Source organism: Modestobacter sp. SYSU DS0904, assembly GCF_054051115.1.
This window is the reverse complement of sequence record NZ_JBJHAQ010000006.1, coordinates 110,128-164,315: the sequence shown is the minus strand read 5'-3', so window position 1 is coordinate 164,315 and position 54,188 is coordinate 110,128. Positions and strand designations below refer to the sequence as shown.

At 75.5% G+C, this 54,188-nt stretch carries 62 protein-coding genes and 1 pseudogene (2 of these 63 only partly in view); 42 read left to right on the top strand and 21 right to left on the bottom strand.

Features of this window, described 5'->3' with window-relative positions; all coding sequences use genetic code 11:
- The 5 genes and pseudogenes from ACI79U_RS06480 to ACI79U_RS06460 all read left to right on the top strand — a co-directional run.
- Nucleotides 1-657, top strand: partial view of an iron-siderophore ABC transporter substrate-binding protein gene (locus ACI79U_RS06480; RefSeq protein ID WP_457065922.1) — the 3' portion only. 357 nt of this gene lie to the left of the window's left edge; 657 of the gene's 1,014 nt are visible here — the last part of the coding sequence; its start codon lies off the left edge, out of view; its stop codon occupies nt 655-657.
- Nucleotides 658-735: 78 nt separating this feature from the next.
- Nucleotides 736-1,144: pseudogene (locus tag ACI79U_RS06475) on the top strand (ATP-binding cassette domain-containing protein); the annotation flags it as partial.
- Entirely contained in the window at nt 1,130-1,639 is a 510-nt protein-coding gene (locus tag ACI79U_RS06470; protein ID WP_457066261.1) for an AAA family ATPase, read from the top strand. The pseudogene ACI79U_RS06475 and the gene ACI79U_RS06470, both read left to right, overlap by 15 nt.
- A 19-nt stretch (nt 1,640-1,658) precedes the next feature.
- Complete coding sequence (locus ACI79U_RS06465; RefSeq protein WP_457065924.1) at nt 1,659-2,363, top strand: hypothetical protein; 705 nt, start codon at nt 1,659-1,661, stop codon at nt 2,361-2,363.
- 87 nt (nt 2,364-2,450) lie between these two features.
- Complete coding sequence (locus ACI79U_RS06460; protein ID WP_457065926.1) at nt 2,451-3,272, top strand: formate/nitrite transporter family protein; 822 nt, start codon at nt 2,451-2,453, stop codon at nt 3,270-3,272.
- Between the two features lie 4 nt (nt 3,273-3,276).
- On the opposite strand, the gene ACI79U_RS06455 is transcribed toward ACI79U_RS06460, so the two are convergent.
- Nucleotides 3,277-3,822, bottom strand: coding sequence for a DUF1990 family protein (locus ACI79U_RS06455; RefSeq protein ID WP_457065928.1), 546 nt, complete (start codon nt 3,820-3,822; stop codon nt 3,277-3,279).
- A gap of 53 nt (nt 3,823-3,875) precedes the next feature.
- Between ACI79U_RS06455 and ACI79U_RS06450 the strand changes: the two genes are divergently transcribed.
- The 4 genes from ACI79U_RS06450 to ACI79U_RS06435 all read left to right on the top strand — a co-directional run bounded on the left by ACI79U_RS06450 (nt 3,876) and on the right by ACI79U_RS06435 (nt 6,178).
- A complete protein-coding gene (locus tag ACI79U_RS06450; RefSeq protein ID WP_457065930.1) occupies nt 3,876-4,733 on the top strand; it encodes a HipA family kinase in 858 nt (285 codons plus the stop codon).
- Nucleotides 4,730-5,125, top strand: a complete 396-nt coding sequence (locus tag ACI79U_RS06445; protein ID WP_457065932.1) for a DUF3037 domain-containing protein — start codon at nt 4,730-4,732, stop codon at nt 5,123-5,125. Before ACI79U_RS06450 ends, ACI79U_RS06445 begins: the two co-directional genes overlap by 4 nt.
- A 93-nt stretch (nt 5,126-5,218) precedes the next feature.
- Nucleotides 5,219-5,755, top strand: a complete 537-nt coding sequence (locus tag ACI79U_RS06440; RefSeq protein ID WP_457065934.1) for an RDD family protein — start codon at nt 5,219-5,221, stop codon at nt 5,753-5,755.
- 39 nt (nt 5,756-5,794) lie between these two features.
- Nucleotides 5,795-6,178 carry a VOC family protein gene (locus ACI79U_RS06435; RefSeq protein WP_457065936.1) on the top strand — a complete coding sequence of 128 codons (384 nt, stop codon included), beginning with the start codon at nt 5,795-5,797 and terminating at the stop codon, nt 6,176-6,178.
- Here ACI79U_RS06435 and ACI79U_RS06430 read toward each other — a convergent pair.
- From ACI79U_RS06430 to ACI79U_RS06410, 5 genes are all read right to left on the bottom strand, one after another.
- Entirely contained in the window at nt 6,157-6,528 is a 372-nt protein-coding gene (locus tag ACI79U_RS06430; protein ID WP_457065938.1) for a 4a-hydroxytetrahydrobiopterin dehydratase, read from the bottom strand. The two genes, ACI79U_RS06435 and ACI79U_RS06430, sit on opposite strands and share 22 nt — an antisense overlap.
- 85 nt (nt 6,529-6,613) lie before the next feature.
- Nucleotides 6,614-7,327 carry a phosphoadenylyl-sulfate reductase gene (locus ACI79U_RS06425; RefSeq protein WP_457065940.1) on the bottom strand — a complete coding sequence of 238 codons (714 nt, stop codon included), beginning with the start codon at nt 7,325-7,327 and terminating at the stop codon, nt 6,614-6,616.
- Nucleotides 7,324-7,497 carry a hypothetical protein gene (locus tag ACI79U_RS06420; RefSeq protein ID WP_457065942.1) on the bottom strand — a complete coding sequence of 58 codons (174 nt, stop codon included), beginning with the start codon at nt 7,495-7,497 and terminating at the stop codon, nt 7,324-7,326. Before ACI79U_RS06420 ends, ACI79U_RS06425 begins: the two co-directional genes overlap by 4 nt.
- Nucleotide 7,498: 1 nt before the next feature.
- Nucleotides 7,499-9,178: a nitrite/sulfite reductase gene (locus tag ACI79U_RS06415; RefSeq protein ID WP_457065944.1), complete on the bottom strand. Its 1,680-nt coding sequence runs from the start codon at nt 9,176-9,178 to the stop codon at nt 7,499-7,501.
- A gap of 214 nt (nt 9,179-9,392) precedes the next feature.
- A complete protein-coding gene (locus tag ACI79U_RS06410; RefSeq protein WP_457065946.1) occupies nt 9,393-9,875 on the bottom strand; it encodes an RrF2 family transcriptional regulator in 483 nt (160 codons plus the stop codon).
- Between the two features lie 27 nt (nt 9,876-9,902).
- Here ACI79U_RS06410 and ACI79U_RS06405 point away from each other — a divergent pair, with 27 nt between their 5' ends.
- From ACI79U_RS06405 to ACI79U_RS06370, 8 genes are all read left to right on the top strand, one after another.
- The gene (locus ACI79U_RS06405; RefSeq protein ID WP_457065948.1) at nt 9,903-10,667 is read left to right on the top strand and encodes an NUDIX domain-containing protein; all 765 of its coding nucleotides are present in this window, start codon (nt 9,903-9,905) and stop codon (nt 10,665-10,667) included.
- Between the two features lie 486 nt (nt 10,668-11,153).
- Complete coding sequence (locus tag ACI79U_RS06400; protein WP_457065950.1) at nt 11,154-12,878, top strand: ABC transporter family substrate-binding protein; 1,725 nt, start codon at nt 11,154-11,156, stop codon at nt 12,876-12,878.
- 258 nt (nt 12,879-13,136) lie between these two features.
- Nucleotides 13,137-14,126 carry an ABC transporter permease gene (locus ACI79U_RS06395; RefSeq protein WP_457065952.1) on the top strand — a complete coding sequence of 330 codons (990 nt, stop codon included), beginning with the start codon at nt 13,137-13,139 and terminating at the stop codon, nt 14,124-14,126.
- 32 nt (nt 14,127-14,158) lie between these two features.
- Nucleotides 14,159-15,124, top strand: a complete 966-nt coding sequence (locus ACI79U_RS06390) for an ABC transporter permease (RefSeq protein ID WP_457065954.1) — start codon at nt 14,159-14,161, stop codon at nt 15,122-15,124.
- A gap of 8 nt (nt 15,125-15,132) precedes the next feature.
- On the top strand, nt 15,133-16,455 hold the full coding sequence (locus ACI79U_RS06385; RefSeq protein WP_457065956.1) for an ABC transporter ATP-binding protein: 1,323 nt from the start codon (nt 15,133-15,135) through the stop codon (nt 16,453-16,455).
- Nucleotides 16,452-17,513, top strand: coding sequence for an ABC transporter ATP-binding protein (locus ACI79U_RS06380; RefSeq protein WP_457065958.1), 1,062 nt, complete (start codon nt 16,452-16,454; stop codon nt 17,511-17,513). Before ACI79U_RS06385 ends, ACI79U_RS06380 begins: the two co-directional genes overlap by 4 nt.
- Nucleotides 17,514-17,712: 199 nt before the next feature.
- Nucleotides 17,713-18,609 (top strand): N-acetyl-1-D-myo-inositol-2-amino-2-deoxy-alpha-D-glucopyranoside deacetylase, encoded by an 897-nt coding sequence (gene mshB / locus ACI79U_RS06375; protein WP_457065960.1) that lies wholly within the window; start codon nt 17,713-17,715, stop codon nt 18,607-18,609.
- Complete coding sequence (locus ACI79U_RS06370; RefSeq protein WP_457065962.1) at nt 18,606-19,031, top strand: hypothetical protein; 426 nt, start codon at nt 18,606-18,608, stop codon at nt 19,029-19,031. The genes mshB and ACI79U_RS06370 overlap by 4 nt, the downstream gene beginning before the upstream one ends.
- Here the strand turns inward: ACI79U_RS06370 and ACI79U_RS06365 are convergent.
- A complete protein-coding gene (locus tag ACI79U_RS06365; protein WP_457065964.1) occupies nt 18,988-19,740 on the bottom strand; it encodes a GNAT family N-acetyltransferase in 753 nt (250 codons plus the stop codon). The two genes, ACI79U_RS06370 and ACI79U_RS06365, sit on opposite strands and share 44 nt — an antisense overlap.
- A 173-nt stretch (nt 19,741-19,913) precedes the next feature.
- Here ACI79U_RS06365 and fdxA point away from each other — a divergent pair, with 173 nt between their 5' ends.
- Nucleotides 19,914-20,240, top strand: coding sequence for a ferredoxin (gene fdxA / locus ACI79U_RS06360; protein ID WP_457065966.1), 327 nt, complete (start codon nt 19,914-19,916; stop codon nt 20,238-20,240).
- A complete protein-coding gene (gene dapC / locus ACI79U_RS06355; protein ID WP_457072618.1) occupies nt 20,237-21,364 on the top strand; it encodes a succinyldiaminopimelate transaminase in 1,128 nt (375 codons plus the stop codon). The genes fdxA and dapC overlap by 4 nt, the downstream gene beginning before the upstream one ends.
- 1 nt (nt 21,365) lies before the next feature.
- Here the strand turns inward: dapC and ACI79U_RS06350 are convergent, their stop codons facing one another.
- The gene (locus ACI79U_RS06350; protein ID WP_457065968.1) at nt 21,366-22,298 is read right to left on the bottom strand and encodes a cupin domain-containing protein; all 933 of its coding nucleotides are present in this window, start codon (nt 22,296-22,298) and stop codon (nt 21,366-21,368) included.
- 81 nt (nt 22,299-22,379) lie between these two features.
- Here ACI79U_RS06350 and ACI79U_RS06345 point away from each other — a divergent pair, with 81 nt between their 5' ends.
- Nucleotides 22,380-23,234, top strand: coding sequence for an NAD-dependent epimerase/dehydratase family protein (locus tag ACI79U_RS06345; RefSeq protein WP_457065970.1), 855 nt, complete (start codon nt 22,380-22,382; stop codon nt 23,232-23,234).
- A gap of 4 nt (nt 23,235-23,238) precedes the next feature.
- The gene (locus tag ACI79U_RS06340; RefSeq protein WP_457065972.1) at nt 23,239-23,697 is read left to right on the top strand and encodes an anthrone oxygenase family protein; all 459 of its coding nucleotides are present in this window, start codon (nt 23,239-23,241) and stop codon (nt 23,695-23,697) included.
- Between the two features lie 4 nt (nt 23,698-23,701).
- Here the strand turns inward: ACI79U_RS06340 and ACI79U_RS06335 are convergent, their stop codons facing one another.
- Both ACI79U_RS06335 and dapD read right to left on the bottom strand, forming a co-directional pair.
- Complete coding sequence (locus ACI79U_RS06335) at nt 23,702-24,487, bottom strand: hypothetical protein (protein ID WP_457065974.1); 786 nt, start codon at nt 24,485-24,487, stop codon at nt 23,702-23,704.
- 265 nt (nt 24,488-24,752) lie between these two features.
- Nucleotides 24,753-25,736 carry a 2,3,4,5-tetrahydropyridine-2,6-dicarboxylate N-succinyltransferase gene (gene dapD, locus ACI79U_RS06330; RefSeq protein WP_457065976.1) on the bottom strand — a complete coding sequence of 328 codons (984 nt, stop codon included), beginning with the start codon at nt 25,734-25,736 and terminating at the stop codon, nt 24,753-24,755.
- 41 nt (nt 25,737-25,777) lie between these two features.
- Between dapD and dapE the strand changes: the two genes are divergently transcribed.
- Genes dapE through ACI79U_RS06310 form a run of 4 tightly spaced genes read left to right on the top strand, consistent with a single transcriptional unit; the run spans nt 25,778 to nt 28,551 of the window.
- The gene (gene dapE, locus ACI79U_RS06325; RefSeq protein ID WP_457065978.1) at nt 25,778-26,896 is read left to right on the top strand and encodes a succinyl-diaminopimelate desuccinylase; all 1,119 of its coding nucleotides are present in this window, start codon (nt 25,778-25,780) and stop codon (nt 26,894-26,896) included.
- The gene (locus tag ACI79U_RS06320) at nt 26,893-27,708 is read left to right on the top strand and encodes an LOG family protein (protein ID WP_457065980.1); all 816 of its coding nucleotides are present in this window, start codon (nt 26,893-26,895) and stop codon (nt 27,706-27,708) included. Before dapE ends, ACI79U_RS06320 begins: the two co-directional genes overlap by 4 nt.
- A gap of 2 nt (nt 27,709-27,710) precedes the next feature.
- On the top strand, nt 27,711-28,082 hold the full coding sequence (locus tag ACI79U_RS06315) for a DivIVA domain-containing protein (RefSeq protein WP_457065982.1): 372 nt from the start codon (nt 27,711-27,713) through the stop codon (nt 28,080-28,082).
- A complete protein-coding gene (locus ACI79U_RS06310) occupies nt 28,075-28,551 on the top strand; it encodes an SRPBCC family protein (RefSeq protein ID WP_457065984.1) in 477 nt (158 codons plus the stop codon). Before ACI79U_RS06315 ends, ACI79U_RS06310 begins: the two co-directional genes overlap by 8 nt.
- On the opposite strand, the gene ACI79U_RS06305 is transcribed toward ACI79U_RS06310, so the two are convergent.
- Both ACI79U_RS06305 and ACI79U_RS06300 read right to left on the bottom strand, forming a co-directional pair.
- Entirely contained in the window at nt 28,527-29,276 is a 750-nt protein-coding gene (locus ACI79U_RS06305) for a cytochrome c oxidase assembly protein (protein WP_457065986.1), read from the bottom strand. The genes ACI79U_RS06310 and ACI79U_RS06305 overlap by 25 nt on opposite strands.
- Before the next feature lie 24 nt (nt 29,277-29,300).
- Nucleotides 29,301-29,765: a DUF2243 domain-containing protein gene (locus ACI79U_RS06300; RefSeq protein ID WP_457065988.1), complete on the bottom strand. Its 465-nt coding sequence runs from the start codon at nt 29,763-29,765 to the stop codon at nt 29,301-29,303.
- Between the two features lie 125 nt (nt 29,766-29,890).
- Between ACI79U_RS06300 and ACI79U_RS06295 the strand changes: the two genes are divergently transcribed.
- From ACI79U_RS06295 to ACI79U_RS06285, 3 genes are all read left to right on the top strand, one after another.
- Nucleotides 29,891-30,406 carry a putative immunity protein gene (locus ACI79U_RS06295; RefSeq protein ID WP_457065990.1) on the top strand — a complete coding sequence of 172 codons (516 nt, stop codon included), beginning with the start codon at nt 29,891-29,893 and terminating at the stop codon, nt 30,404-30,406.
- Nucleotides 30,407-30,524: 118 nt separating this feature from the next.
- Complete coding sequence (locus tag ACI79U_RS06290; RefSeq protein WP_457065992.1) at nt 30,525-31,235, top strand: ABC transporter ATP-binding protein; 711 nt, start codon at nt 30,525-30,527, stop codon at nt 31,233-31,235.
- Nucleotides 31,232-32,548 (top strand): hypothetical protein, encoded by a 1,317-nt coding sequence (locus ACI79U_RS06285; protein ID WP_457065994.1) that lies wholly within the window; start codon nt 31,232-31,234, stop codon nt 32,546-32,548. Before ACI79U_RS06290 ends, ACI79U_RS06285 begins: the two co-directional genes overlap by 4 nt.
- 74 nt (nt 32,549-32,622) lie before the next feature.
- Here the strand turns inward: ACI79U_RS06285 and ACI79U_RS06280 are convergent, their stop codons facing one another.
- From ACI79U_RS06280 to ACI79U_RS06265, 4 genes are read right to left on the bottom strand one after another with little or no spacing between them, the layout of a single operon-like run.
- Nucleotides 32,623-33,156 (bottom strand): hypothetical protein, encoded by a 534-nt coding sequence (locus ACI79U_RS06280; RefSeq protein WP_457065996.1) that lies wholly within the window; start codon nt 33,154-33,156, stop codon nt 32,623-32,625.
- A complete protein-coding gene (locus ACI79U_RS06275; RefSeq protein ID WP_457065998.1) occupies nt 33,153-34,391 on the bottom strand; it encodes a molybdopterin-dependent oxidoreductase in 1,239 nt (412 codons plus the stop codon). Before ACI79U_RS06275 ends, ACI79U_RS06280 begins: the two co-directional genes overlap by 4 nt.
- Nucleotides 34,388-35,050, bottom strand: a complete 663-nt coding sequence (locus ACI79U_RS06270) for a TIGR04282 family arsenosugar biosynthesis glycosyltransferase (RefSeq protein WP_457066000.1) — start codon at nt 35,048-35,050, stop codon at nt 34,388-34,390. The genes ACI79U_RS06275 and ACI79U_RS06270 overlap by 4 nt, the downstream gene beginning before the upstream one ends.
- Entirely contained in the window at nt 35,047-35,700 is a 654-nt protein-coding gene (locus ACI79U_RS06265; protein ID WP_457072614.1) for a glycosyltransferase family 2 protein, read from the bottom strand. The genes ACI79U_RS06270 and ACI79U_RS06265 overlap by 4 nt, the downstream gene beginning before the upstream one ends.
- Nucleotides 35,701-35,834: 134 nt before the next feature.
- Here ACI79U_RS06265 and ACI79U_RS06260 point away from each other — a divergent pair, with 134 nt between their 5' ends.
- The 3 genes from ACI79U_RS06260 to ACI79U_RS06250 all read left to right on the top strand — a co-directional run bounded on the left by ACI79U_RS06260 (nt 35,835) and on the right by ACI79U_RS06250 (nt 39,721).
- Nucleotides 35,835-37,196 (top strand): hypothetical protein, encoded by a 1,362-nt coding sequence (locus ACI79U_RS06260; RefSeq protein WP_457066004.1) that lies wholly within the window; start codon nt 35,835-35,837, stop codon nt 37,194-37,196.
- Nucleotides 37,197-37,260: 64 nt separating this feature from the next.
- Nucleotides 37,261-38,166 (top strand): DMT family transporter, encoded by a 906-nt coding sequence (locus ACI79U_RS06255; RefSeq protein ID WP_457066006.1) that lies wholly within the window; start codon nt 37,261-37,263, stop codon nt 38,164-38,166.
- A gap of 22 nt (nt 38,167-38,188) precedes the next feature.
- Nucleotides 38,189-39,721 carry a carboxylesterase/lipase family protein gene (locus tag ACI79U_RS06250; RefSeq protein WP_457066008.1) on the top strand — a complete coding sequence of 511 codons (1,533 nt, stop codon included), beginning with the start codon at nt 38,189-38,191 and terminating at the stop codon, nt 39,719-39,721.
- A gap of 44 nt (nt 39,722-39,765) precedes the next feature.
- On the opposite strand, the gene ACI79U_RS06245 is transcribed toward ACI79U_RS06250, so the two are convergent.
- Entirely contained in the window at nt 39,766-40,824 is a 1,059-nt protein-coding gene (locus ACI79U_RS06245) for an NAD-dependent epimerase/dehydratase family protein (RefSeq protein ID WP_457066010.1), read from the bottom strand.
- Nucleotides 40,825-40,850: 26 nt separating this feature from the next.
- Here ACI79U_RS06245 and ACI79U_RS06240 point away from each other — a divergent pair, with 26 nt between their 5' ends.
- The 10 genes from ACI79U_RS06240 to ACI79U_RS06195 all read left to right on the top strand — a co-directional run bounded on the left by ACI79U_RS06240 (nt 40,851) and on the right by ACI79U_RS06195 (nt 49,231).
- Nucleotides 40,851-41,411 (top strand): DNA-3-methyladenine glycosylase I, encoded by a 561-nt coding sequence (locus ACI79U_RS06240; RefSeq protein WP_457066012.1) that lies wholly within the window; start codon nt 40,851-40,853, stop codon nt 41,409-41,411.
- Nucleotides 41,412-41,535: 124 nt separating this feature from the next.
- Entirely contained in the window at nt 41,536-41,703 is a 168-nt protein-coding gene (locus tag ACI79U_RS06235; RefSeq protein WP_457066014.1) for a DUF3117 domain-containing protein, read from the top strand.
- Between the two features lie 104 nt (nt 41,704-41,807).
- Nucleotides 41,808-43,322: a leucyl aminopeptidase family protein gene (locus tag ACI79U_RS06230; RefSeq protein ID WP_457066016.1), complete on the top strand. Its 1,515-nt coding sequence runs from the start codon at nt 41,808-41,810 to the stop codon at nt 43,320-43,322.
- A gap of 122 nt (nt 43,323-43,444) precedes the next feature.
- Nucleotides 43,445-43,621: an antitoxin gene (locus tag ACI79U_RS06225; RefSeq protein WP_457066018.1), complete on the top strand. Its 177-nt coding sequence runs from the start codon at nt 43,445-43,447 to the stop codon at nt 43,619-43,621.
- Nucleotides 43,622-43,680: 59 nt separating this feature from the next.
- The gene (locus ACI79U_RS06220; RefSeq protein ID WP_457066020.1) at nt 43,681-45,156 is read left to right on the top strand and encodes a hypothetical protein; all 1,476 of its coding nucleotides are present in this window, start codon (nt 43,681-43,683) and stop codon (nt 45,154-45,156) included.
- Between the two features lie 76 nt (nt 45,157-45,232).
- Nucleotides 45,233-45,934 (top strand): hypothetical protein, encoded by a 702-nt coding sequence (locus ACI79U_RS06215; protein WP_457066022.1) that lies wholly within the window; start codon nt 45,233-45,235, stop codon nt 45,932-45,934.
- A gap of 111 nt (nt 45,935-46,045) precedes the next feature.
- Nucleotides 46,046-46,630, top strand: coding sequence for a SigE family RNA polymerase sigma factor (locus ACI79U_RS06210; RefSeq protein ID WP_457066024.1), 585 nt, complete (start codon nt 46,046-46,048; stop codon nt 46,628-46,630).
- Nucleotides 46,627-47,295: a hypothetical protein gene (locus ACI79U_RS06205; RefSeq protein ID WP_457066026.1), complete on the top strand. Its 669-nt coding sequence runs from the start codon at nt 46,627-46,629 to the stop codon at nt 47,293-47,295. Before ACI79U_RS06210 ends, ACI79U_RS06205 begins: the two co-directional genes overlap by 4 nt.
- Before the next feature lie 155 nt (nt 47,296-47,450).
- Nucleotides 47,451-48,377, top strand: coding sequence for an ABC transporter ATP-binding protein (locus ACI79U_RS06200; protein ID WP_457066028.1), 927 nt, complete (start codon nt 47,451-47,453; stop codon nt 48,375-48,377).
- Nucleotides 48,374-49,231 carry an ABC transporter permease gene (locus tag ACI79U_RS06195; RefSeq protein WP_457066030.1) on the top strand — a complete coding sequence of 286 codons (858 nt, stop codon included), beginning with the start codon at nt 48,374-48,376 and terminating at the stop codon, nt 49,229-49,231. The genes ACI79U_RS06200 and ACI79U_RS06195 overlap by 4 nt, the downstream gene beginning before the upstream one ends.
- 106 nt (nt 49,232-49,337) lie before the next feature.
- Here ACI79U_RS06195 and ACI79U_RS06190 read toward each other — a convergent pair whose 3' ends face one another.
- Nucleotides 49,338-49,940 (bottom strand): TetR/AcrR family transcriptional regulator, encoded by a 603-nt coding sequence (locus ACI79U_RS06190; protein WP_457066032.1) that lies wholly within the window; start codon nt 49,938-49,940, stop codon nt 49,338-49,340.
- Nucleotides 49,941-49,942: 2 nt separating this feature from the next.
- Nucleotides 49,943-52,096, bottom strand: a complete 2,154-nt coding sequence (locus tag ACI79U_RS06185) for a beta-glucosidase (RefSeq protein ID WP_457066034.1) — start codon at nt 52,094-52,096, stop codon at nt 49,943-49,945.
- A gap of 131 nt (nt 52,097-52,227) precedes the next feature.
- Between ACI79U_RS06185 and ACI79U_RS06180 the strand changes: the two genes are divergently transcribed.
- Complete coding sequence (locus tag ACI79U_RS06180) at nt 52,228-52,506, top strand: hypothetical protein (protein ID WP_457072612.1); 279 nt, start codon at nt 52,228-52,230, stop codon at nt 52,504-52,506.
- On the opposite strand, the gene ACI79U_RS06175 is transcribed toward ACI79U_RS06180, so the two are convergent.
- Both ACI79U_RS06175 and ACI79U_RS06170 read right to left on the bottom strand, forming a co-directional pair.
- Nucleotides 52,460-53,968 (bottom strand): phytoene desaturase family protein, encoded by a 1,509-nt coding sequence (locus tag ACI79U_RS06175; RefSeq protein WP_457066038.1) that lies wholly within the window; start codon nt 53,966-53,968, stop codon nt 52,460-52,462. The genes ACI79U_RS06180 and ACI79U_RS06175 overlap by 47 nt on opposite strands.
- A gap of 36 nt (nt 53,969-54,004) precedes the next feature.
- Nucleotides 54,005-54,188 carry the 3' end of a polysaccharide deacetylase family protein gene (locus tag ACI79U_RS06170; RefSeq protein WP_457066040.1) on the bottom strand. The gene runs 686 nt beyond the window's last position, so only the last 184 of its 870 coding nucleotides appear in the window; its start codon lies beyond the right edge, outside the window; its stop codon occupies nt 54,005-54,007.

Genomic DNA, 54,188 nt, shown 5'->3' with positions numbered 1-54,188 from the left:
ATCGACGTCGAGGCCGTCGCCGCGCTCGACCCCGACCTGATCGTCGGCGTCTACTCCTTCATGGACCAGGGGGTCTACGACCAGCTGTCCGGCATCGCGCCGACCCTCGCGCAGACCGACGAGTACGCCGACGGAGCCACCCCCTGGCAGGAGCAGGCCCTGCTCACCGGCGAGGCGCTGGGCCGCGCGGACCAGGCGCAGCAGCTGGTCGACGAGGTCGAGGCGCAGTTCGCGGAGGCGACGAGCGCCCACCCCGGGTTCGCCGGGACGTCGATCGCCGTCGACCTGACCGGTGTCGGATCGGGGCACTACTCGCTGGGCACCGACGACCTGCGCACCCAGTTCTTCGACGACCTCGGGTTCGCCGTCCCCGAGACCAGCACCGACGTCAGCCCGGAACGCCTGGACCTGCTCGACACCGACGTCCTCGCCGTCCTCGGGTACACCGCGGAGGACGCGGCGGCCGACCCGCTGTTCGCCGGCCTCGACGTGGTCACCGAGGGCCGCACCGTGCTGCTGGGCAGCTACGACGGTGACGTCGCCGCCGCGCTCGGCTTCGGCAGCCCGTTGTCGCTGCCCTACCTGCTGGACGAGGTCGTGCCGGCGCTGGACGCCGCCACCGACGGCGACCCGGCCACCGAGGTGCCGGCGCTCTGACCCGCGTGTCCGCCGTCGGCGGGCGCCCCGATCTGCTGGGGTGACCGCCGACGGACGGACGCGGGGGAGGGGCGGCGGGTGATCGAGCTCTCCGGGCTGACCAAGCGCTACCGGGCACGCACCGCGGTCGAGGACCTCACCGCCCGGGTCGAGCCCGGCCGGGTCACCGGTTTCCTGGGGCCCAACGGGTCGGGCAAGACCACGACGATGCGCTGCGTGCTCGGGCTCACCCGGCCCACCACGGGTGCGGCCACCGTGCTGGGCGTGCGGTACGCGGAGCTGGCCGAGCCGATGCGCAGCGTCGGAGCGCTGGTCGACCCGCGTGCCCGGCACCCGGGGCGGACGGCGTTCCGGCACCTGCTGGCCCTGGCGCAGAGCAACGCGCTGCCCCGGGCCCGGGTCGACGAGGTGGTCGAGCTCGTCGGGCTGGCCGACGTCGCCGACGAGCGGGTGCGCGGGGTTCTCCCTGGGCATGGGCCAGCGGCTGGGCATCGCCGTGGCCCTGCTGGGCGACCCCGAGGTGCTGATCCTCGACGAGCCGGTCAACGGGCTGGACCCCGACGGCATCCGCTGGGTCCGCGAACTGCTGCGCGACCTGGCCGCCGAGGGGCGCACGGTGCTGGTCTCCAGCCACCTGATGAGCGAGATGCAGGACACCGCCGACCACCTGCTGGTGATGGGCCGCGGCCGGCTGCTCGCCGACGTGCCGATGGCCGAGCTGCTCGGCGCCGACGCCGTCGTCCGGGTGCCCACGCCCCAGCGGGCGGTGCTCGCCGGCGCGCTGCAGCGGGCCGGCGCCCGGGTCTCGGCAGACCCCGACGGTGCGCTGGCGGTGCGCGGGCTGGCCCCCGAGCAGGTCGGCGACGTCGCCTTCGCCGTCGGCGTCCCGGTGCACGAGCTGGCCCGGACGACGACGTCGCTCGAGGCGGCGTACTACGCACTCACCGGGGCCGACGTCGAGTACCGGGCGGCCGGGCGGTGACCGGGCTGCTGCGCAGCGAGTGACCAAGCTCGCCTCGCTGCGCTCCACCTGGTGGGCGGCGGCGGTGTACGCGCTGCTCGCGGGCGGGTTCGGCTGGCTGGCGGCCGCGACGACGCCGTCCGCCGAGGTCGCGGGCGACGCCGTCGGGATCGCGCTGATCGGCTTCGGCTTCGCCCAGCTCGTGGTGGTGGTGCTGGGCGTGGTCGTCGGCGCGGGGGAGTTCAGCACCGGCATGGTGCTGGCCTCACTGGCCGCGGTGCCCCGCCGGGTGCGGTGGCTGGCCGGCAAGACCGCCGTCGTCGCCGGTGCCGTCGGGGCGCTGACCGCGGCGTCGGCGCTGATCTGCTGGCTGGCCGCCCGGACGCTGACCGGCGTGCCGGGCGGGGTGCCGCTGCCCGCCCCCGGGGTGGGCAGCGCGCTGGTGCTGCAGGTGGTGGGCGCGGCGCTGACCGCGGCGCTGGCGGTCGGGCTGGGCGCCGCGCTGCGGTCGACGGCCGGCGGGGTGGGGGCGGGCATCGGTCTCGTGTTCGGCCTGCCCCTGGTGCTCCCGCTGTTCGGCGACGTCGCCGCGTGGCTGGCGCGGGCGCTGCCGGTGCTGCGGGTCGGTGGGGTGCCGTTCCTCGTCGACGGGCCCGGCTGGCAGCTGGGCCTGGTCGTCACGGCCGCCTGGGCCGGCGGCGCATGGCTGCTGGCGGCGGTGCTGTTGGTCCGCCGCGACGTGTGAGATCGGGTGTGCGGTGCTCGCCAGCGGGTACTGCGCGCCCGGACCGCGGCGTGCCCCGCCCGGCCGTCAGGGCAGAGAAGGGACACCGTGGGCATCCGCGAGGAGGACGCACGGGAGGAGCTCGGCGAGACGCCGGGCCCCACCGAGGACGAACTGCAGCAGGCGTTCGACGCCATCGTCAGCGACGGCGCCCAGCGCCTGCACCGCACCTGGCGGGAGGTGGTCACCACCGGGTTCGCCGGCGGGCTGGAGGTGGCCACCGGCGTCCTGCTGCTGTTCGCCGTCTACGCCGAGACCGGCAGCCACCTGCTGGCCGGGCTGGCCTTCTCCGTCGGCTTCATCGCCCTGATGCTGGCCCGCAGCGAGCTGTTCACCGAGGGCTTCCTCGTCCCGGTGACCGCCGTGGCCGCGGGCCGGGCCAGTGTCGGGCAGCTGGGCAAGCTGTGGAGCGGCACCCTGCTGACCAACCTGCTCGGTGGGTGGATGTTCATGTGGCTGGTGGTCCGGGCCTTCCCCGACCTGCGGGCCACTGCGATCGAGAGCGCCGTCCACTTCGTCGACGCGCCGCTGGACCTGCAGTCGGCGTCGTTGGCGTTCCTGGCCGGCATCGCGATCACCCTGATGACCCGGATGCAGCACGGCACCGAGTCCGACCCGGCGAAGATCGTCGCGGCGGTGGCCGGCGGGTTCCTGCTGGCCGGGTTGCAGCTGTTCCACTCGATCCTGGACTCGCTGATCATCTTCGCCGCGCTGCACGCCGGGGCGCCGTTCGGCTACGGCGACTGGCTGGCCTGGTTCTGGTACACCACGCTGCTCAACATGGCCGGTGGCCTGTTCGTGGTCACCCTGCTCCGGCTGGTCCGCAGCAAGGACATGATCAAGGAGGAGCGGGCCGCGGCCGGCAGGTGAGGGGTCAGCCCCGCGCCGCTCGGCGCATCGCCGTCACGTAGCGGTCCAGCGCCAGGGACTGCACCCGGCTGCTGACCGGTGCGCCCAGGCGGGCGAGCGGGGTGGCCGGCCGGGAGAAGGCGCGCAGCTCGTAGTGCACCTCGCCGTCGGGCGACCGGGTGACGACGAAGCTCTCCTCACCGCTCTCCGGGTGGCCGGGCAGCGTGCCGTAGCCGAAACCGCGGCGGTCCGGCTCGTCGACCACCCACACGACGCGGCAGGGGATGTCCAGCCCCAGCCGGCGCAGCCCGGCGGTCATCAGGACGACGGTGCCCGGCGTGCTGGCCGGGCCGCTGGCCTGGATCCGCAGGCCGGCGCCGCGCTGGGCGGCCCAGCGGAACACCGCCGCGGCGGCGCGGTCGAACTCCAGCGGACCCGAGCCGATCCGGGCCCGGCGGTCCACGTGGTCGTAGCCGGCCGGCAGCTCGGCGTCCCGGGTGGCGCCCACCTCGGGGTAGGTGAACGGGGCGTCGGTCAGCTGGGCGAGCGTCGTGCGGCGCAGGATTCCCACCCGGCCAGTGTGCCCGGCGGCTCGGGGCGCGGGGGCGGTAGGTTGTGCGCACTGTGCTGCCCGCCGTCACCGCCACCCGCTACGTCACCCCGTTGCGCGAGGGTGGCTCGCTGCCCGGCCTGATGGAGGCCGACGACCTGGGCACCTACGTGGTCAAGTGGCGCGCGGCCGGGCAGGGCGTGAAGGTGCTCGCCGCCGAGGTGGTCTGCGGTGAGCTGGCCCGCCGGCTGTCGCTGCCGGTGCCGGCGCTGGCCACCGTCGACGTCGCCCCGGAGCTGGCGGTGGGCGAGCCGGACTTCGAGGTGCAGGAGCTGCTGCGGAACTCGGCCGGGGTGAACCTCGGCATGGACTACCTGCCCGGGGCGCTGGACTTCGAGGCCGGGGCGGCCCAGGTGACGCCGGAGCTCGCCGGGCGGGTGCTCTGGTTCGACGCGCTGATCGGCAACGTCGACCGGTCCTGGCGCAACCCGAACATGCTCTTCTGGCACGGCCGGCTGCACCTGATCGACCACGGCGCCTCGCTCACCTTCCACCACAACTGGGCCGGGGCCGCCGCCGCTGTCGCCCGCCCCTACGACGCCGTCCAGCACGCGCTGGTCGAGTGCGAGCCCGACGTGCCGGCCGCCGATGCGGCGCTGACCCCGCGGGTCACCCGGGAGCTGCTGACCGAGGTGCTCGCGCTGGTGCCCGACGCCTGGCTGGAGGGCCCCGGACCCGACGACGAACCCGCCGCGGTGCGCGCCCGCTACGTCGACCAGCTGCTGGCCCGCCTGGCCGCCCGCGACGCCTGGCTGCCCGGCCTGGTCGCCGTCGCCCGGGCCGGCGGGGCCGGACGGCGTTCGGCGCCCCGCGGGCAGAACCGGCCGTCCTGGCTCGGTCCGCCGCCGCCCGAGGGGGTGACGCAGCGGTGACCGGACGGGAGACGTTCGAGTACGCCGTGCTGCGGGTCGTGCCGCGCGTCGAGCGGGGGGAGTGCCTCAACGCCGGGGTGCTGGTCTACTGCCGGCAGCGGGACTACCTGGGCGCCCGGCTGCACCTGGACGTCGACCGGCTGCGCGCGCTCGACCCGACCGCCGACCCGGCTGCGGTCGGCGCCGCGCTGCAGGCGGCCGCCGACGTGTGCGCCGCCGAGCCCACCGTGGGGGCGGCCGGCCGGGAGGTGCTGGGGTCGCGGTTCCGCTGGCTCACCGCGCCGCGGAGCACCGTCGTCCAGCCGGGCCCGGTGCACACCGGGCTGACCACCGACCCGGACGCCGAGGCCGACCGCCTGCTCCGGCTGCTGGTGCTCCCCGTCGAGAGCTGACGACCGCGACCGGTCGGCCGGGGTCCCCCACGACGGTGTGTCGGCGCGTGTCGACGACCGCACCGGGACACTCGGCCGCCCTACGGTGACGCGATGGTCGCCACCGCCCGCGCCACCGCCCTCGTCGCCGCCCCCGGTGGCGCCCGATGGCGGGCCTCGGGCTGGGACTACCTGGTCATCGTCGGCTGGCTGGCCGTGCTCACCGTCCTCGGCCTCGGGGCGCGGTCGCTGCTCCCCGACCCCGGGCCGATCCCGCCGGTGGCCGCCGACGCGGTCGCGTTCGGCTTCTCCGTGCTGCCGGTGTGGGCCTACCTCACCGTCACCGAGGCCGGTCCCCGCCGCGGCACCTGGGGCAAGCGGCGGACCGGGCTCGCGGTGGTCGCCGGGGACGGTCGGCGGGCCGGTGGCGGCCGGATCGCCGTCCGCAACGCCGTCAAGCTGCTGCCCTGGCAGCTGGCACACGTGGCCGTGGCCCGGATCATCGCCGAGGTGGACGCGCCGGTCACCGTGGCGACCACGTACGCGCTGTCGCTGCTGATCCCGGCGGTCAGCATCGCGATCGCCTGGCGGGACCCGGCGCACCGCGCCCTGCACGACCTGGTCGGCGGCACCCGGGTGGTCCGCGGCTGAGCTCGCGGTCCTGTCGGAGCCCGCTGGTAGGCCGTGCGCATGGAGATCACCGCGGTGGGCGTCGCCGCCACCGACCTGCGCCGGGCCGTCGCCTTCTACGAGCTGCTCGGCTTCCGCTTCCCGCCGTCCGGCGACGACGAGGACCACGTGGAGGCCGAGCCGGGTGCCGGCGCCCGCCTCATGATCGACACGGTCGCGATGCTGACCGAGCTGCTGGGGGAGGCCCCCCGGCCGGGCACCGGCTCGGCGTTCGCGATCGGCTGCGCCGCGCCCGCCCAGGTCGACGAGGTGGTCGGTCGGGTGGCCGCGGCCGGGCACGCGGTGCTGGCCGCGCCGTGGGACGCCCCGTGGGGCCAGCGGTACGCCACCGTCGCCGACCCCGACGGGTACCGGGTCGACCTCTACGCGCCGCTGCCCGGCTGACGATCCCGGGCCAGCAGGGTGTCGACCTGCGCGGCGAGCTCCGGGTCGGTGTCGGTGAAGGGGGCCAGCGCCTCGTCGGTGCGGCGGGCGTACTCGACGTCCAGCTCCGTCACACCCCCGGCGGAGTGCGTCGTCAGGAAGACGCGCAGCGTGCGCCAGCGGACGTCGACGTCGGGGTGGTGGTCCAGCTCGTCGGCGACCACGGCCAGATCGGCCAGCACCTCGGCCGCGTCGGCGAAGTCGATCCCCTGCACCGTCCGCTCGATGCCGGTGGTGTCCCCGGACCACTCGGGCAGCTCGGCGAGAGCGGCGGAGAGCTGGTCGGGCGTCAGTGCGGTGCGTCGGGCCATGACCTGATTGTGAGGTGCTGGAACGGCCTCGTTCCAGGGGTCCGCGGCTCGCGGAGCGTGTCGTGGGGTGGAACGCGGTCCTCGTTCAGGCGTGCAGGCCGCACTCCACCTTGTTCTTGCCGGCCCAGCGGCCCGCGCGCGGGTCCTCGCCGGGGGCGACGGGGCGGGTGCACGGCGCGCAGCCGATGGAGGCGTAACCGATCTCCTGCAGCGGGTTCACCGGCACCTGGTGCTCGGCGATGTAGGCGTCGACGTGCTCCTGCGTCCAGGCCGCCAGCGGGTTGACCTTGACCATGCCGCGCTTGGCGTCCCAGTCGACGACCTTGGTGCCCCCCCGGGTGACCGCCTCGTCGCGGCGCACGCCCGAGCCCCAGGCGACGAAGCCGGCCAGCGCCTGCGCCAGTGGCTGCACCTTGCGCAGCGAGCAGCACAGGTCGGGGTCGCGCTCGTAGAGCTTCGGGCCGTGGGCGGCGTCCTGTTCGGCCACCGACTGCAGCGGCTGCACGTTGTGCAGCGTGATCGGCAGTACGCCGGTGATCCAGTCACGGGTGCCGATGGTCTCGGCGAAGTGGTAGCCGGTGTCGAGGAACACGACGTTCACCCCGGGGACGGCGCGGCTGGCCAGGTGCGCCAGCAGCCCGTCGGCCATGCTCGAGGTGATCGCGAACCCGTCGCCGAAGGTCTCCCCGGCCCAGGTGAGCACGGCGAGGGCCTGCTCGATCGGGTCGGCGATGCCCTCGAAGCGTGCGTCGGCCTCAGCGGCCAGCTCCGGTGTCGGCTGGACGACGGCGGTGGTCACGGTCGGTTCACCCCAGTTCCGGTCAGGTGCACGGTGAAGGTGCGCAGGCACGCGGTGCAGTGCCAGCCCTCACCCTCCGGGACGAGGTCCTCGTCGCCGCAGTACGGGCAGTGGAACACCGGCAGCTGACGAGTCCTTCCCGGCCGCGCCGGCTCGGTCGGCTCGGTCACCTCAGACCAGCCACTCTTCCTCTGCGCGCGAGACATAGGCGGCGAACCGCTCGTTCGGCTCGCGGCGCTCGAGGTAGCCGCGGAGGACCCGCTCGCAGTAGTCCGCGGTCTCCTCCTTGGTGATCTTGTGGCCGCGGAACTTGCGCCCGAAGGAGGCCTCGACCCCGAGGTGGCCGCCGAGGTGGACCTGGAAGCCCTCGACGCTCTCGCCCTCGGAGTTGCGGACGATCATCCCCTTGAAGCCGATGTCGGCGGTCTGGAAGCGGGCGCAGCTGTTCGGGCACCCGTTGACGTTGATCCCGATGGGCTCGTCGAACTCCGGCAGCCGTCGTTCGAGCTCGGCGTACAGCTCCTGGGCGTGCTGCTTGGTCTCGACGATCGCCAGCTTGCAGAACTCCAGGCCGGTGCAGGCCATGGTGCCGCGGCGGAAGGCGCTGGGGCGCACCAGCAGGTCGTGCTCGGCCAGCGCGGACACCAGGTCCTCGACCCGCTCGTCGGGGACGTCGAGGATGACCAGCTTCTGCTGGGTGGTCGTCCGGATCCGCCCGCCCTGGGTGCCGTACTCCTCGGCGAGGTCGGCGATCCGGGTGAGCAGCGTGCCGCTGACCCGGCCGGTGCGCAGTGCGAAGCCCAGCGCGTTGCCGCCGTCCTTCTGCTTGCTGACCCCGACGTGGTCGCGCTGGTCGTGCTTCGCCGGCGCCGGGGCCGGGCCGTCGGGCAGCTGCTCGTGCAGGTACTCGTCCTGCAGCACCTGGCGGAACTTCTCCGGGCCCCAGTCGGCCATCAGGAACTTGATCCGGGCGTGGTTGCGCGACCGGCGGTAGCCGTAGTCCCGGAAGATCGAGGTGCACCCGGCCCAGACGTCGGTCACCTGGTCGGGGCGGACGAAGACGCCGATCCGCTTGGCGAACATCGGGTTGGTCGACAGTCCGCCGCCGACCCACAGGTCGTAGCCGGCCTCGCCGGCCTCGTTCACCACGCCGACGAAAGAGACGTCGTCGATCTCCGGCTCGGTGCAGTGGTCGACGCAGCCGGACATCGACGTCTTCCACTTGCGCGGCAGGTTGCTGAACGCCGGGTCGCCCAGGTACTTCGCCACGGTCTCGGCCAGCACCTCGGAGGCGTCCAGGACCTCGTCCTCGAGCACGCCGGCCAGCGGGCAGTTCAGCATGACGCGGGGGACGTCGCCGCAGGCCTCGGTGGTGGAGAGCCCGATCGACTCCAGCCGCCGCCAGATCTCCGGGACGTCCTCGATCCGGATCCAGTGCAGCTGCACGTTCTGCCGGTCGGTGACGTCGGCGACGTCCCGGCCGAACTCGGTGCTGATGCCGCCGATGACGCGGAGCTGCTCGGTGCTCAGCTGCCCGCCGTCGATGCGCACCCGCATCATGAAGTACTCGTCCTCGAGCTCCTCGGGCTCCAGCACGGCGGTCTTGCCGCCGGGGATTCCCTGCGCCCGCTGGGTGTAGAGCCCCATCCAGCGCATCCGGCCGCGCAGGTCGCCGGGGTCGATGCCGCCGAAGCCGGTGTGCGCGTAGATGTCCAGGATCCGCTGGCGGACGTCCAGCCCGTCGGAGTCCTTCTTCATCCGCTCGTTCGGGTTCAGCGGCTCGCGGTAGCCCAGCGCCCACTGCCCCTGTCCGCGGACGGGGCGGTTGCTGCTGCGGGTGGGGGTCGACACGTCAGTCGTTCTCCTCTGCGCCGGCACGGGAGCGTGCGCGACGCGGCCGGGTGTGGGTGCAGCAGGCAGGCTGCGGGGGAGCGGGGCCGGGGTCAGCGCGCGGCGCGACACGCGGCGCTGGAGACCCGCGCCAGGTCGACGTGCAGGCGCGCCACGAGCAGGGCGCCGCAGTCCGTCACAGCTCGATGGTGCCACACCGACCCGCCGGCGGCGCTCAGTCGGCCGCGGGGACGCCGAAGGAGCGCCAGGCGCCCTCCAGTTCGATGAGCTCGGCGACCTGCGGCGGCATGGTGCCGGCGACCACGTCGGCCAGGGTCACGTTCTCCAGGACGCGGCGGTAGGCCTCCCGGGCGGCGACCCACACGTTGGCCAGCGGGGCGGCGGGCCCCGGGTACTCGACGTCCTCCGGTCGCTGGCCGTGCACCTCCGCGAGGAAGCCCTGCTCGACCCGCATGACCCGGGCGATGGAGACCTCCGACGGCGGTAGGGCCAGGCGGTAGCCGCCCTCCCGGCCGCGCTGGCTGGTGACCAGCCGGGCGTGCTGCAGGTCGCCGAGGATCGCCTGCAGGAAGCGGGCGGGTATCCCCTGGGCCTGGGCGATCCGGTCCGACGTCAGCGACTCCGGCGCCACCGAGGCCAGCTCGACGGCGGCCCGCACCGCGTAGTCGACCCGGGCTGAGATGCGCACGGCGCCCATACTGCCGTGTCTGGTTGGCTGACCCGCGTGTTCCAGCTGAGGTTCACCACGTTGGTGGAGGCGCCGCTCACCGTGGCGTTCGACGTGGCGCGGTCCCTCGGCCGGCCGTGGTCGCGGCCGTTGCGGGAGGTCGTCTCCGACCGGCCGTGGTCCGACGTCTACGAGGCGGAGCCCGGCCGCGGCCTGCGCCGGCTGGTGCACACCCGGCACTTCTCGGCCACCGGCGCCGGCACCCTGGTCGAGGAGCAGGTCGACTGGGAGAGCACCCTGCCCGGCGCCCTCGGGGGGCTGGTCGACCAGACACTGCTGCGCAGCCGGGTCGTGCGCGCGATGCAGGCACATCTGGACGCCTACGCCGCCGCGGCCGCGGAGCGCGCCCTGGAGGTGACCCAGGTGGTCGGCGCGGCCCTGGTCGACGACCGCCGGCGGGTGCTCGTCGCGCAGCGCGGTTCGGGGCTGCTGGCCGGGCTGTGGGAGTTCCCCGGGGGCAAGGTCGAGCCGGGGGAGCCCGACCTGGACGCGCTGGTGCGCGAGTGCCGCGAGGAGCTCGGCGTCCTGGTCGCCCCGCAGTCGTTCCTGGGTGAGGTGCCGCTGGACGGCGTCGTCGCCGGCGGCGCGCCGGGGGCGTCGACGCTGCGGGTGTGGTGGGGCCGGGTGACCGGCGGCGAACTGGTCGCCCACGAGCACACCGAGCTGCGCTGGGTGGCCGGCGACGAGCTCGAGGAGCTCGACTGGATCCCGGCCGACCGCCCGCTCCTCCCGGCCGTGCAGGCGCTGCTCGCCCGCCTCTAGCGGTACCGGCCTCGTCGGCGGGCGGTGGCGTCCCGTCCGCCCGCGCCGCCCGCGCCGCGCCGCCCGCGCCGCGCCGTCCGCCCGCGCGCCCCGGGGAGACGGTCCCCGCGGGCCGATCGTGGGGTGTCACGCCCCGTGGAAGACCCGCTGACGCGACGTGGGAACGGTCTCTCCGGGTGTGTCCCGGCGCACACGGAAGATCGTCCGTTCCGGCGCGCCCGGGTGCGGAAATACGAGGGTCGGTGACCGGGTCGTTCCGCCGATGCTTCTGCCGCTGCCCTGCGATCCTGAGCACAGGTCACAAGTTGATGACGGCCGTGGACGGCCTCTTCGGGGCTGCTTACTGTCCTTCCCGTCCGCTCTGCACGACCGGGTGTCTGCCAGATGCGTACGAACTCGTCACCGACCGGCCATCTCGCCGTCACCGGCAGGTCCCGGCACCCGACCGCCGCCCGTGCCCGTCGCGGGTCGAGGAGGAAATCGAACGTGAAGTTGAGCAAGCGCAGCGCGATGCTCATCGCTGCCGGGGTCACCGGCTCGATGGTGCTGTCCGCGTGCGGCGGCGGCAGTGAGAGCGGCGAGGGCGGCGGCGACGCCTCGGGCGGTCGCGTCGTCTACGGCGAGTCCACCGACTTCCCGGAGAACCTCTACCGGTACATCTCCGCCGGCAACGCGACCTCGGTGCAGACGATCATGGGCCGGGTCCTGCCCGCGCCGTTCAACGTCGACGCCGACTTCAACGTCGAGTGGGACGAGAACCTGCTCACCGAGGAGCCGACGCTCGACCAGAGCAGCGGCCAGCAGGTGAACGTCTACACCATCCGCGACGAGGCGGTCTGGAGCGACGGCACCCCGATCACCGCCGACGACTTCGCCTTCACCTGGGAGGCCAACCGCAGCGCGGACCCGGCCGACGGCGGCTGCGAGACCGTGCTGTCGACCAACGGCTTCGCCAACATCGAGTCCGTCGAGGGCTCCGACGAGGGCAAGACCGTCACCGTCACCTACGCCGAGCCGTACGCGGACTGGCAGTCGGTCTTCGGTGACGGGCTCCTCCCGGCCCACCTGATGGACAGCGAGGACGACGCCGAGCGCTGCGCCACCACCAGCGAGGGCTGGCCGATCTCCGAGGGGCTGCCCGAGGACGTCTCCGGTGGCCCGTGGCAGGTCAAGGCCAGCAACATCGACGTGGGCAACCAGGTCGTCGTGCTGACCCCCAACCCGGAGTGGTGGGGCGACGGCCCGGAGCTGGACCAGCTGGTCATCCAGAACATCGGCAACGACCCGACGACCGCCGTGCAGGGTCTGCAGAACCAGGAGCTCGGGGTCATCTACCCGCAGCCGCAGCTGGACCTGGTCAACCAGGTCGAGAACCTCGAGCCGAACGTGACCAGCGAGATCACCTTCGGTCTGTCGTTCGAGCACGTGGACTTCAACACCTCCGACGTCCACCTGGCCGACCCGAACGTCCGCAAGGCGTTCGCCATGGCGCTGGACCGCGAGGAGATCGTGGCCCAGACCGTCGGGCAGTTCTCCTCCGACGCCCAGGTGCTGAACAACCGGCTGTACGTGAACAACCAGCCGCAGTACCAGGACAACGCGCCCGAGGAGTACAAGGGCGCCAACCCGGAGCAGGCTCGCCAGCTCCTCGAGCAGTCGGGCTACACCGAGGGTCCGGACGGCATCTACACCCACCCGGAGCGCGGGCGGCTGGAGATCCAGATCGACACCACGACGAACAACCCGCTGCGGCAGACCACGATCGAGGTCATGATCCCGCAGCTGGAGGAGGCCGGCATCGCCGGCACCTTCAACGCGAACCCGGACATCTTCGCCGACGTCGACAAGCCCACCAGCCTCGTCGCCGGTGGTTTCCAGGCCGCGCTGTTCGCCTGGGTCTCGACGCCGTTCGTCGCGTCCAACCAGTCGATCTACTACTCGCCGGCCAACGGTCTGGGCCAGAACTACTCCCGGACCGGCACCGAGGAGATCGACCAGCTGCTGGCGCAGATGGTGTCCGAGCCCGACCCGGAGGCCGCCGCCGAGCTGGCCAACCAGGTCGACCAGGCGCTGTGGGAGCAGATGGCGACCCTGCCGCTGTTCCAGAAGCCGACCTTCATCGCTCACCAGTCCAACATCGAGAACGTGGAGGACAACTCGAGCCAGGCCGGTCCGCTCTGGAACTCCGAGCAGTGGGCCCTGGCCCAGTGATCGCCGGCCGGCGCCCCTGACCTCAGTGGCGCCGGCCACCCCGGCCGGCACCGTCGGCCACCCCCGCACGACCCGCAGCCCCCGGTGGAACGACCGGGGGCTGCGGTGTGCCCGGAGCCTGTGTGACGTCGGCATGACGGCGCGGTTCCCGGGTGGTTGCCCTGGACGGCGTCGCGCCGGAAAGGTGTCCGACCGCAGACCGTCCGAGCGTCCGTCCTGCCTACCGGAGGACGTCCGCTCCCGGCGTAAGGTGCACTGATGTTCTTCTTCGTGGTGCGACGGTTGATCGCATCCGTGCTGGTCCTGCTGGCCAGCTCGCTCCTCGTCTTCGCGCTCTGCGCGGCGAGCTTCGACCCGCTGGCGCGGTTCCGGCAGATCCAGCCGCCGCCCACGCAGGAGTACCTGGACAACGTCGCCGAGTCCCTCGGGCTGAACGACCCGTTCTTCGTGCGCTACTGGAGCTGGCTGTCCGGGGTGCTCAGCGGCGACTTCGGCGAGACGATCAACGGCACCCCGGTCGGGCCGCAGCTGCTCACCCGGATCGGGGTCACCGGCCGGATGCTCATCCTGGCCATGGTCATCGCGGTGCTGCTGGCGATCGTGGTCGGCGTCATCGGCGCCGTCCGGCAGTACAAGCCCTCGGACTACACCTTCACCTTCCTGGCCTACCTGCTCATCGCGCTGCCCACCTTCTGGTTCGCCGCGCTGCTGAAGGAGTACGTGGCCGGCGGGGTCAACGACCTGTTCGGCCGTCAGGTGCTGTACACGATCGGCGAGGAGACACCGGGCCTGCGGCTCTACGCGACCAGCGGGGAGATCTGGGCCGACCGGCTCGGCCACCTGGTGCTGCCGACGGTCAGCCTGGCGCTGCTGTCCTTCGCCGCCTGGAGCCGCTTCCAGCGATCGGCGATGCTCGACGTGCTGGGCAGCGACTACATGCGGCTGGCCCGGGCCAAGGGGCTCACCTACCGCCGCACGGTGGTCAAGCACGGGCTGCGGAACGCGCTGATCCCGCTCACCACCGTGGTCGCTCTCGGCGTCGGCACCCTGCTGGGCGGGGCGGTCATCACCGAGCAGGTCTTCGTCTGGAACGGCATGGGCCGCTTCCTGCTGGAGAACGGCATCCGTGCGAACGACCTCAACGTGGTGCTCGGCTGGCTGCTGGTCAGCGCGTTCTTCGTCGTCGTGTTCAACCTGATCGCCGACATCCTCTACGCGGTGCTCGACCCGCGGATCCGGCTCAGCTGACCGCGCCGCGGCACGAGAGAGAGAAGAACGAGATGGCCACAACCCAGGCCACCACCGCCACCGCGGGGAGTGCGCTGCCGGCCGAGCCGGGCACGCCGACCGGCGGCGGGGTCGACGGCGAGTTCGGGGTCAAGGCGCGCAGCCAGCGACAGCAGATCGCCCGCCGGTTCCTGCGCAACAAGGTCGGGATGACCGGGCTGGTCATCTTCCTGGTGATGCTGGTCTTCGGCTTCCTCGGTCCCTTCGTCCAGGGCGTCGACTACGCGAGCCAGAACGTCAACGCGCAGTCGGTGCCTCCCGGTACCGCCGGCTATGCCCTCGGCAGCGACGAGATCGGCCGTGACCTGCTCGCCGGGCTGATGCAGGGCGTGCAGCGGTCGATGTTCATCGTGCTGCTCTTCGTCGCGATCGCCCTGCCGATCGGCCTGCTGGTCGGCGCGCTGGCCGGCTACTTCGGCCAGTGGGTCGACAGCCTGCTCATGCGCTTCGTCGACCTGATCCTCACCGTGCCGCTGCTGGTGGTGCTGATCGTCGTCGCCAGCAACTTCCCCGGCTCCCGCACGCCGCTGGGGGTCGGCATCATCCTGGGCCTGTTCGGCTGGCTGGACCTGGCCCGGATCGTGCGCAGCCAGTTCCTCTCGCTCCGCGAGAAGGAGTACGTCGAGGCCGCGCACGCGATGGGCGCCTCGAGCAAGCGGATCATCTTCAAGCACCTGATCCCCAACGCGCTGGGCTCGCTGATCGTCTGGACGACGCTGGCCGCGGCCACCGCGATCATCCTCGAGGCGTCGCTGACCTACCTGGGCTTCGGGGTGAACGGGGCCAACCAGACGTCGCTGGGCCGGCTGGTCTCCGACGGGGTCCAGGCCGCCTCCACCCGGCCGTGGCTCTTCTACTTCCCGGGCATCACGCTGCTGCTGATCGTGCTGTCGATCAACCTGATCGGCGACGGCATCCGCGACGCCTTCGACCCGAGCAACCGCCGCGTGCGGGCCTGACAGTCCTGATGACGGAGCGCTCCTTGTCTACTTCTCCTGGCTACACGCCGGTGGGGTCCACCCCCGCCGGCGCGACCTCGCTGGGCAGCCTCAACGACCACCGCGCCTCAGACGCCGGCGCCGGCATCGACCCCTCCGCCCCGCTGCTGGAGGTCGTCGACCTCAACGTCCGGTTCCCCACCGAGGACGGCCTGGTGCACGCCGTCCGCGGCGTCGACTACACGCTGCGCTCCGGTGAGGTGCTCGGCATCGTCGGCGAGTCCGGCTCGGGCAAGTCGGTCACGTCGCTGGCGGTGATGGGCCTGCTGCCTGCCTCCGCCCGGGTGACCGGCTCGGTCAGGTACCGCGGCCAGGAGCTGCTCGGGCAGAACGACCGCAGCATGTCGCGCGTCCGCGGCAAGGGCGTGTCGATGATCTTCCAGGACCCGATGACGTCGCTGGACCCGGTCTACAAGGTCGGCGCGCAGATCGAGGAGACGCTGCGCATCCACGACAAGTCGCTGTCGTCGAAGGCCGCCGAATCACGCGCCGTCGACCTGCTGGAGCTCGTCGGCATCCCCAACGCCCGCGACCGGGTGCGGTCCTACCCGCACGAGTTCTCCGGCGGCATGCGGCAGCGCGTGGTCATCGCCATCGCGATGGCCAACCAGCCCGAGGTGATCATCGCCGACGAGCCGACGACGGCCCTCGACGTCACCGTGCAGGCGCAGATCCTCGAGGTGCTGCAGACGGCGCTGCAGGAGACCGGCGCCGCGATGGTGATGATCACCCACGACCTCGGCGTCGTCGCCGGGATCGCCGACCGGGTGCTGGTCATGTACGCCGGCCGGCCGGTCGAGATCGGCGGCGTCGAGGAGATCTACTACGAGCCGCGGATGCCCTACACCCTCGGGCTGCTCGGCTCGCTGCCCCGGCTGGACGCCAGCACCCGTGAACGGCTGACCCCGATCGTCGGCTCCCCGCCGTCCCTGGTGAGCATGCCGCCGGGCTGCCCGTTCGCGCCGCGCTGCCCGCTGCACATCGCGGAGTGCGACGAGGCCGAGCCGCCGCTGCTGCAGGTCTCACCGGGCCACGACGCCGCCTGCATCCGCACCGAGCAGGTCGCCGCGGCGCACGGCCGCGCCGCGGAGGTCTTCGACCGGTCGTCGGAGGACACCGTCCTGACCGGCGGGCCCGCGACGGCCGACGCCGCGACCCCCGACGGCGCGGGCGGTGCCGGCGACCGGGGCACCCCGCCCGGCGACCAGACCGAACCCGGCGCCCCGCGCGCGGGCAGCGACACCGGCAGCGTGGTCAGCGACCGCGGTGGCAACGACGGAGGACGGGCATGAGCGCCCCCACGACCGAGCGACCCGACGGGGGCGCGGCCACCCGCGAACCGATCCTGAAGGTCCGCGGGCTGGAGAAGCACTTCCCGATCAAGGGCGGCGGGCTGATCAAGCGCACCGTCGGGGCGGTCCGCGCCGTCGACGGCATCGACCTGGACCTGTACCCGGGCGAGGTGCTCGGCCTGGTCGGCGAGTCCGGGTGCGGGAAGTCGACCACCGGGCGGGCCATCCTCAACCTCCAGCCGGCCACCGCTGGCTCGGTGGTGTTCCAGGGCCGGGAGCTCGTCGGCCTGGACCGCGCGGCGATGCGGCCGCTGCGCCGGGACATCCAGCTGGTGTTCCAGGACCCGTACGCGTCGCTGAACCCGCGGCTGCCGGTCTTCGACATCGTCGCCGAGCCGCTGATCATCCACGGACTCACCAAGGACGACACCGAGCTTCGCGCCCGGGTGCGCGAGCTGGTCGAGACCGTCGGGCTCAACCCCGAGCACACCAACCGGTACCCGGCGGAGTTCTCCGGCGGGCAGCGGCAGCGCATCGGCATCGCCCGGGCGCTGGCGCTGCAGCCGAAGGTGCTCGTGCTCGACGAGCCGGTCTCCGCGCTCGACGTCTCCATCCAGGCCGGTGTGATCAACCTGCTCGAGGACCTCAAGAACGAGATGGGCCTCAGCTACCTGTTCATCGCCCACGACCTGTCGGTGGTGCGGCACATCTCCGACCGGGTCGCGGTCATGTACCTGGGCCGGATCATCGAGGTCGCCGACCAGGAGGACCTGTTCACCCGTCCGGCGCACCCGTACACCCAGGCGCTGCTCTCGGCGATCCCGCTGCCCGACCCGCGCCGCGAGCGGCAACGCCAGCGGATCATCATCACCGGCGACGTCCCCAGCCCGGCGAACCCGCCCTCGGGCTGCCGCTTCCGCACCCGCTGCTGGAAGTTCGCCAACGTCCTCACCGACGCCCAGCGGCAGCAGTGCATCGACGTCGACCCGCCGCTCGAGGAGCGGGGCACCGGCCACCTCAACGCCTGCCACTACGCCGAGGTCAAGTCGGTGCTGTGACACTGCGATCCTCCCGGATCGCACCGCGGCCAGGTGCCCTGCCGCACATGCGCTGAGCCGTTGCGTCGGGGCAAGGCGGGAGTCCTCCGGCCCCGCGCCTTGCCCCGACAGCTCGCTCCGCTCGCGTCGTCTCCTCCGCGGCGCGCCTCTTGCCTGGGGTGCGTACCCGGACGTCGCGCCTGCCCGGGAAGATGTCCGGGTGACCGCTGATCGTCGCCTGCTGCTCGTGCACGCCCACCCCGACGACGAGACGATCAACAACGGCGCCACCATGGCTGCCTGCGTCGCCGCGGGGATCCAGGTCACCCTGCTCACCTGCACCCTCGGTGAGGAGGGCGAGGTGCTGGTGCCCGAGCTCGCCCAGCTCGCCGCCGACCAGGCCGACCAGCTCGGCGGGTACCGGATCGGCGAGCTGGCCGCCGCGATGAGCGCCCTGGGGGTCACCGACTGGCGCTTCCTCGGCGGTGCGGGCCGGTACCGCGACTCCGGGATGATGGGCACCCCCGCCAACGACGCGCCGCGGGCCTTCTGGCGGGCCGACCTCGCCGAGGCCGTCGACGCCGCCGTCGCCGTCGTCCGGGAGGTCCGCCCGCAGGTGCTGGTCACCTACGACGAGTTCGGCGGCTACGGCCACCCCGACCACATCCAGGCCCACCGGGTGGCGATGGCGGCCGTCGACGCCGCCGCCGACCCCACCCACCGGCCCGACCTCGGCCCGGCGTGGACGGTGGCGAAGGTCTACTGGAACGCGATGCCCCGCTCGGTGGTGCAGCAGGGGATCGAGGCGATGGCCGCGCTGGGGGAGGCCTCGCCCTTCGAGTCGCTGGGCGACCTCGACGAGGTGCCGTTCGTGGTCCCGGACGACGTCGTCACCACCGTGGTCGACGCATCCACGTACGCCGCCCGCAAGGACGCCGCGATGCGCGCGCACCGCACCCAGATGACCGTCGACGGCCCGTTCTTCGCGCTGTCGAACAACCTGGGGCAACAGGTGCTGGCCACCGAGCACTACCGGCTGGTCCGCGGCGTCCGCGGCCCGGCCGGCTCCGGCCCGCAGGGCTGGGAGGACGACCTGTTCGCCGGGCTCCCCGGATGAGCGCGCTGCGGCTGCTGGGCTGGGCGGTCGTCGCCGTCGCCGTCTCCGGCTGGCTCGCGCTCGTGGAGGTCTTCTGGCTGCCCTGGCGGCCGGGCGGCATCCCGGTGCCGATCTCGATCGTGGCCGCCGTCGTCGGCAACGTGCTGCTGGGCCGGGCGGCCCTCGAGCTGTCCGGCTCGCGGCTGGTGGGCGTGCTGCCGGCGCTGGCGTGGCTGGTGGTCGTGCTGGCCGCATCGAACCCCCGCCCGGAGGGCGACCTGCTGCTGCCCGGCGGCGACGCGGTCACCACCGCGGTCAACCTGGCGTTCCTGCTGTTCGGCGTCATCTCCGCCGCCTTCGCCGTGGGGCAGGCCCTGGGGAGCCCGCCCCGGCCGGCGCTCAGCCCGGGAGCCGCCGGTAGGCGTACCGGTGGTGCTCGATGAAGCCCGCCCGGCGGTAGAGCGCCCGCGCCGCGGTGTTGCTGGTGGTCACCTGGAGGTACACCGAGTGGGCGCCGCGCTCCGCGGCCCAGCGCTGCAGCGCGCCCATCACCGCGGTCGCCAGCCCCTGCCGCCGGTGCGCCTCGGCCACTGTCACCGCGCTGACGCCCAGCCACCCGTCGACGAGGGCCCCGCGGCCCACCGCGGCCAGCGGGGCGGGCTCGGGCTCCAGCCGCACCGAGGCGAACGCCACCTGCTCGGCGTTGACCAGCACCTCCCGCGCGGTCGGCGGCAGGGCGCGCCCGCGGTGCCGGTAGCCGGCCAGCCACGCGTCGTCGGGGGTGGGGGAGAGGTCGACCACCACGTCCGGGGCCGGCGGGGTGGTCAGCGGGGCGGTGAGCACGTGCACGTCCTCGTCGCGGGACCAGCCGGCGGCGGCGAACGCCGCGTCGGCGGCCCGCGCCTGCACCCCGGGCAGCTGCGCGCACGGCGCGAGGCCCCGCTCGGCGTACCAGCGGCCGACGGCGTCGACCGCCTCCGGCAGCGGCATGCCCGGGTCGCCGACGACCAGCGCGGAGTTGGCGCGGCCGGTGAAGCCGCCGCCGGCCCGCAGCAGCCAGTCGCCCAGCGGCTGCTCCTCCAGGGCCCGCCAGCCCCGGGCGGCGACCCGCTCCAGGTCGACGACGCCGAGGGGTGCGCGTCTCTGTCCCATGCCGGAGATCCTGCGTGGTGGCCCCCGCGGGCGCGTCGCCGGGTCACCCGCCGGAGGGCGGGTCGACCACCCGTCGCGCTGCCGCCGGGGGTGTCGGGTGATACTTGAAGGCGTACCGCTGCGCCCCTGGTCAGTCCTGGGGTCGCCGCCCCCGCACGTCCCGGAGGAGACCCGTGACCTACGTCATCACCCAGGCCTGTGTTGATGTCCTCGACAAGGCGTGCATCGACGAGTGTCCGGTGGACTGCATCTACGAGGGCGAGCGGATGCTCTACATCCACCCCGACGAGTGCGTCGACTGCGGTGCCTGCGAGCCCGTCTGCCCGGTGGAGGCCATCTACTACGAGGACGACGTCCCGGACAAGTGGAAGGACTTCTACAACGCCAACGTGGAGTTCTTCTCCGACCTGGGCAGCCCCGGCGGCGCGGCCAAGACCGGCAAGATCCCCAAGGACCACCCGCTGGTCGCCGCCCTGCCCCCGCAGGGCGAGGGTTCCTGAGCACCACCGGGCCCGCCGGCCGGCCACAGCTGCCGGACTTCCCGTGGGACTCGCTGGCCGCGGCCCGCGCCCGCGCCGCTGAGCACGCCGGGGGCGTCGTCGACCTGTCCATCGGGACGCCGGTCGACGACACCCCCGCCGTGCTCACCCAGGCGCTGGCCGCGGCCGGGAACGCACCCGGCTACCCGACCGCGCTGGGCACGGCCGAGCTGCGGCGTGCGGCCGCCGGCTGGCTCGCCCGCCGGCTCGGCGTGGAGCTGGCCGACCCGCTGGGCACCGACCCGTCGGTGATCCCCACCGTCGGGTCCAAGGAACTGGTGGCGCTGCTGCCCACCATGCTCGGGCTGCACGCCGGCACGGTGCTGGTCCCCGAGGTCGCCTACCCGACCTACGAGGTGGGTGGCGTGGTCGCCGGGCTGGACGTCGTCCGGACCGACACCCCGCCGGCCGCCGGTGACGCCGCGTCCGGGTCGGTGGTGCTGGTCTGGCTGAACTCACCGGGCAACCCGCACGGCCGGGTGCTCGGCGACGACGAGCTGCGCGCCTGGATCGCCTGGGGACGCGAGCACGGCGTGCCGGTGGTGGCCGACGAGTGCTACATCGAGCTGGGCTGGGACGTCGCCCCGCGGTCGGTGCTGCACCCGGCGGTCGCCGGTGCCGACCACACCGGGCTGCTGGCGGTGCACTCGCTGTCGAAGCAGTCGACGGCCGCGGGCTACCGGGGCGGGCTGCTCTCCGGTGACCCGGCGCTGGTCCGCCGGGTGTGGGAGGTCCGCCGTCACCTCGGCCTGCTGGTGCCCGCGCCGGTGCAGGCGGCGATGGCCGCCGCGCTCGCCGACGACGCGCACGTCGCGGTCCAGCGGGAGCGCTACCGGTCGCGCCGGGAGCGGCTGGTGGCCGCGGTCCGGGCCGCCGGTGCGCGGATCGACCACTCCGAGGCCGGCCTCTACCTGTGGGTCACCCGCGACGAGGACTGCTGGACGACGATCGACTGGCTGGCCGGTCTGGGCATCGTCGCCGCGCCCGGCTCCTTCTACGGGCCGGCCGGCGCCCTGCACGTGCGGATGGCGCTCACCGCCAGCGACGAGCGCATCGACGCCGCCGTGCAGCGGCTGACCCGCTAGCTCAGCCCGCCGCGGCCCGGTGGGCGGCGGGGCTCCGCCCGGTGGACCGCTTCACCGCGGTGCTCAGCGCGAACGGCGTCGCGTAGCCGACCCGGCGGGCGATCGCGGCCAGCGTGAGGTCGGGGTCGCGCAGCAGGTCCGTGGCCAGCGCGATCCGCCAGCCGGTCAGGTAGGCCATCGGTGGCTCGCCGACCAGCGTGGTGAACCGGCGCGCGAGGGTGGCCCGGGCCACCCCGACCGTCGTGGCCAGCGAGTCGACCGTCCACGGCCGGGCCGGCTCGTCGTGCAGCAGGGTCAGCGCCGGGCCGACCACCGGGTCGGCGTGCGCCGAGTACCAGCCGGGCGCCTGGGCGCCGGGCCGGTCGAACCAGGCGCGCAGCGCGGAGACCAGCGTGACGTCCAGGAGCCGGTCCAGCACCGCGGTCTGCCCCGGTGCCTCCCGGGCCAGCTCGTCGGCCAGCAGCCCGACCAGTGCGCCGGTGCCCGCGTCCCGGGGGACGACGGCGAGCTCCGGCAGCGCCCGCACCAGCCGCCGGCCCACCTCCCCGGGATCGGGGTAGGTGCCGGTCAGCAGGACGGTCTCGCCGGCGGCGTCGTTGCCCCAGGTGCGCACCCCGAGCACGGCCATCCCCCCGCCGCTGCCGGGCACCGGCGAGCACTCCTGACCGGGGCCGACGACGACCTGGGCGCGGGTGCCCGGGTCGTCGGCGATCGTGTACGGCCGCGGCCCGCGCAGCAGGACGACGTCACCGGCGTCGACCCGGGTGGCCCCGCCGTCGGCGTCGAGCACCCAGGCCGACCCGGCCAGCACCGCCAGCGCGGTCAACGGTGCCTCGTCGGCGACCTGCAGCGCCCAGGGCGCCCGCAGCACCGAGCGCAGCAGGAAGGCCTCCTGCGCGCGCGGCGCGGTCAGCAGCGCGGAGACGGCGTCCATGCCCGGGACCGTAGACGCCGGCGTATGCGCAGGGGAGTCCTGACGATGGCCCGTCCATCGGTCCGCCGTTGTACTCGGGGCATGACGACCCAGGGCATGACGACGATCCTCGTGACGGGCGGTACCGGGACCACCGGCAGCCGCGTGACCGCACGCCTGCGGGCGGCCGGGCACCGGGCGGTGCCGGCGAGCCGGGGCGGTGCACGCCGGCTGGACTGGGCCGACCCCGGCGGCTGGGACGCCGCCGTGGCCGGGGTCGAGGCGGTGTACCTGGCCTACGCCCCCGACCTGGCAGTGCCCGGCTCGGGGGAGACCCTGGCCGCGTTCACCGGCCGGGCCGCCGACGCCGGGGCCCGGCGGGTGGTGCTGTTGTCCGGCCGCGGTGAGCCGGGCGCGCAGGCCGCCGAGCAGCTGGTGGCCGCCGCCGCGGACGCCGGCGGGATGGACTGGACGGTGCTCCGCTGCAGCTGGTTCGCGCAGAACTTCACCGAGGGCGCGTTCGCCCCGGCGATGGCCGCCGGCGAGCTCGCCCTGCCGGTGGCCGGGGTGCGGGAGCCGTTCCTGGACGCCGACGACATCGCCGAGGTGGCGGCCGCCGCGCTGCTGGGCGACGGGCACGCGGGGCGGGTGCACGAGCTGACCGGGCCGCGGGCGCTCACCTTCGCCGAGGCGGTGGCCGAGGTGGCGGCGGCGACCGGCCGGCCCGCCCGCTTCCGCACCGAGCCGGTCGAGGAGCACCTCGCCGGGCTGGCCGCGGCCGGGGTGCCGGACGACGTCCGCGCGCTGATGCGCCACCTGTTCACCGAGGTGCTCGACGGGCGCAACACCGCGACCACCGACGGCGTGCGCCGCGTGCTCGGGCGGGAGCCGGCCGGCATCGCCGCGCACCTGCACCCGGCCGCGCACGGGCACCGCACGGCGACGGTCCCGGCCTGACCCGGTGGAGCTGCTGCCCGGGCTGACCGCCCTCGGCGCCGGCCTGGTCGCGGGCGCGTTCGCGGTGTTCAGCCTGATGGTGCTGCCCGCGCTCGCGGCGCTGCCCTCGGCGGCCGGGGTGGCGGCGATGCAGTCGGTGAACCGGACGGCGCTGCGCCCGGCCTTCCTCACGCTGCTGTTCGGCACCGCCGCGCTGTGCCTGGTCAGCGGGGTGCGGGAGCTGGTCGGGGACGGGCGGCCGGCGGTGGGCGCGGGGGCGGTGGTCTACCTGGTCGGCGTCGTCGGGGTGACGGTGGCCGGGAACGTCCCGCTCAACGAGGCGTTGGCCCGGCTGGACGCCGGATCGGCCGCGGCCGGGGAACGATGGCCGGGCTGGGTGCGCCGGTGGACCGGCTGGAACACCGTCCGGGCGCTGGCCGCGACGGTCGCCGCGGCGTTGATCGCCGTGGGGGCCGCCGGCTGAGGCATCAGCTCGCCAGTTCCAGGCGCAGCGGCCGCCCGCCGGTCCCCGGGGCCTCGGCCCAGCCGTCGGCCAGCGTCCACCGCCAGCCGTCCAGCGCCACCCGGGTCACCTGCAGCCGTTCGGCCGAGGCCACCGCCCAGTGCGCGGCCGGCCACCCCTGGCCGGGCACGGTGAGGGCGCCGACCCCGAGCTCGGCCGGGCCGGCCTCGCGGCGGACGGTGTCGGCCACGGCGGCGACGCGCTGGTCCATCGGGGCGTCGGTGGCGGTCGGCGCGTAGTTGCACGACAACCGGCCAGGTTCGTCCGCCGTCAGAGCAGCGCCCAGGCTCTCGGCCATCCCGGTCCACTGTCGGTAGGCGAGCGGAAAGGCGCTGCGCTGGACGGCGTCAGCCACGGTGGTGAGGTCACCGGTCTCCCAGCCGGGCACCCGGACCAGGCCGTCGAAGAACTTCCCGGCGGCGTACACCGGTTCCTGCACCTGCTCGGGGCTGCCCCACCCCTGGGACGGTCGCTGCTGGAACAGGCCGAGGGAGTCGCGATCGCCGTAGTCCAGGTTGCGCAGCCGCGACTCCTGCTGGGCGGTGGCCAGGGCGATCACCGTCGCCCGGGTGGGGAGCCCCCGGGAGCGGGCGACCGCCGCGATCGTGGCGGCGTGGGCCGCCTGCTCGGTGGTCACGGTGACGTCCGACCCGGTCACCGTGCAGGTCCCGCTGGCCACCGGTGCACTCTCGTCCCCGGACTGCCAGACCGCCAGCCCGCCGATCAGCAGCGCCACCAGCGCCAGCACCACCGGACCGACGGGCCGCCGCCGGGGGCGCCTCCGCGACGGCGCGCGGCGGGTGGGGCGCGCCGGCGGCCGGGCCGGGGGACGCCCCGACCGGGCCGGGGGACGCCCCGTCCGGGCCGGGGGACGCCCCGACCGGGCCGGGGCCCGCCGCGCCGTACCCGGGGAGCTCGCCATCGCCGCCGATGCTAGATAAAGGACCCGGCTGCCCCCCGCACCTCGCTCCGCTCGGCGCGGGCCCCTGCAGCCGGGCCGACGGGCCGGGACAGCCTCAGTTTGCGTGCAGTGCGGCGTTGAGCGAGCCCCAGTCGCCGTCGCGCGGGGTGGCCTCCAGCGCTCCGGTCACCGAGTTGCGGCGGAACAGCAGCCCGTCGCGGCCGGAGAGCTCCGCGGCCTTCACCGTCGAGCCGTCGGGCAGGGTGATCTTGACGCCCGCGGTGACGTAGCAGCCGGCCTCGACCACGCAGCGGTCGCCGAGGGAGATGCCGATGCCGGCGTTGGCGCCCAGCAGGCAGCCCTCGCCGATGGAGATGACCTGCTTCCCGCCGCCGGACAGCGTGCCCATGATCGAGGCGCCGCCACCGACGTCGGAGTCCCGCCCCACCACGACGCCCGCGCTGATCCGGCCCTCCACCATCGACGGCCCGAGGGTGCCGGCGTTGAAGTTGACGAAGCCCTCGTGCATCACCGTGGTGCCCTCGGCCAGGTGAGCACCCAGCCGCACCCGGTCGGCGTCGGCGATCCGCACGCCCGAGGGGACGACGTAGTCGACCATCCGGGGGAACTTGTCCACCCCGAAGACGGTCAGCTGCCCGTGGGCGGCGCGGATCCGGGCCCGGGCGGCGTCCAGCTCGGTGGCGAGCACCGGGCCGGCACTGGTCCACGCCACGTTGGCCAGCAGGCCGAAGACCCCGTCCAGGTTGGCCCCGTGCGGCCGGACGAGCCGGTGCGACAGCAGGTGCAGCCGGAGCCACGCGTCGTAGGCGTCGGCCGGGGGCTCGGTGAGGTCGGCGATGGTGGTCGCCACGGCGACCGACGCCACCCCGCGCACCTCGTCGGAGCGGACCAGCCCGGAGAAGTCCGGGCCCAGCAGGCCCTCCAGCTCCAGCACGCCCAGCTGCTGGGTGCCGCTGCCGCCCTGGTCGGCGGAGCTCAGCGAGGGGGCCGGGTACCAGACGTCGAGCACGGTGCCGTCGGCGCTGAGGGTGGCGATGCCGACGCCGTTGGCGCCCGTGGTCTCTGCAGGTGTCGTCACGGCGAACCAGGCTACCCAGCCGCGATCACTACGCTCGGCCCGTGACCGATCCCGTCCCGCTGGACCTGACCGCCGACGTGCTGACCCTCACCCGGGCGCTGGTGGACACCCCGTCGGTCTCCGGGGCGGAGCAGCCGCTGGCCGACGCGGTCGAGGCGGCGCTGCGCGAGCTGGGTGGGCTGGAGGTCGAGCGGGTCGGCAACACCGTGCTGGCCCGCACCAACCTCGACCTGCCCACCCGGATCGTGCTCGCCGGGCACCTGGACACCGTGCCGATCGCCGACAACCTGCCCAGCCGGATCGAGACCGTCGACGGCGAGGAGCGGCTCTACGGCTGCGGCACGAGCGACATGAAGGCCGGTGACGCGGTGATGCTGCGGCTGGCCGCCCGCTTCGGCGTGCCCGGCGCCCGGCCGGCCCGCGACCTCACCTTCGTCTTCTACGACTGCGAGGAGATCGAGGCGACCCGCAACGGGCTGGGCCGGGTGGCCCGCGAGCGGCGCGGCTGGCTCTACGGCGACCTGGCGATCCTGCTCGAGCCCACCGACGGCGTCGTCGAGGGCGGCTGCCAGGGCACGCTGCGCGTCGTCCTCACCGTCCCCGGCACGCGCGCGCACAGCGCCCGGTCCTGGTTGGGCGTCAACGCCGTCCACGGCGCCGCGGGCATCCTCGCGACGCTGGCCGGGTACCAGGCGCGGCAGGTGGAGATCGACGGCCTGCAGTACCGGGAGGGGCTCAACGCGGTGCGGATCGAGGGCGGTGTCGCCGGCAACGTCGTCCCCGACGAGTGCCGGGTGACGGTGAACTTCCGCTACGCCCCCGACCGCGACGAGGACGCCGCCGAGGCGCACGTGCGCGAGGTGTTCGCCGACGCGCTGGCCGCCGGGGTGACGTACGAGGTCACCGACTCCTCCGGCGGCGCGCTGCCCGGGCTCGGCGAGCCCGCGGCGGCAGACTTCGTCGCGGCCGTCGGGCAGCCGCCCCGGGCCAAGCTCGGCTGGACCGACGTGGCCCGGTTCGCCGCCTTCGGCATCCCCGCGGTCAACTACGGACCCGGAGACCCCAACCTCGCCCACCAGGTCGGGGAGTACACGCGCATCGACCGGCTGCAGCCGGCCGAGGACGCCCTGATCGCCTACCTCAGCGGGAGCGACGCATGAGCTCGACCGAGAACGGCCGCCGGCCGCGCCCCACCCGGCACCGGGGCCCGATCACCCTGCGCGGTGGTGAGCCCGACTCGCAGACCGAGGGCTCGACCACCGACCAGCGGCTGCTGGACCGGGGCGGCCCCAGCGACTGGGTGCACACCGACCCGTGGCGGGTGCTGCGGATCCAGAGCGAGTTCGTCGAGGGCTTCGGCCTGCTCGCCGAGCTGCCGCGCGCCGTCAGCGTGTTCGGCAGCGCGCGCACCCCGCGCGACTCCCCGTACTACGAGACCGGGGTGCAGCTGGGCGCCGCGCTCGCCGAGGCCGGTTACGCGGTGATCACCGGCGGCGGCCCGGGCGCGATGGAGGCGGCGAACAAGGGCGCCTGCGACGCCGGCGGCCTGTCGATCGGCCTGGGCATCGAGCTGCCGTTCGAGCAGGACCTCAACGAGTGGGTCGACGTCGGCATCAGCTTCCGCTACTTCTTCGTGCGCAAGACGATGTTCGTCAAGTACGCGCAGGCCTTCGTGATCCTCCCCGGCGGCTTCGGCACCCTCGACGAGCTGTTCGAGGCGCTCACCCTGGTGCAGACCCGCAAGGTCACCCGCTTCCCGGTGATCCTGTTCGGCTCGCAGTACTGGTCCGGGCTGCTGGACTGGATCCGCACCACGATGGCCGAGGCCGGCACGGTGGGCCCGAAGGACCTCGAGCTGCTGCACGTCACCGACGACGTCGCCGAGGCCGTGGCGATCATCTCCGCGGCCGAGGCCGAGCGGGAACGCGACCCGGTCGCCGACGCCCCGCCGCCGGCCCCGGTCGACGACTGACCGTGTCCGCGGTCGTCTTCGTCGTCGGCCTGCTGGTCGTCGGTGGGCTGCTGTTCCTCGGCGCCTCGCTGCTGCTGGGCCGGGGGGAGACCCAGCCGCCGGCCGACCCCGGGCGCTCCCCGGTCGAGCTGCCCGACGACCGCCCGGTGGCCGCCGACGACGTGCGCGCGCTGCGGATGTCGGTCACGGTGCGCGGCTACCGGATGAGCGAGGTCGACTGGCTGCTGGAGCAGCTGGCCCAGGCACTGGACGAGCGCGACGAGGAGATCGCCGCGCTCCGCGCCGACGCGGCCCGCCGCGACGACCCGGACGCCGGGGAAGCCGTCCCCGCCGAAGACCCCACCACCGAACACGAGGAGCGCACCGGTGCCTGAACTGGTCGAGCAGATCGACGTCGACGCACCGCCGGAGCAGGTCTTCGCCGCGCTGGTCGACTGGAACCGCCAGGGCGAGTGGATGCTGCTCACCGACGTCGAGCCGGACGAGGACTCCGGCGCGCAGGGCGTGGGCGGGCGGATCGCCGCGGTCACCGGCGTCCGGCTGCCGTTCGGGCTGCGCGGCGGCCGCCGGCTCGGCGTGCTCGACACGATGCTGGTCACCCGCTGGGAGGCGCCGCGGCGGGTCGACGTCCGGCACACCGGCAAGGTGGTGCGCGGCACCGGCACCTTCGAGGTGCTGCCCCGCGGCGAGGGCGGTTCGACGTTCGTCTGGACCGAGGAGATCGACCTGCCGCTGGGCGCGCTCGGCCGGGCCGGCTGGCCGCTGGCGCGCCCGGTGATCGCCGCCGCCTACCGGGTCTCGCTGCGCCGCTTCGCCGCCTACGCCCGCGCCCACGGGCGCTGACCGGCCGCCTGCTCGGCGTCCCGGACCGCGTTCCGGCTGCGGTACCACTGCCGCCAGAGCAGCGCGGCGATGACCACGTGCACGACGGTGCCGCCGTCGTAGAGCAGCCGCGCGCCGGCCTCCGCGTGCGTCACGCCGGCCGGCGGGTGGGCGTACAGCCACTTGGCCAGCACGTCGTGCCCGGCCATCCCGGCGCCCAGCGCCACGGCGCGGGCGACCACCCCGCGGCGGTGCGGTGCCGGGTCGACGGCGAGGACGGCGGCGGTGGCGAGCCAGCCGGTCAGCAGCACGTGCACCGAGACCAGCAGGTGCCAGCCGGGGGAGTGGACGACGGTGCCGAGCAGCCCGCTGCCGTGCAGCACCCACAGCCCGCCCACGTTGACCGCGGTGGCCACGAACGGGTCGCCGAGCACCCGGGCCGGCGCCGAGCGCAGCAGCCGGCTCACCACCCGGGCCCGGCCGACCGGGAGCGCGCGCAGCAGCAGGGTGACCGGGGCGGCCAGCACCAGCAGCAGCGGCGCCACCATCCCGGCCAGCAGGTGGGCGGCCAGGTGCGCCCGCAGGTCGCCGTGCGCCGCGGCCAGCGGACCGGTCAGCCCGGCCGCCGCCACGGCCAGCCCGGCCAGCCAGCTCGCCGTCCGCAGCGGTGACCAGCGCTGGTCGACCGCGGCCAGCACGTAGCCCAGCGCCAGCAGGGCCAGGACGGCGAGGACGGCGCCGCTCACCGGGGGCTCCTCACGGGGCGGCGCTCACCGGCCGGCCACGGGGGTGCGCTCGCGCGACAGCAGCACCAGACCGGCGGCCAGCAGGAGGACGCCCGCGCCGATCCAGGCGATGTCGTAGGCCAGCAGGTCGACGCCGTAACGGACCTGGTGCACCCGCAGCACCTTGTGGTCGATGACGCCGTCGAAGGTCTGGAAGGCCCCGGCGCCGACGAGCACCGCGCCCCACCAGGTGCGCGGCGCGAAGGCGCGCCGCCGGCGGACATCGGCCAGCAGCGCCAGCCCGGCGACGGTGACCGACCACGTGACGGCGTGCAGCAGGCCGTCGGAGACCAGCGCCGCGTCGCCGCCGGCCCGGTCGTAGAAGTGGTGCCAGCGCAGCAGCTGGTGGAAGACGATCTCGTCGATCGCGCCCATCGCGCCGACGCCGAACAGCAGGCCGGCCCACCGGAGCCGGCGGCGGTCGCGGGAGTCGGCGGCGGGCTCGGTCACGGTGCTCCCTCGGCGGGCGTCGGCGGTCGCCTCTCGCTGCCCGGCCACCTCGCGGGGGAAACGCTCGCGGTGGTCCACTGACCCCCACACCCGACGTGTCGCTGCCGGACGAGAGGGGCGCCACCGTGATCCTGCCCGAGGTCCGGGACCCCCGGCTCGTGACGATCCGCCGTGGCGGCACCCTCACCGACCCGGACCACCAGCTCCTCGCGCTCTGGGCGGCCTCGTGCGCCGAGCACGTCCTCCCGCTCTTCGAGTCGGCCCGGCCCGGGGACCCCCGGCCGCGCGCGGCGATCGCCGCAGCCCGCGCCTGGGTGCGGGGTGAGCTCCCGATGATGCAGGCGCGCGCGGCGGGCGGTCATGCCATGGGCGCGGCCCGGGAGCTTCGCGGGGCCGCACGCCATGCCGCCTACGCCGCCGGTCAGGCCGGAGCCGTCGCTCACGTCGCCGCGCACGACCTCGGCGCTGCCGCCTACGCGATCAAGGCGGTGCGTGCGGCCGCACCGGAGGGGGCGGGGGAGCTCGCCGGGCGAGCCGAGTGCCGGTGGCAGCGGGACCAGCTCCCGGCGGCGATCCGGGCGCTCGTCCTCGACGACCAGCGAGTGCGCAACGACATCTGCTGGTCGGTGTTCGACTGCTGACGGGGCGCGGCCCGGGGCCCGCCTCCCGGCGGTCGTACGACCGCCGGTGGACCCGGGGCCGTGGGGATCCACCCCCGGGGCGACGCGGCCGGGGGCCCGGCCACCCGACGATCAGGGCATGACAGCAGTGCTCTCCGCCCGCGACGTCCGGATGACCTACGGCGCCGGCCCGACCGCGGCGCACGCCCTCGCCGGCGTCGACCTCGACGTCGGCTCCGGCTCGCTGGCGGTGATGGGCCCGTCGGGCTCGGGCAAGACGACGCTGCTGCACGTGCTGGCGGGCATCGTGCGGCCCACCTCGGGGTCGGTGACCTGGCGTGGGCAGGACCTCGCCCGGCTCTCCGATGCCCGGCGCACCGCGCTGCGCCGCACCGACTTCGGCTTCGTCTTCCAGTCCGGGCAGCTGCTGCCGGAGCTGCCGGCGGTGGAGAACGCGGCGTTGCCGCTGATGCTCGCCGGCGCCGGCCGCCGGTTGGCCACCGCCCGGGCGGCGGAGTGGCTGGGCCGGCTCGGGCTGGCCGGGCTGGAGCAGCGCCGGCCCGGGGAGCTCTCCGGTGGGCAGGGGCAGCGGGTGGCGATCGCCCGCGCGCTGGTGGGCGAACCCGGCGTGGTGTTCGCCGACGAGCCGACCGGCGCCCTGGACGCCGCCACCGGTCAGGAGGTGCTGCGGCTGCTGGTCACCGCGACCTCGGCCGCGGGTGCCGCGCTCGTCGTCGTCACCCACGACGACCGGGTGGCCGCCGGCTGCGACCGGGTGGTGACCATGGCCGACGGCCGGCTGGTCGACGACCGGCGCACCACCCCGGTCGCGGGCGGGGTGCCGCGGTGATCGCCGCGCTGCGGCTGTGGGCGGGGCTGGCCCGGAGGCAGGGCGGGGACCGGTTGACCACCGGGCTGGCGGTGCTCGCGTTCACCGCGGTGACCTGGGCGCTGCTGACGACCCTCGGCGGGGTGCGGGCCTTCGTCGAGCGCGCCGAGGGGCAGGGCGAGGGCATCGGCGAGATCTACGTGGTGCTGTCGCTGACCGCGGCCGCGCTGATCCTGGTGCCGCTGGTGACCCTGGGCGGGGCGGCGGCCCGGCTGGCGGTCGCCCGGCGCAACGCCCGGATGGCCGCGCTGCGGCTGGCCGGGGCGACCACCGGTCAGGTGTCGGCGATGGCGGTGGCCGAGGCGCTGACCCAGGCGGTGGCCGGGGCGCTGCTCGGCGCGGTGCTCTACGGCGTGACGCTGCCGCTGGTCGCGCTGCTGCCCTTCCAGGGGCGCACCTTCGACGTCGCCGAGCTGTGGGTGGGCAGCTGGGCGGCGCTCGCCCTGCCGGCCGTCCCGCTGGTGGCGCTGGCCTCCGCGCTCGCCGCGCTGCGGCGGGTGGCGATCACCCCGCTGGGGGTGGCCCGCCGGCTGCCGCCGAAGGGGCTGTCCTGGACCCGGCTGGTGCCGCTGGTGGTGCTCGGCGGGGTGTTCGTGGCCACCGCCAACGGGATGGTCCAGGCCGAGCTCGTGGTCGTCCTCGCCCTGCTGCTGGGCAGCCTGGCCGGGGCGATGTGGGTGTTCACCCTGGTCGGGCCGTGGCTGGTGACGGTGGTCGGCCGGGTCGCCGTCCGCCGGGCGCACAGCGTGCCCACCCTGCTGGCCGCGCGGCGGCTGATCGACGACCCGAAGGCGGCCTGGCGCAGCGTCGGCGGGGTCGCCCTGATCGCCTTCGTGGCCGGGCTGCTCAGCCTCAGCCCGGCGATGGCCGCCACCGCGGAAGGGGAGGACCACCTGGGCATCGACATCGCCACCGGGACGGCGGTGACCCTGGTGATCGCCGCGCTGCTGGCCGCGGTCTCCACCGGGGTCACCCAGGCCGGTCGGGCGCTGGACTCCGCCGCCGAGTACCGGGCGCTGCACCTGGCCGGCACCGAGGTGGGGACGCTGCACGCCGCCCGGATGCGGGAGACCGCCCTGCCGCTGGCGGTGTGCGTGGGCGGGGCCTCGCTCACCGCGCTGCTGATGATCACCCCGTTCGCCGACTCGCTCGCCCAGGAGCCGGTCGGGCTGGTGCTGTTCGCCGGTTCCGTCGTCGTCGGCTGCGCGCTGGTGCTGGCCGGCACCGCGGCCAGCCGCCGGATGGTCGACCGGGCAGCCCGCTCCCTCGGCTGAGCACGCCGGGCCGGTGATCACCTCGGGCTCAACGCTGCCTCCCCGCCGGGATGACCGCGCTCAGCCCGTGGTGATCACGAGGAAGTCGTCGTCCGGCGGGCCCGTCGCACGGCGACCACCGTCCAGACCGCGGCGACCAGCCAGACCGCGACCACGATCAGCAGCAGGTTGCGGCCGTACTCCCGGGGCAGGAACGACGGGTTGGCCGGGCTCGCGCCGGGGGTGAGCAGGAACGGCAGCGTCACCAGGGTGAGCACCCCGCTCACCACCGCCGCGACGACGACCGGTGGCCGGGCCGGCGCGGGCAGGAGCCGGGCGGCGAGCCACCCGAGCCCGATCCAGACCGGCGCGATCACCAGGTCGTGCAGCAGGGCGCTGCCGACGAACCAGGTGGCCCACGAACCCAGCGGAATCCGCGAGCCGGCGGTGACCAGGTTCCAGCCGCCCCACAGCACCGCGGCCAGCCCGGGCACGACGAACAGCCAGCGCCACCACGGCCGCAGCGCCGAGGTCAGCGGCCGGTCGGGGTCCGCGGCGTACGGGTCGGCCGGGACCAGCTCCGCGGCCCGCGGGTCGCGCTCCCGGCTGCTCTCCCGTTCCAGGCTCATGCCGGCCGCACCGCCGTGACCCACTTGGTCTGCATCACCCCGGGCCGGTTCGGCCCGATCAGCCGCACCGGGTAGCCGTGGTCGAGGTCCAGCGGCTCACCCTGCAGCTGCAGGGCGAGCAGGGTGAGCGGGCTGCGCGCGTGCGGTGGCGCCACCACCGAGGTCCGGTACAGCCCGCCGGGCTGCAGCGACTCGACGACGACCTCGGTGTCCCGGGGCAGCCCGGCCTCGGCCAGCAGGTCGGCCAGCCGCACCCCGGTCCAGGTGCCGCCCGCGCTCCAGCCCTCCACGCAGGTGATCGGCAGGTCGACGGTGTGCTGCCGGAAGGCCTGCAGGTCGGCCAGCGTGAGCTCGAGCGGGTCGGGGCCCGCGACGGTGAGCCGGTAGGCCGGGTCGACGGCGGTCCCGGTCACCCCGGCCCGCTCCGCGGTCTGCCGCACCGGCAGGTCCTGCGGCCCGACGCCGGGGTGGCGGGGAGCGAGCACGGAGACGTCGGCCAGCGGGGAGAACGTCTGCCCGGCCATGGTCAGCGTGACCGCCCCGGCGCCCGCGCCGGCGGCGAGCACGAACGCCCGCCGGGAGACCGCCTGGTGCTCGGCCGCCTCGTCGTCGGCGGTGAGCTCCGCGGCCTGCGCGGGGGCGAGGCCGGCGACGGCGCCGGGCGATCCGCGGCGGGCCAGCCCGCGGCGGATCTGCGGGGCCTTCGCGCCGACGTGGACGGCCACCGCGCCGACGGCGATCCAGCCGGTCCAGTAGTGGGTGTCGGGGAAGAAGAAGCCCCACGGGTACCACTGCGCGGTGTTGACCAGGCCGGTGACCAGCTGGAACGTGGTCGCGCCCACCAGCACCAGGATCGACAGCCGGCTGACCACCCGGGACGGCGAACCGGCCGGCGGCCACTCGAACAGCTTCGGGTAGACCGTCCAGAGCTTCACCAGCAGCAGCGGGATCGCGGTGAGCCCGACGGTGACGTGCACGCCCTGGGTGACCCCGTACAGCCACACCGGCCCGGCCGGCCAGACGAACCAGCCGGGCGGCTCCTGGATGAGGTGGCTGACCAGCCCGGTGCCGAAGCAGACTCCGAAGGCCGCGCCCAGCCACACCCCGACCCGGGCGGAGCGGCGCTCGGAGTGCAGCGGGCTGGCGAACGCACCGCGCCGGAACGGGCCGCGGCGCAGGCCGTCCGGCGGGGCGGGCAACCGAGCGCCGAGCAGCCGGTCGAGGGGTGCGGTCACGGCAGCCCTGCCGCCACCCCGTCCACGATGCGCCGGGTCCGGCTGTCCGAGGGGCACCGGGCAGCCACCGCGACGGCGTCGGGGAAGTGGTCGATGTCGGTGAGCACCGGCAGGTCCAGCACGGTCAGCCCGGCGCCCTCCAGTGCGGCGCGGGTGAGCACCGCGGTGTCCTCCCGGGACATCGGCACGGCGGGCAGCACCTGCGCGCCGTCGGGGGAGTGCAGCCCGAGCGCCCACCAGCCGCCGTCCGGCGCGACGCCGAGCACCGCCGTCCCCGGTCCGCCCTCGACCAGCCGGGTCAGGCAGTCGGCGAGCAGCTCCGGCGTCACCTGCGGGGTGTCCATCCCGATCAGCAGGGTGGGCAGCGCGCCGTCGGGCCCGGCCATCGCGTCGGTGAAGGCGTGCGCCAGCCGGGTGCCCAGGTCGCCGTCGACCTGCGGGACGACGACGCAGCCGGACAGGTCCAGGTCGCCGGGCGCGCCGTCCAGGGCCACCACCCGGCGCTGCACCGCCGCCGCCCGCACCACGTCGAGGGTGTCGCCGACGGCCGCCGAGGCGATGGCGGCCGCCTGCTCCGGCGTGCAGGGCGGGGTGAGCCGGGTCTTGCTCCGGCCGGGCACCGGGGCCTTGGTGATCACCAGCAGCTGGGTCGCGCTCATCGCGCCAGCACCTCCCGCATGTCCCGGATCGTGCGCAGCGTGCCGAGTGCGGTCCCGGTGACCTTCGACTTCGTCCCCTCGGCCCGCGGGGCGTAGTCGACGTCGACCTCGACGATCCGCCACCCGGCGTCCGCCGCCTTGGTGACCATCTCCAGCGGGTAGCCGAACCGGCGGTCGGTGATGCCCAGCGCGAGCAGCGCCTCCCGTCGTCCGGCGCGCATCGGGCCGAGGTCGTGCAGCGCGAGCCCGGTGCGGCGGCGCAGCATCACGCTCAGCGCGGTGTTGGCGACCCGGGCGTGCAGCGGCCAGGCGCTGCGGTGCGTGGGGCGGCGGCGGCCGAGCACCAGGTCGGCCTCGCCGGCCAGCACCGGGCCGGCGACCCGCGGCAGGTCGGCGGGGTCCATCGAGGCGTCGGCGTCGCAGAAGCAGACGACGTCGGCGGTGGCCGCCTCCAGTCCGGCGTGCGCGGCCGCGCCGAAGCCCCGCTGCGGCACGGAGACGACGGTCGCGCCGTGGTCGGCGGCGATCTGCGCCGATCCGTCGGTCGAGCCGTTGTCGGCGACGATCGCGCGGTAGCCGGCGGGCAGCCGGGTGAGCACCGCGGGCAGCGCCCCGGCTTCGTCGAGGCAGGGGAAGACGACGTCCGGCACGGACGGACGGTAGCCGGGTTCCACGATCATCGCCTGCTCTTCGGTCGTGGACCACCGATCGGATGCGCCCGTCTCGCCGAAGTGGCCACTTCGGCGAGAACGCGGGGCGGGGCGTCCGCCTACGCTCGGGAACCGTGCAGACGGCGCCCGCTCCGGTCGAGTCCCCGGCGGGTGAGCAGCGCCGGCCGTGGGTGCCGCCGCTGGCCGTCGCCGGAGTGGCCGTGTTCGTCGTGGTCATGGGCCTGATCGGCTGGCGGCTGACCGAGGACGGCGTGCGCCTGCACCTGCTCGGCGGCTGGGTGCTGCGGGGCGGGTTCGACCCGGTGCTCACCCCGGCGGTGCTGCTGCCGGTGGCCGTCGGGCTGGCCGGGGTGCTGTGGGGGCCGGCGCTGGCCACCCGGCTGCGCTGGCGGCTGCTGCTGCCGGCCTCCGCGCTCGCCGCGGCCGGCTGGGCGGTCGCGCTCGCGCTGAGCTCCGGGGTGCACCGGCTGACCGAGCCGCTCGGGTCGGTCTACGAGTACCCGAACGACGTGCCGCGGGTCGGTGGGATCGGGGAGTTCCTCACCGGCTTCGTCGCCTCGGTGCCGGCCGACGCCGCCGACCCGTGGACCACCCACGTCGCCGGGCACCCACCCGGCGCCCTGCTCGCCTTCGTGCTGCTGGACCGGCTGGGCCTGAGCGGGCTCGGCTGGGCCGCGGCGCTGTGCATCGCCGGGGGTGCGCTCGCCGTCCCCGCGGTGCTGGTCACGGTGCGGGCGGTGGCCGACGAGGGGAGCGCCCGGGTGGTCGCGCCGTTCCTGGTGCTCGCGCCGGTCGCGCTCTGGGTGGCCACCAGCGCCGACGCCCTGTTCGCCGGGGTGGCCGCCTGGGGGGTCGCGCTGCTGGCGACGGCGGCCGCCCGCGCGCCGGGCCTCGGCGCCGACCTGCGGGCCCTGGGCGGCGGGCTGCTCATGGGGCTGGCGCTCTTCCTCTCCTTCGGCCTCACCGCGCTCGGCCTGGTCGTGCTCGTCGTCGTGCTGGTGCACCGCGGCCGGCTCGGCTGGGCCGGGGTGGCCCGGGTGCTCGGCGTCGGCGCGGTCGGCGTGCTGCTGGTGGTCGCCGCGTTCGCGGCCGGCGGCTACTGGTGGCTGGAGGGCTTCGGCGCCGCCGGTGACCGGGTGCGCTCGGGGCCGTCCTACGCCAACCGGCCGCTGCCCTTCTTCCTCTTCAGCAACCTGGCCGCCGCCGCGCTGGCCATCGGCCCGGCCGCGGTGGCCGGTCTCGCCTCGCTGCGCCGGCACCGGCTGGCGCTGGTTCCGCTGGCCGCGCTCGCCGGGATGCTGGTCTCCGACGCCACCGGGCTGGTGCGCGGGGAGACCGAGCGGATCTGGCTGCCGTTCTACGTCTGGCTGCTGGTCGCCACCGCGTTCCTGCCGGCCCGGCAGCGCCGCGGGTGGCTCGCTGCCTCGGTGGTGCTCGCGCTGGTGATCGAGGTCGTCGTCCGCACCGAGTGGTGACCGTGCTGACGACGGCGCGGGGCGTGGGCCAGGATGGCCGCGTGCGGACGTCGGGGGTGGCTCGGTGAGCCGGCGGGGCTGGGCGCTGTTCGTCGCGATGTCGCTGATCTGGGGCGCGCCCTACCTGCTCATCAAGGTCGCCGTCGGTGAGTTCTCCCCGGTGCTGGTGGTCTTCGCCCGCTGCGTCATCGGCGCCGCGGTGCTGCTGCCCTGGACCATCGCGCGCGGTCAGCTGCGTCCGGCGCTGCGGCACTGGCGGGCGCTGCTGCTGTTCACCGTGCTGGAGATGACCGGCCCGTGGCTGCTGCTGTCCTGGGCCGAGCAGTCGTTGTCGAGCTCGCTCACCGGGCTGCTGGTGGCCGCCGTCCCGTTCGTCGCTGCGCTCGCCGCCCGGCTGGCCGGCGAGGAGGACCGGCTCTCCCCGGTGCGGGTGCTCGGCATGCTCATCGGCGTCGTCGGGATCGCCGCGCTGCTCGGGCTGGACGTCGCCGGTGCCCAGCTGTCCGCGATCGGCGCCGTGGGGCTGGTGGTGATCGGTTACGCCACCGCGCCGATGGTGGTCAGCCGCGCGCTGCCCGACGTCCCCGGCGTCGCGGCGGCCTCGATCGCGCTGACGGTCACCGCGGTCGTCTACGCCCCGTTCGCGCTGCCGCAGCTGGGGCAGCTGCCCGGTGCCCCGGCCGACGCGCTGGTGTCGCTGGCCGCGCTCGGGCTGGTGTGCACGGCGCTGGCGATGGCGTTGTTCTTCGCGCTCATCCGCGAGGCCGGCCCGCAGCGGGCCCTGGTGATCACCTTCGTGAACCCGGCGGTCGCCGTCCTGCTGGGGGTGCTGCTGCTCGACGAGCCGTTCACCCCGGGCCTCGCCGTCGGGCTGCCGCTGGTGCTGCTCGGCTGCGCGCTCGCCACTCGCCGCAGCCCCACCCGCCCGCGCCGCTCGGAACTCACCGAGGTCGACAGCGCCGTTCCCTGACCCCCACCCTCCGAGGAGAGCCATGACCGAACCGTCGACGTCGCCGGTGGTCCGCACCCGTGCGGGCGCGCTGCGCGGGCGCACCGAAGCCGGGCTCGCGGTGTTCCGCGGCATCCCGTTCGCCGCGCCGCCGGTGGGCCCGCTGCGCTTCCAGGCGCCCCGACCGGCCCGGCCGTGGGACGGCGTCCGGGAGGCCGACGTCTTCGGGCCCCCGCCGCCGCAGGCGCCGATGGGCCCGCCGCCCCCGGTGCCGCCGCCCACCGGGCCGGTGCGCCACGACCCGACCGACTGGCTGACCCTCAACGTCTGGACGCCGGACCCCGGCGCCACCGGGCTGCCGGTGCTGGTGTGGGTCTACGGCGGCGCCTACCGGCTGGGCAGCGCGGACGCGCCCGACTACGACGGCGGGGCCCTCGCCCGCACCGGCGCGGTGGTGGTCACCGCCAACCACCGGGTGGGGGTGGAGGGCTGGGCGGAGCTCGACGGTGCACCGGCGAACCGGGCGCTGCTCGACGTGGCGGCGACGCTGCGCTGGGTGCAGGAGGAGATCGCGGCCTTCGGTGGGGACCCGGCGCAGGTGACGCTGTTCGGGGAGTCGGCCGGCGCGGGGATCATCGCCGGGCTGCTGGTGATGCCCACGGTCACCGGCCTGTTCTCCCGGGCGGTGCTGCAAAGCGTGCCGGGCACCTGGTTCACCCCGGAGCTGGCCCGCGACGTGACCGCCGAGCTGGTCGCGCCGCTGGACCTGCCGGGCTCGGCCGCCGCGCTCGCCGACGTCCCGCCGCAGCGGCTGGTGGACGCGCTGGCCCAGCTGGACCGCCGGCTGCCGGAGCTGGACCGTTGGGGCCTGGTGGCGCACACCCCGACGCCGTTCTCCCCGGTGGTCGACGGCCAGGTGCTGCCCACCGACCCGTGGACCGGCCTGACCGCCGGCGCCGCCCGCGACGTGCCGCTGGTGGTCGGGCACAACCGGGACGAGTGGCGGCTGTTCCTGGCGCTGGGCGGTCAGGTCGGCGCGGTCACCGAGGAGATGGCCGCCACCGCGATGCGGGTCTTCGGCCCCGGCCCGACCCCGGAGACCCGGATGCGGGCGGCCTACCCGGAGGCCGGGCCCGAGGAGCTGTTCGTCCTGGCGCACTCCGACCGGATGTTCCGGGTGCCCAGCCTGGACCTGGCCCGGGCGCACACCGCGGGCGGTGGCCGGGCCCACCTGTACGAGCTCACCTGGCCCGCGCCGGGCGGCGGCGGGGTGCTGGGTGCCTGCCACGCCCTCGACGTCCCGCTGGTGTTCGGCGGGCTGGACGTCGGGCTCGGGGTGCAGCTGCTGGGCAGCCCGCCGCCGGCCGAGGCCGGCGAGGTCTCCGCGCAGCTGCAGGGGGCCTGGACCGCCTTCGCCCGCGACGGCGACCCCGGCTGGCCGGCGTACGAGGAGAAGGGGGCGCTCACCCGGGTGTTCGACGCCGGCGAGCGGGGTGGCGTGCGGCCCTACCCGGAGCAGGCCACCCGCACGCTGTGGCGGGGCGCGCCGATCGAGGTGCTCGACCTGCGCGGCTGACCCTCGCTCTGCACCGAAGTGGCCACTTCGGCGAAGAGCGGGGGTCAGGGGGCGGGGCGCAGGGGGGCGGTGGCGAACTCGCGCATGCCGTCGGCGAAGGTCACCCGCGCGGAGAAGCCGAGCTCGTGCCCGGCCCGCGCGGGGGAGGCCACCACGTGCCGGACGTCGCCGATCCGGTACTCGCCGGTGACCTCCGGCGCCGGGCCGCCGAACGCCTCGGCCAGCGCGGCCGCCATGTCGCCCACGCTGTGCGGCACGCCCGACGCCACGTTGTACGCCCGCAGCGCGGCGTCGGGGGCCTCGGTCTCCAGCGCCCGCAGGTTGGCCCGGGCGACGTCGGTGACGTGCACGAAGTCGCGCATCTGGCCGCCGTCCTCGAACACCCGCGGCGCGCGGCCACCCTCCAGCGCCGACCGGAAGATCGAGGCGACGCCGGCGTAGGGGGTGTCCCGGGGCATCTGCGGGCCGTAGACGTTGTGGTACCGCAGCGCGATCGCGCCGCCGCCGGTCGAGCGGGCCCACGCCGACGCCAGGTGCTCCTGGGCCAGCTTGGTCGCCGCGTAGGTGTTGCGCGGGTCGGCCGGGGTGTCCTCCCCGACCTCGCCCCAGCTCAGCTGCCGCCCGCAGGCCGGGCACGGCGGCTCGAAGCGGCCGGCGTCCAGGTCGGCCCGGCGGCGCGGCGCCGCGGGGACGACGCCGTGCTCGGGGCACTCGTAGCGGCCCTCGCCGTAGACCACCATCGAGCTGGCCAGCACCAGCCGGCCGACGTCGGCGCGCGCCATCGCGGCCAGCAGCACCGCCGTGCCCAGGTCGTTGATCCCGGCGTAGTCGGGCATGTCCTGCACGTCGACGCCGAGGCCGACCATCGCCGCCTGGTGGCAGACGGCGTCCACCCCGGCCAGCGCGCGGTCGACGGTCGCGGCGTCCCGGACGTCGCCGTGCAGCAGCTCCACGCCGTCCAGCCCGGGCACGCCCTCGGGATAGGCCGGGTGGACCGCGGGCAGCAGGGCGTCGAGCACCCGCACCGCGTGCCCGGCCTGCCGGCAGGCGGCGACGACGTGGGAGCCGATGAAGCCCGCCCCTCCGGTGATCAGGATGCGCACGACGGGGAACGCTAACGTCGTCGACCGTGGACCGCCCGAGATGCGACTGGGCCATCAGTGCCCCCGAGTACGTCCGGTACCACGACGAGGAGTGGGGGGTGCCGCTGCGGGGGGACGACGCCCTCTACGAGCGGCTGACCCTGGAGGCCTTCCAGTCGGGGCTGTCCTGGATCACCATCCTGCGCAAGCGCCCGGCGTTCCGGGCCGCGTTCGCCGGCTTCCGGATCGCGGCGGTCGCGGAGTTCACCGACGACGACGTGGCGCGGCTGATGGCCGATGCCGGGATCGTCCGCAACCACGCGAAGGTCACCGCCGCGATCGCCAACGCCCGGGCCGCGCTGACGGTCCCCGAGGGCCTCTCGGCGTTGCTGTGGTCCTTCGCGCCGACCGGGCCGCGGGCCCGGCCGCGCACGCTCGCCGACGTGCCGGCCACCTCGGCGGAGTCGGTGGCGATGGCCAAGGAGCTCAAGCGGCGCGGCTTCCGCTTCGTCGGGCCGATCACCGGCTACGCGCTGATGCAGGCCACCGGGATGGTCGACGACCACGTCGCGACGTGTTTCCGGGCCGGTCCCGCCCGACCCGTCTGAGCCACGCCGGAGGGTCCGGGTTGGTCGATCCGCCCCCCATACGGGATCATGGGACCCGGTTCTCTGCACAACAGGTGCCACACCGCGACCATCCGGTCACGGGTGGCGGGCGAAGGAGGCACGCATGGCGGCCATGAAGCCGCGCACGGGTGAGGGTCCCCTCGAGGTCACCAAGGAGGGCCGCGGCCTGGTCATGCGCGTCCCGCTGGAGGGTGGCGGCCGGCTCGTCGTCGAGTTGACCCCCGACGAGGCGAGCGCCCTCTCCGAGGCCCTGAAGGGCGCGATCAGCTGAACACCGCCGCGAGCCTGCCCCCGGGCAGCCCCGCGGGCGACGACGCGGCCCCGGCCGCCGGCACCACGCCGGCGACCGGGGTCGCGCCGTTCCCGCAGGTCACCGTGCTGCCCACGCTGCCCCCGCTCGGCCCCGACGACGTGCTGGCGGTGCCGGTCGGCGCGCAGGGGGCCCTGCCGCCCTGGCTGACCGGCCCGGACGCCGGTCAGCCGGCCGTGATCGACCCGGACTTCCTGGCCGGCGCGCTGGCCGACACCGGCAACGGCGGCCGGCCCGGCGGGATCACCAACCTGCCGGTGCCGGGCCGGCGGCCGCGCAGCGTGGTCGCGGTCGGCGTCGGGGACGGCACCGTCCCGGAGCTGCGCAGCTACGTGGGCGTCGCGGTGCGCCGCGCGCAGACCCTCGCCGAGCACGGCGCCCGCCGGCTGGTGCTGCCGCTGGACTCCGCCGCCGGCCCGGCCGGCGCCGAGGAGGTGCGCGCCGCCGTCGAGGCCGTGGTGCTGGCCGGGTACCGCTTCCGCACTTCGTCCGCCCCGCACCCGCCCCGGCTGGCCGAGGTCGCCGTGGTGGCCGCCGACGCCGACGACCCGGCCGTGGCCGCCGGGGAGCTGGCCGGCTCGGTCGCCGCCGACGCCGTCGCCTGGGCCCGCGACCTGGTGAACACCCCCAGCGACACCAAGACCCCCGCCTGGCTCACCGACCAGGTCCGCACCCGGCTGGCCGGCCTGGCGCACGTCGGGGTCACGGTGCTCGGCCCCGACCAGCTGCGTGCCGGCGGCTTCGGCGGCGTGCTCGCCGTGGGCGGTGGCTCCGCGTCCCCGCCGCGGGTGGTCGTCGTCCGGTACGCGCCGCCCGGCGCGGGGGAGGGGCGCCCGGTGCTGGTCGGCAAGGGCATCACCTTCGACACCGGCGGCCTGTCGATCAAGACCACCGCCGGGATGCGGGAGATGAAGACCGACATGGCCGGCGCCGCCGCGGTGCTCGCCGCCGTCGACGCAGCCGCCCGGCTGGAGCTGCCGGTCGCGGTCACCGCGGTGGTCGCGCTCGCCGAGAACGCGGTCTCCGGCTCGGCCTACCGCCCGGCCGACGTCATCCGGCACGTGGGTGGGCGCACCACCGAGGTGCGCAACACCGACGCCGAGGGCCGGCTGGTGCTCGCCGACGCCCTGGCCCACGCGCGCGCCGAGCTCGGCGCCACGGTCCTGGTCGACGTCGCCACGCTGACCGGTGCGATGAAGACGGCGCTGGGCGCCCGCACCGCGGGGCTCTACGCCACCGACGACGGGCTGGCCGACGCGCTGCTGACCGCCGCCGGACACGCCGGGGAGTCGTTCTGGCGGATGCCGCTGGCCGAGGAGCACGTCGCGCACCTGCGCGCCCAGCTGGACTCCGACGTCGCCGACGCCAACAACGCGCCGGGCAACCCGGGGTCGACGACGGCGGCGCTGTTCCTGCAGCCGTTCACCGGCGGCCTGCCCTGGGCGCACCTGGACGTCGCCGGCCCGGCCCGCGCCGGCAGCGACACCGCCGAGGTGGTCAAGGGCGGCACCGGGTTCGCCGTCCGCACCCTGCTGCGCTGGCTGGCCGCGGGGGCGCCGGTGGGCCCGGGCGGGAACTGAGTCGTCCGGGACCGGGTTGCCCGGGACCGATGAGGTGTTCCCGGGGCGTGTCCCGGGCATGGCAGTCCCCGACGCCGCGTTGCCTGGCGCGGCCTGATCCGAGGGGGAACACCATGGGCATGATGGACAAGGCCAAGGGCGCGCTGAACAGCGACAAGGGCGAGCAGGTCAGCGACAAGGGCCTGGACAAGGGCGGGCAGTTCGCCGACCAGAAGACCGGCGGCACGCACGACTCGCAGATCGACAAGGGCCGCGACTTCGCCGACGACCGGATCGGCCAGCCCGGCGACGGGAGCTGATCTCCCGGGCCGGCGCCTCCACCGGGCGCCGGCCCCGTCCGGTCGGGCAGGATCGGCGGATGACCCCTGTCGGTGACCAGGACCAGCGCGGCGTCGTCTTCCCGGCCGGCCCGGACGGGCGGCGCAGCACGGCCGCGGTCGGCCGGGCGGTGATCGCCGACGCGCTGCGCCCCGTCGACCCGACCGGGGCGCGCGCCGCCGAGCACGAGACGAACTGGCGGGCCGGCTACCTGGCGCACGTGCGGCGCACGGTGGAGGCGGGTCTGGCCTCGCCCGCGGCGGCGCGCACCGTCGCCGCGGCCGGCCTGGACTCCCTGCACGCCCGGATGCGGGTCGCCGGCCCCGACGGGGAGGCCGAGCTGGGCGCGCTGCGCACCGCCGCCCCCCGCCGGTCGCCGACCACCGTCGAGGTGCGCGGCGAGGCGCAGCCCGAGCGTGAGCTGACCCTGCCCTGGCGCGGGCAGCGGCTGCGCGGGGACGACGTCCGCCGCCGGCTGGACGCCTGGGTGAGCGGTGGGGTGGTGGAGCCCAGCTGCGCCGACGCGGTGCGCACGGTGCTCGACCACCCGGAGTGGCTGGCCCTGCACGGACGCACGGTCGCCGTGCTGGGCGCCGGCGCCGAGATGGGCCCGCTCCCGGCCCTGCTGCGCTGGGGCGCCCAGGTGGCCGCTGTCGACCTGCCCCGCGTGGAGCTGTGGCAGCGGGTGCTGGACACCGCCCAGCGCAGCGCGGGCACCCTGCTCCTGCCGGCCCGGCGCGACCACGCCGACCCGGCCGCCGAGGCCGGGGCCGACCTGGTGGCCGAGGTGCCCGAGGTCGCCGAGTGGCTGCTCGGCCTGCCCGGCAGCCTGGTGCTCGGCAACTACGTCTACGCCGACGGCGCCACCAACGTGCGGGTCTCGACCGCGGTCGACGCGCTCACCGTGCGCCTGCAGCAGCGGCGTCCCGACCTCGCGCTGGCCTTCCTGGCCACTCCCACCGACGTCTTCGCCGTGCCCCGGGACGCGGTGGCGGCGTCGGTGGCGGCGTACGCCGACCGGTCGCGGGCGGCGAAGCTGCTGGGCCGGCCGCTGCGCACCCTGTCGGCGGGCCGGCTGCTGCAGCGCAACCACCTGCCCGGTGCCGACCCGGGGATCAACGACAGCCTGGTGCCGCAGCAGGGCCCCAACTACGCGCTGGCCAAGCGGGTGCAGCGCTGGCGGGCGACCGTCGCCCGCGCCGCCGGGGCCACCGTCTCGCTCAACGTCGCGCCCCCGACGCGCACCCGCTCGGTGCTGAAGAACCGGGCACTGGCCGCCGCCTACGCCGGGGCGCACCGCTTCGGGGTGGAGGTGTTCGACCCGGCGACGTCGAACGTGCTGATGGCCGCGCTGCTGGTGCACGACCTGCACACCGGCGGGGGCCCGGCGCACGCCCACCCGTGGCAGGACGAGGCGTACGCCGCCGCGCACGGCGGGCTGTGGCGCGCGCCGTACGCCCCGCGCAGCGCCCTCGGGCTGGCCGCGGTGCTGGGGGTCGCCGGCGCCCGCGGTTGACCCGAGGCACGGTTCCCGGCGGAGCGGCCGAGCGTGTTCCGATTCCGTCGGCGGGCCGGCGCCCTACGGTCCTGCCATGGAGCCGACCCCCGCGCCCGATGCACCGGCGCGGCCCCGGGCCTGGCTGCGCGACCCGTGGACGGCGCTCCGGGTGGTGCTGGCGGTGGTCTGGCTGGCGGTCGCGGTGGCGGTCGCGCTCACCGGCCAGCGGGCGGCCTCGTTGGACCAGCTGCACCTCGCGATCGTCGACGGGCAGGTGGCGGAGGTCGGGGTGACCGAGGGCCTGCCGCCGGGGTCCACCGGCTCGACGGTCCAGACCGCGGTGTGGCGCCCGGGGCTGGTCACGTACCGCACCGAGGTGTGGGAGGTGAGCCCGGGGGAGCAGCCGCCGGACGGCACCCGCCCGGCGGTCACCGGCGGCCTGGCCGATGAGCTGCGCAGGTACGACCCGGGGCTGCGCATCGTCGCCCAGCCCGAGTGGTGGTCCTGGTCGGAGGTGCTGGGCTGGCGGGTGGCCTCCTGGGTCGGGCCGGTCGCGTTCCTCGGCGCGGCGGGGGTGCTGGTCGTGCTGGTCGGTGGCCCGGTGCCGGCGCGCGCCACCCGCTGGGCCTGGTTCTGGCTGGCCTGGACCCCGGTCGGCCCACCGGCGTTCCTGGCCCTGTCCGGACCGTTCCCCGGGCTGCCGGCGCCCCCGCCCGGGGCCCGCCGGCTGACCGGCGGGTGGGCGTTCCTGCTCAGCCTGCTGCTCGGCTCCGCGTTCTTCTCCAGCAGCGGCTGAGCCGGCCGCAACGGTGCGCTCGGGAACCGTGCAACCTCGCGGGTCCGGGTTCCGTCTCACTGGCATGAACCGAACGGACACCCGAACGGACACCACCCGAACGGACACCAGGTGAGACGAGAACGGGACGAGGCGTTCTCCGCCTTCGTGGCCGGCTCCCGCGGCGACCTGCTGCGCACCGCCACCCTGCTGGCCGCCGGCGACCGGCACCTGGCCGAGGACCTGGTGCAGGTGAGCCTCACCCGGCTCTACCTGGCCTGGCCGCGGCTGCGGGCCCCCGAGGCCCGGTTCGCCTACGCCCGCCGGGTGCTGGTCAACGCCCTCATCGACGAGACCCGGCGGCCCTGGCGCCGGCGGGAGCAGCCCCGCGCGGAGCTGCCCGACGCCCCGGCCCCGGCCGCGGGCGGGCCGGACGACGAGCGGCTGGCCCGGCTGCGGCCGGCGCTGGAGCAGCTGCCCCCGCGGATGCGGGCCGCCGTCGTCTTCCGGCACCTGCACGAGCTGAGCGTCGCCGAGACCGCCGACGTCCTGAACTGCTCGCAGGGCACGGTCAAGAGCCAGACCGCCCGGGGCCTGGACCAGCTCCGCCGGGCGCTGGCCGTCCCGCCGACGGACCCACCGGAGGACGGGCCCCCGCCGTCCCGCCCGGCCCCCGCTTCCGCCCTGACCCCCGCCACGACCTGGAGCGCCCCGTGAACGTGCACGCCCTGCTGACCGACGCCACCGCCGACGTGGACACCGCGGTCCACCCCGACACCGTCCGGGCCGACCTGATCCGCGGGCGCCGGGCGGCCCACCGCCGCCGGCTGCGCCGCGGTGGGGTCGCCGGGCTGGTCATGGCCGGCGCCTTCGCGGGCGCTGTCGCCCTCGGGAGCACCGAGACCCCGGCTGCCCCGCTGGCCGGCCCCGGCGTCGACCGGGTGCTGGAGCCGGGCACGATCCAGCTGGTCGACTACACCGGCGAGCAGCTGGCCGGCTACGCCGTCGACGAGGTGCCGGACGGCTGGGCACTGCTGGACGCCGACGAGTACGCGCTCACCATCGGGCCGTCCGGCGTCCCCGGCACCGACCCGAACAGCTACGTCGGGAAGCTCACCGTGCTGCTCATGTCGCAGGACGAGACGATGCCGGCCGAGGGCACCGAGGTGACGATCGGGTCCACCATCGGCCGCGTGGTCACCGAGGCCGGCCGCGGCGGCAGCGCCGCCCCGTTCGACTTCTCGCTGTTCTACGTCGACCCCGCGTCCGGCCAGCCGGTGCGCATCCAGGTGCCCCCGGCGCTGGGCTGGACGGCGCAGCAGGCCGCCGACTTCGCCACCGGCGTGCACGTCACCACCGCCGCCGAGCGCGGCGTCGGCTGACTCCCCGCCCGGGACCGACCCTGAGCGTGCCGTCCGGGTGCCCTCAGGGTCGGGTCCGGGCAGGTTCAGGGCGCTCCCCGATGTACCGGGAACGGCCCCGCCGACAGGCTTCTGGGCATGACCTCAGCAGGCACTCAGCACCCGCGGTCCCCGCGATGATCGTCGCCCGGGACCTCACGAAGACGTACGGCTCCAGGACGGCTGTCGACGGCGTCAGCTTCACGGTGGAGCCCGGCCGGGTCACCGGCTTCCTCGGCCCGAACGGGGCCGGCAAGTCCACCACGATGCGGATGATGGTCGGCCTGGACCGGCCCACCAGCGGCAGCGTCACCATCGGTGGCCGCAGCTACGCCGACGTCCCCGCCCCGCTCCGCTCGGTCGGCGCGCTGCTGGAGGCCCGGGCGCTGCACCCGGGCCGCAGCGCCCGCAGCCACCTGCGGTGGTTGGCCGCCAGCAACGGCATCCCGGTCAAGCGGGTCGACGAGGTGCTCGACCTGGTCGGGCTCAGCGACGTCGCCGAGCAGCGGGTCGGCCGGTTCTCCCTCGGCATGGGGCAGCGGCTGGGCATCGCCGTGGCGCTGCTCGGCGAGCCGCCGGTCGTCGTCCTCGACGAGCCGGTCAACGGCCTGGACCCCGAGGGCATCCGCTGGGTGCGCAACCTGGCCCGCGAGCTCGCCGGCCAGGGGCGCACCGTGCTGGTCTCCAGCCACCTGATGAGCGAGATGGCGCTGACCGCCGACCACCTCGTCGTGATCGGCCGCGGCCGGGTGATCGCCGACTGCTCGATGACGCAGTTCATCACCGACCACGCCGCCTCCTACGTGCGGGTGCGCGCCCCGCGGCCCGGCGAGGTCGCCGAGCTGCTGGGCCGCTCCGGGCTGGACGTCGAGCGCTCCGGTGACGAGCTGCGGGTGCAGGGGCTGGACCCCGCCGGCATCGGGGACCTGGTCGGCGACGCCGGTCTGGTCCTGCACGAGCTGACCCTCGTCCAGTCCTCGCTGGAGGAGGCCTTCATGACCCTCACCGCCGGCAGCGTCGAGTACGCCGCCGGGCCGGTCGCGACCGCAGGAGCAGTGCGATGAGCCAGACCTCGACCACGATCGACCGCCCGCCGACGGGGGATGTCGTCTCCCTCGACCCCGACCGGCACGTGCCCGGTCGCCGTGACCCCGGCTTCGGTGCGGCGCTGCACGCCGAGTGGCTCAAGTTCTGGTCCGTCCGCTCCACCCGCTGGTCGCTGGGGCTGCTGTTCGCACTCGGCGCCGGGTTCACCACGCTGATCTGCTGGGCGGTGGCCGCGGACCTCGCCGCCGGCGACACGGGGGAGTCCCCGGCGTCCTTCATCACCTGGGGACTGCTCTTCTCCCAGCTCACCGCGATCGCGCTGGGCACGCTGGTGGTCACCAGCGAGTACGGCACCGGGATGATCCGGGCGACGATGACGGCAGTGCCCCGCCGTGGACGGGTGGTGGCGGCGAAGGCGCTGGTCCTCACCGGGGTGCTGTTCGTCGCCGGTGTCGTCACCGCGTTCGTGGGCTACCTGGGTGGCAACTGGTTCCTCGACCGGGAGGGCGTGGGCCTGGCGCTGTCCGATGACGGGGTGCTGCGTGCCCTCATCGGCAACGGGCTCTACCTCGCCGGCCTGGGCGTGCTCGCCCTCGGCGCCGGCTTCCTCATCCGGAACACCGGCGCGGCACTGACCGTGGGCATCGCCCTGGTGCTGATCGTCGGGAACCTGGCCTACGCGCTGCCCGGCACCTGGGGCGAGTGGGTGGCCAAGCTGATGCCCGGCAACGCCGGTGGCTCGGTCGCGCAGGTGGTGCCCTTCACCGGCGGCGCCGTCCTCGCCCCGTGGACCGGGTTCGCGGTCTTCGCCGCGGAGGCGCTGGCGATCCTGGCGGCCGGCTACCTCGTCCTGCGCCGCCGCGACGCCTGAGGAAGGACCCCCGTGCCCCCCGCCACTCGCACGCTCGCGGCGGGACCCTGCACGGGGGCCGACGGCAGTACCCGGGGCCTCTGCGAGGCTCCGGGTACTGCCGCGTTCAGGGGAACAGCCGGGTGACGGCGCGGTCCCATTCGCACACCAGGTCCACCTCGTCCGGGGCGCGCAGCCACTGCTCCTCCAGGCCACCCATCACCGCGAGCAGCTGGCGGGCGGTGGAGCCGGGGTGCTCGACGTGCCCGGTGAGCAGCCGGGTGAAGGTGGCCAGCACCCGGGCGTCCCGGTCGCGGAAGTACCCGTGCGCGGGGTGCCCCTCGTACAGCGACTCGGTGCGCAGCATGGAGTACAGCCGCACGATCTCCGGCTGGGTGGTGTTGCGGACGACGATCGCCCGCAGCACCGCCCGCGTCTCGGCCGGCGAGGAGCCGTCCAGGTCGTCCAGCCCGGCGCCGAGCTCCCCGGCGACGGCGGCGGCGTCCCGGCGGTCCCGGTCCTCCAGCAGCGCCACGAGCAGCCCGTCCTTGGAGCCGACGTGGTGCAGCAGCCCGGCGACGGTCAGCCCGCAGGCCTCGGCGACGGCGGCCACGCTGAACCCGTAGTAGCCGCGCTGCCCGACGATCCGGGTGGCCTCGTCGACGATCTGCCGCCGGCGCTGCTCCGGCGTCCACCGGCTGCCGGGACCGCGGGCCTTGGCCTCCCGCACGGTCAGCCCAGCCGCAGGCTGACCGCCCGGGGGTCGGTGGCGTGCGCGCCGACCTGCAGCTCGACGTCGGTGATCTCGGGCAGCACCCGCTCGTGCCGCTCGTCGTCCCAGCGGGCCAGCGCCAGCCGGCTCACCGGCACCTCGACGGTGACCGACTCCCCGGCGGGGACGGCGACGCTGCGGAAGCCGACCAGCATCCGCTCGCCCGGGTAGCCGCCGGTGCCGGTGCGGCCGTAGACCTGCACGACGTGCCGGCCGTCGCGGCTGCCGGTGTTGGTCACCGTCGCGGTGACCGTCGAGCCGTCCGCCGTCACGTCGCCGATGGTGAACGACGTGTAGGACAGCCCGAAGCCGTGCGGGTACGCGGCCTCGACGCCGAGCCGGTCCAGCAGCCGCTGGCCGTGCCAGCGGTCGTAGGTGATGGCGGTGGCGTCCCGGTCGAAGGCGGGCAGGTGCTCCTCGCTGGTCGGCACGCTGAACGGCAGCCGGCCGGCCGGCTCGGCGGCGCCGGTGAGCACGTCGCCCAGGGCGGGGCCGCCCTCCATGCCGGCGTACCACTGCAGCAGGATCGCCGGCACCTCGTGCCGCCACGTCTCGGTGAGCACGGGCCCGGCGGCGACCATCGCGACGACGGTGCGCGGGTTGGCCGCCGCCGTCGCCCGGATGAGGGCCTCGTGCTCCGGCCGCAGCCGCAGCGAGTCGCGGTCACCGCCGAACCCCTCGCCGGCGGTCATCACCACCTCGTCGCCGGTGGCCCGCACGCCGTCCGGCCGCGGCGGGTACAGCGCCAGCAGGTCCGGGTTGTTCATCGTGTCCGAGCCGACGTACTCGCCCTCGTCCTCGGCGGTGAACCCGGCGATCACGATCGCCACGTCGGCCTGCCGCGCCGCCTCGGCCGCGGCCGCCGGGTCGTCGTCGCCGACCAGGGTGATGCGGGCGCCGGGGAAGGCCGCGGTGATGCCCTCCAGCGGGGTGGTGCTGCTGGGCGGGCGGACGTCGGAGGAGCCGTGGTCGCCCTGGTTGACCTCGGTCGCCAGCCGGCCGACGACCGCGACCGAGGACACCGTCGCGGGGTCCAGCGGCAGCACCGGGGCGCCGTCGACCGGCTCGTTGCGCAGCAGCACCATGGCGCGGGCGGCGACCTCGCGGGCGAGTGCGCGGGCGTCGTCGTCGGCCATCAGCCCGGGGCCGAACTCGCCGTCCTCGCGGGCGGCGTACGAGCGCAGCATCGCCGCGATCATCCGGACGCCGGACCGCTCGACCGCCGCCCAGCTCGTGCTGCCGTCCTCGAGCCGGCCGGGCAGGTGCTGGGCGCGCTGCTGGCGGAACGGCTCCTCCAGGTCGAGCCCGGCCTCCAGCGACGCACCGGCGTCGCGCAGACCCCAGATGAAGTCGCTGACGGTGATCCCGTCCCAGCCCCACTGGTCGCGCAGCACCTCGGTGAGCAGGTGCCGGTTCTGCCCGGCCCACTCGCCGTTGACCGAGTTGTAGGCACTCATGATCGCGGCCACGCCCTCGTCGACGGTGCGCTTGAAGTGCGGCAGGTAGACGTCCTGCAGGGTGGCCTCGTCGATGGTAACGTCGACGGTGAAGCGGGCGTTCTCCATCGAGTTCAGCGCGTAGTGCTTGGCGCAGGCCATCACGTACCGCTGGGTGCCGCGGACCAGCGCCGCACCCATCTCGCCGAGGTGGAACGGGTCGTCGCCGTAGGTCTCCTGCGCCCGGCCCCAGGCGGGGTGGCGCAGCAGGTTGATGCAGACGCCGCCGAAGAAGTTGCCGCCGACGGCGCGCACCTCGCGGCCGATCACCGCACCGACCCGCTCCTCGAGCTCGGGGTCCCAGGTGGCGCCGCGGGCCATGGAGACGGGGAAGGCGGTGCCGTTGCCGGAGACGCAGCCGCGGGGTCCGTCGACGAACTGGGTGCCGGGGATGCCCAGCCGGGCGACGGCGCCGTGCGGGATCGGCACGGTGTTGTAGCCGCCGGTCAGCATCGCCAGGAAGCCGTCCCAGAACTCCCAGTCGCCGTCGAGCAGGCCCAGCCGCTCGTCCGGGGTCAGCTGGTCGAACAGCTGCCGGGCCTCGGCCTGGACGTCGGCCCCGCCGCGGACGGCGGCGACGGCCCGATCGAAGGGGGTGGGCTGGGCGTCGGTGCTCACGGCGTCCTCGCTTACCTAGTGCCTTGTAGGTAGTGCGGACCCTAGCCGCCGTACGCCAGGTTCGCGCGGGGCGGGGAGGGGGCCTGGACGGCGCCCGGACGGGCGCGGGAGGCTGCCGGCCGTGGGACGACGTGCTCACCGTGGTGGTCTCGGCGGGCTGCTACGGCTTCTGCCCGGCGGGGCTGCGCGGGCACCTGGGCACGGTCTGGCCGCTGGTGCTGCTGCACGCGCTCACCGGCTCCATCCAGCTGGCCGGCCCCGGGAACCTGCCCTTCGGCGTCCGGCTGGCCCTGGCCGTGGGACTGGTCGCCTACGGGTGGTGGCTGCTCCGGGTGCTGGACCGCCTCCGGCCGGAGGTCGAGCTCACGGCGGGCCCACCAGCCCGGCGACGATCTCCGCGGAGAGGGTGACCAGCGGCAGCCCGCCGCCGGGGTGCGCCGAGCCGCCGACCAGGAACAACCCCGGCACGGGGGAGGCGTTGCCCGGGCGCAGGAACGCCGCCCGCGCGCCGTTGCTCGACGTCCCGTAGATCGACCCGCCGGGGCTGGCGGTCTCCCGTTCCAGGTCGGCCGGGGTGCGCACCACCCGCCAGCGCACCCGGTCGCGCACGTCGAGCCCGCGGGCGGCCAGCACGTCGAGCACCCGGTCGGCCTGGGCGTCGGCGAGTCCGGGGGCGGTCCAGTCGACGCCGGCACCCGGTTCGTGTCGGGGCGCGTTGACCAGCACGAACCACGACTCGCTGTCGGCATCGGGCCGGGTGGCCGGGTCGTCGGGTGCGCTGACGTAGACGGTCGGGTCCTCGACCGGCCGCTTCGGGCTCTTCCTGCGCCTGCCCCGCCCCCCGAACAGCGCGTCGAACTCGGCGTCGTAGTCGGCCGGGAAGAGCACCGTGTGGTGGGCCAGCCCGGGGGTGCGCCCGCGCAGCGCGAGCAGCAGCACCAGCCCGGACGACGACGGTGTGACCCGGCGCAGCGCGGCCCGGGGGCCGCGGGCCGGGGCGGTGGCGGGCAGCAGCCCGCGGTACAGCGCCGTCGCGTCGGCGTTGCTGACCACCACGTCGGCCGGCACCCGCTCGCCGTCGGGCAGGCGCACGCCGGCCGCCCGGCCGCCCTCGACGAGGACCTCGGTGACGGGGGCGTCGGTGCGCACCACCGCGCCCCGCTCGACGGCCCGCTGCGCGACCGCGTCGACCAGCCGGCGCAGCCCGCCGGGCACGTACCAGGAGCCGAAGGCCTGCTCCGCGTAGGGGACGGTGAGCAGCGCCGCGGGGGCCCGGCGGGGGTCGGAGCCGGAGTAGGTGGCGTAGCGGTCCAGCAGCATCCGCAGCCGCGGGTCGGTCAGGTACCGGCCGCCCAGCCCGCGCAGCGTGCGGCCGGGGGCGATGGTGCGCAGGTCGGCGACGTTCCCGGCCAGCCGCAGCAGCGTGCCCGCCCCGGCCAGCGGGGAGCGCAGGAACGGCTGCTCGGTGGCCCGCCACATCGCCTCGGCCCGGTCCAGCAGGGCGGCCCACTGGGCGCCGGTGCCGGCGCCGAGGGCGGCGTCGAGCGCGTCGGGGACCTGCTCGCGGTTGCCCGGGACGTCGACGGTCGTCCCGTCGGCGAAGCGGTAGGCGACGGCCGGGTCCAGCCGCTGGAGCTCCAGCACGTCGTCGAGCGGGGCGCCGGTGGCGGTGAACAGGTCGCGGAAGACCTGGGGGAGGGTGACCAGGCTGGGGCCGGTGTCGAAGCCGTGCCCGTCCCGCTCGAACCAGCCGAGCTTGCCGCCGACCACCGGGGACTGCTCCAGCACGGTGACCGCGTGGCCGGCCGCGGCGAGCCGGGCCGCGGCCGCCAGCCCGCCGAGCCCGGCGCCGATCACCACCACCCGGGCCACGCGCCCACGGTAGCCGCCGGGCCGGGTGGCCGATGGTCAGAAGTCGGACTCCAGGTGGGCCAGCAGGGTGGCGCCGTCCCAGGTGGGCGGCGGCATGATCCGGCGGATGGTGAGCAGCGGCTGGGCGGGATCGGTCGGGTCGGACAGCTGGAACGCGGCCCGGTAGCCCGCCGACGCGGCGTGGTCCAGGGTGTCCTGGTTCCACACCCCGTGCGGGTAG

Bases quoted from the DNA above. Each gene is read 5' to 3' on its own strand.
- ACI79U_RS06370 (WP_457065962.1), top strand. From the start codon at position 18,606: ATGAGCGCGCTGCGGCTGCTGGGCTGGGCGGTCGTCGCCGTCGCCGTC.
- ACI79U_RS06470 (WP_457066261.1), top strand. From the start codon at position 1,130: ATGGGCCAGCGGCTGGGCATCGCCGTGGCCCTGCTGGGCGACCCCGAG.
- ACI79U_RS06215 (WP_457066022.1), top strand. From the start codon at position 45,233: ATGGAGCCGACCCCCGCGCCCGATGCACCGGCGCGGCCCCGGGCCTGG.
- ACI79U_RS06235 (WP_457066014.1), top strand. From the start codon at position 41,536: ATGGCGGCCATGAAGCCGCGCACGGGTGAGGGTCCCCTCGAGGTCACC.
- ACI79U_RS06290 (WP_457065992.1), top strand. From the start codon at position 30,525: ATGACAGCAGTGCTCTCCGCCCGCGACGTCCGGATGACCTACGGCGCC.
- ACI79U_RS06395 (WP_457065952.1), top strand. From the start codon at position 13,137: ATGTTCTTCTTCGTGGTGCGACGGTTGATCGCATCCGTGCTGGTCCTG.
- ACI79U_RS06345 (WP_457065970.1), top strand. From the start codon at position 22,380: ATGACGACCCAGGGCATGACGACGATCCTCGTGACGGGCGGTACCGGG.
- ACI79U_RS06440 (WP_457065934.1), top strand. From the start codon at position 5,219: ATGGTCGCCACCGCCCGCGCCACCGCCCTCGTCGCCGCCCCCGGTGGC.
- ACI79U_RS06225 (WP_457066018.1), top strand. From the start codon at position 43,445: ATGGACAAGGCCAAGGGCGCGCTGAACAGCGACAAGGGCGAGCAGGTC.
- ACI79U_RS06365 (WP_457065964.1), bottom strand. From the start codon at position 19,740: ATGGGACAGAGACGCGCACCCCTCGGCGTCGTCGACCTGGAGCGGGTC.
- ACI79U_RS06430 (WP_457065938.1), bottom strand. From the start codon at position 6,528: ATGGCCCGACGCACCGCACTGACGCCCGACCAGCTCTCCGCCGCTCTC.
- ACI79U_RS06435 (WP_457065936.1), top strand. From the start codon at position 5,795: ATGGAGATCACCGCGGTGGGCGTCGCCGCCACCGACCTGCGCCGGGCC.
- ACI79U_RS06350 (WP_457065968.1), bottom strand. From the start codon at position 22,298: ATGGACGCCGTCTCCGCGCTGCTGACCGCGCCGCGCGCGCAGGAGGCC.
- ACI79U_RS06410 (WP_457065946.1), bottom strand. From the start codon at position 9,875: ATGGGCGCCGTGCGCATCTCAGCCCGGGTCGACTACGCGGTGCGGGCC.
- ACI79U_RS06200 (WP_457066028.1), top strand. From the start codon at position 47,451: ATGATCGTCGCCCGGGACCTCACGAAGACGTACGGCTCCAGGACGGCT.
- ACI79U_RS06195 (WP_457066030.1), top strand. From the start codon at position 48,374: ATGAGCCAGACCTCGACCACGATCGACCGCCCGCCGACGGGGGATGTC.
- ACI79U_RS06270 (WP_457066000.1), bottom strand. From the start codon at position 35,050: ATGAGCGCGACCCAGCTGCTGGTGATCACCAAGGCCCCGGTGCCCGGC.
- ACI79U_RS06280 (WP_457065996.1), bottom strand. From the start codon at position 33,156: ATGAGCCTGGAACGGGAGAGCAGCCGGGAGCGCGACCCGCGGGCCGCG.
- ACI79U_RS06250 (WP_457066008.1), top strand. From the start codon at position 38,189: ATGACCGAACCGTCGACGTCGCCGGTGGTCCGCACCCGTGCGGGCGCG.
- ACI79U_RS06220 (WP_457066020.1), top strand. From the start codon at position 43,681: ATGACCCCTGTCGGTGACCAGGACCAGCGCGGCGTCGTCTTCCCGGCC.
- ACI79U_RS06320 (WP_457065980.1), top strand. From the start codon at position 26,893: ATGAGCTCGACCGAGAACGGCCGCCGGCCGCGCCCCACCCGGCACCGG.
- ACI79U_RS06380 (WP_457065958.1), top strand. From the start codon at position 16,452: ATGAGCGCCCCCACGACCGAGCGACCCGACGGGGGCGCGGCCACCCGC.
- ACI79U_RS06385 (WP_457065956.1), top strand. From the start codon at position 15,133: ATGACGGAGCGCTCCTTGTCTACTTCTCCTGGCTACACGCCGGTGGGG.
- ACI79U_RS06390 (WP_457065954.1), top strand. From the start codon at position 14,159: ATGGCCACAACCCAGGCCACCACCGCCACCGCGGGGAGTGCGCTGCCG.